This is a genomic window from Pseudomonas sp. OV546 (assembly GCF_900116845.1).
In the GTDB taxonomy this organism is placed as follows: domain Bacteria; phylum Pseudomonadota; class Gammaproteobacteria; order Pseudomonadales; family Pseudomonadaceae; genus Aquipseudomonas; species Aquipseudomonas petroselini.
In genome coordinates, this window is sequence record NZ_FPCE01000015.1 from 115,343 (window position 1) to 169,818 (window position 54,476).

General features: G+C 61.1%; 45 protein-coding genes (1 of these 45 cut by a window edge). 20 read left to right on the top strand and 25 right to left on the bottom strand.

What is annotated here, in order from left to right; translation table 11 throughout:
* Together BM403_RS26755 and BM403_RS26760 are read left to right on the top strand one after the other, a co-directional pair.
* On the top strand, window positions 1–473 hold the 3' portion of the coding sequence (locus BM403_RS26755) for a PilZ domain-containing protein (RefSeq protein WP_012722859.1). The gene continues 112 nt to the left of window position 1, outside the view; 473 of the gene's 585 nt are visible here — the last part of the coding sequence; its start codon lies off the left edge, out of view; the stop codon is at window positions 471–473.
* 46 nt (window positions 474–519) lie between these two features.
* Window positions 520–1,242, top strand: a complete 723-nt coding sequence (locus tag BM403_RS26760) for a glycerophosphodiester phosphodiesterase (protein ID WP_012722858.1) — start codon at window positions 520–522, stop codon at window positions 1,240–1,242.
* A 42-nt stretch (window positions 1,243–1,284) separates the two neighbouring features.
* Here BM403_RS26760 and sthA read toward each other — a convergent pair whose 3' ends face one another.
* Entirely contained in the window at window positions 1,285–2,679 is a 1,395-nt protein-coding gene (gene sthA / locus BM403_RS26765) for a Si-specific NAD(P)(+) transhydrogenase (protein WP_012722857.1), read from the bottom strand.
* Window positions 2,680–2,939: 260 nt separating this feature from the next.
* On the opposite strand from sthA, the gene BM403_RS26770 reads away from it, so the two are divergent.
* On the top strand, window positions 2,940–3,473 hold the full coding sequence (locus BM403_RS26770) for a chalcone isomerase family protein (protein WP_012722856.1): 534 nt from the start codon (window positions 2,940–2,942) through the stop codon (window positions 3,471–3,473).
* A gap of 522 nt (window positions 3,474–3,995) precedes the next feature.
* Here BM403_RS26770 and BM403_RS26775 read toward each other — a convergent pair.
* Entirely contained in the window at window positions 3,996–5,459 is a 1,464-nt protein-coding gene (locus tag BM403_RS26775; RefSeq protein ID WP_012722855.1) for a glyceraldehyde-3-phosphate dehydrogenase, read from the bottom strand.
* A 340-nt stretch (window positions 5,460–5,799) separates the two neighbouring features.
* Between BM403_RS26775 and mfd the strand changes: the two genes are divergently transcribed.
* The 3 genes from mfd to BM403_RS26790 are packed head-to-tail and all read left to right on the top strand — an operon-like array spanning window position 5,800 to window position 12,530.
* A complete protein-coding gene (gene mfd / locus BM403_RS26780; protein WP_093545989.1) occupies window positions 5,800–9,249 on the top strand; it encodes a transcription-repair coupling factor in 3,450 nt (1,149 codons plus the stop codon).
* Between the two features lie 11 nt (window positions 9,250–9,260).
* On the top strand, window positions 9,261–9,827 hold the full coding sequence (locus tag BM403_RS26785) for a CsiV family protein (protein WP_046035149.1): 567 nt from the start codon (window positions 9,261–9,263) through the stop codon (window positions 9,825–9,827).
* Window positions 9,828–9,836: 9 nt separating this feature from the next.
* The gene (locus BM403_RS26790; protein WP_012722852.1) at window positions 9,837–12,530 is read left to right on the top strand and encodes a DEAD/DEAH box helicase; all 2,694 of its coding nucleotides are present in this window, start codon (window positions 9,837–9,839) and stop codon (window positions 12,528–12,530) included.
* A gap of 112 nt (window positions 12,531–12,642) precedes the next feature.
* On the opposite strand, the gene nagZ is transcribed toward BM403_RS26790, so the two are convergent.
* Window positions 12,643–13,653, bottom strand: a complete 1,011-nt coding sequence (gene nagZ, locus BM403_RS26795; RefSeq protein WP_093545991.1) for a beta-N-acetylhexosaminidase — start codon at window positions 13,651–13,653, stop codon at window positions 12,643–12,645.
* 136 nt (window positions 13,654–13,789) lie between these two features.
* Window positions 13,790–14,497: a TetR/AcrR family transcriptional regulator gene (locus BM403_RS26800; protein WP_012722850.1), complete on the bottom strand. Its 708-nt coding sequence runs from the start codon at window positions 14,495–14,497 to the stop codon at window positions 13,790–13,792.
* Window positions 14,498–14,760: 263 nt separating this feature from the next.
* On the opposite strand from BM403_RS26800, the gene lexA reads away from it, so the two are divergent.
* Together lexA and sulA are read left to right on the top strand one after the other, a co-directional pair.
* The gene (gene lexA, locus BM403_RS26805) at window positions 14,761–15,369 is read left to right on the top strand and encodes a transcriptional repressor LexA (RefSeq protein ID WP_003172575.1); all 609 of its coding nucleotides are present in this window, start codon (window positions 14,761–14,763) and stop codon (window positions 15,367–15,369) included.
* Window positions 15,370–15,379: 10 nt separating this feature from the next.
* Window positions 15,380–15,853: an SOS-induced cell division inhibitor SulA gene (gene sulA, locus BM403_RS26810; RefSeq protein ID WP_012722849.1), complete on the top strand. Its 474-nt coding sequence runs from the start codon at window positions 15,380–15,382 to the stop codon at window positions 15,851–15,853.
* A 350-nt stretch (window positions 15,854–16,203) separates the two neighbouring features.
* Here the strand turns inward: sulA and BM403_RS26815 are convergent, their stop codons facing one another.
* The 7 genes from BM403_RS26815 to BM403_RS26845 form a co-directional block, all read right to left on the bottom strand.
* A complete protein-coding gene (locus tag BM403_RS26815; protein ID WP_010212068.1) occupies window positions 16,204–16,437 on the bottom strand; it encodes a hypothetical protein in 234 nt (77 codons plus the stop codon).
* Window positions 16,438–16,555: 118 nt separating this feature from the next.
* Window positions 16,556–17,077 carry a DUF6586 family protein gene (locus BM403_RS26820; protein ID WP_012722847.1) on the bottom strand — a complete coding sequence of 174 codons (522 nt, stop codon included), beginning with the start codon at window positions 17,075–17,077 and terminating at the stop codon, window positions 16,556–16,558.
* A 198-nt stretch (window positions 17,078–17,275) separates the two neighbouring features.
* Window positions 17,276–19,897 (bottom strand): type I DNA topoisomerase, encoded by a 2,622-nt coding sequence (gene topA / locus BM403_RS26825; RefSeq protein WP_012722846.1) that lies wholly within the window; start codon window positions 19,895–19,897, stop codon window positions 17,276–17,278.
* A 114-nt stretch (window positions 19,898–20,011) separates the two neighbouring features.
* Window positions 20,012–20,248, bottom strand: coding sequence for a DUF1653 domain-containing protein (locus BM403_RS26830; protein ID WP_010212074.1), 237 nt, complete (start codon window positions 20,246–20,248; stop codon window positions 20,012–20,014).
* A gap of 97 nt (window positions 20,249–20,345) precedes the next feature.
* Entirely contained in the window at window positions 20,346–21,521 is a 1,176-nt protein-coding gene (fadA, locus tag BM403_RS26835) for an acetyl-CoA C-acyltransferase FadA (RefSeq protein WP_012722845.1), read from the bottom strand.
* Between the two features lie 29 nt (window positions 21,522–21,550).
* A complete protein-coding gene (fadB, locus tag BM403_RS26840; RefSeq protein ID WP_046035152.1) occupies window positions 21,551–23,698 on the bottom strand; it encodes a fatty acid oxidation complex subunit alpha FadB in 2,148 nt (715 codons plus the stop codon).
* A gap of 481 nt (window positions 23,699–24,179) precedes the next feature.
* On the bottom strand, window positions 24,180–24,617 hold the full coding sequence (locus tag BM403_RS26845; protein ID WP_046035153.1) for a hypothetical protein: 438 nt from the start codon (window positions 24,615–24,617) through the stop codon (window positions 24,180–24,182).
* Between the two features lie 105 nt (window positions 24,618–24,722).
* Between BM403_RS26845 and BM403_RS26850 the strand changes: the two genes are divergently transcribed.
* Window positions 24,723–25,163: a universal stress protein gene (locus BM403_RS26850; protein WP_093545994.1), complete on the top strand. Its 441-nt coding sequence runs from the start codon at window positions 24,723–24,725 to the stop codon at window positions 25,161–25,163.
* A gap of 183 nt (window positions 25,164–25,346) precedes the next feature.
* Here the strand turns inward: BM403_RS26850 and BM403_RS26855 are convergent, their stop codons facing one another.
* A complete protein-coding gene (locus BM403_RS26855; RefSeq protein ID WP_012722841.1) occupies window positions 25,347–27,266 on the bottom strand; it encodes an ATP-binding cassette domain-containing protein in 1,920 nt (639 codons plus the stop codon).
* A gap of 213 nt (window positions 27,267–27,479) precedes the next feature.
* Between BM403_RS26855 and BM403_RS26860 the strand changes: the two genes are divergently transcribed.
* Window positions 27,480–29,408 carry a transglycosylase SLT domain-containing protein gene (locus BM403_RS26860; RefSeq protein WP_012722840.1) on the top strand — a complete coding sequence of 643 codons (1,929 nt, stop codon included), beginning with the start codon at window positions 27,480–27,482 and terminating at the stop codon, window positions 29,406–29,408.
* Between the two features lie 249 nt (window positions 29,409–29,657).
* Here the strand turns inward: BM403_RS26860 and BM403_RS26865 are convergent, their stop codons facing one another.
* A complete protein-coding gene (locus BM403_RS26865) occupies window positions 29,658–31,445 on the bottom strand; it encodes an ABC transporter ATP-binding protein/permease (protein ID WP_175538112.1) in 1,788 nt (595 codons plus the stop codon).
* Between the two features lie 246 nt (window positions 31,446–31,691).
* Between BM403_RS26865 and BM403_RS31960 the strand changes: the two genes are divergently transcribed.
* Window positions 31,692–31,865: a PA1571 family protein gene (locus tag BM403_RS31960; RefSeq protein WP_043204960.1), complete on the top strand. Its 174-nt coding sequence runs from the start codon at window positions 31,692–31,694 to the stop codon at window positions 31,863–31,865.
* A 51-nt stretch (window positions 31,866–31,916) separates the two neighbouring features.
* Here BM403_RS31960 and pdxB read toward each other — a convergent pair whose 3' ends face one another.
* Complete coding sequence (gene pdxB / locus BM403_RS26870; protein ID WP_093546000.1) at window positions 31,917–33,059, bottom strand: 4-phosphoerythronate dehydrogenase PdxB; 1,143 nt, start codon at window positions 33,057–33,059, stop codon at window positions 31,917–31,919.
* Between the two features lie 140 nt (window positions 33,060–33,199).
* On the opposite strand from pdxB, the gene BM403_RS26875 reads away from it, so the two are divergent.
* Window positions 33,200–34,594 (top strand): MATE family efflux transporter, encoded by a 1,395-nt coding sequence (locus tag BM403_RS26875; protein WP_093546003.1) that lies wholly within the window; start codon window positions 33,200–33,202, stop codon window positions 34,592–34,594.
* On the opposite strand, the gene tusA is transcribed toward BM403_RS26875, so the two are convergent.
* Together tusA and rlmM are read right to left on the bottom strand one after the other, a co-directional pair.
* Window positions 34,591–34,824 carry a sulfurtransferase TusA gene (gene tusA, locus BM403_RS26880; protein WP_320400769.1) on the bottom strand — a complete coding sequence of 78 codons (234 nt, stop codon included), beginning with the start codon at window positions 34,822–34,824 and terminating at the stop codon, window positions 34,591–34,593. The genes BM403_RS26875 and tusA overlap by 4 nt on opposite strands.
* 160 nt (window positions 34,825–34,984) lie before the next feature.
* Window positions 34,985–36,061 carry a 23S rRNA (cytidine(2498)-2'-O)-methyltransferase RlmM gene (gene rlmM, locus BM403_RS26885; protein ID WP_012722834.1) on the bottom strand — a complete coding sequence of 359 codons (1,077 nt, stop codon included), beginning with the start codon at window positions 36,059–36,061 and terminating at the stop codon, window positions 34,985–34,987.
* Between the two features lie 190 nt (window positions 36,062–36,251).
* Between rlmM and acnA the strand changes: the two genes are divergently transcribed.
* On the top strand, window positions 36,252–38,993 hold the full coding sequence (acnA, locus tag BM403_RS26890; RefSeq protein ID WP_093546006.1) for an aconitate hydratase AcnA: 2,742 nt from the start codon (window positions 36,252–36,254) through the stop codon (window positions 38,991–38,993).
* A 69-nt stretch (window positions 38,994–39,062) separates the two neighbouring features.
* Here the strand turns inward: acnA and BM403_RS26895 are convergent, their stop codons facing one another.
* Both BM403_RS26895 and cysK read right to left on the bottom strand, forming a co-directional pair.
* A complete protein-coding gene (locus tag BM403_RS26895) occupies window positions 39,063–40,001 on the bottom strand; it encodes an aspartyl/asparaginyl beta-hydroxylase domain-containing protein (RefSeq protein ID WP_093546009.1) in 939 nt (312 codons plus the stop codon).
* Between the two features lie 355 nt (window positions 40,002–40,356).
* The gene (gene cysK / locus BM403_RS26900; RefSeq protein ID WP_012722831.1) at window positions 40,357–41,331 is read right to left on the bottom strand and encodes a cysteine synthase A; all 975 of its coding nucleotides are present in this window, start codon (window positions 41,329–41,331) and stop codon (window positions 40,357–40,359) included.
* Window positions 41,332–41,457: 126 nt separating this feature from the next.
* Here cysK and BM403_RS26905 point away from each other — a divergent pair, with 126 nt between their 5' ends.
* The 3 genes from BM403_RS26905 to BM403_RS26915 all read left to right on the top strand — a co-directional run bounded on the left by BM403_RS26905 (window position 41,458) and on the right by BM403_RS26915 (window position 44,657).
* Entirely contained in the window at window positions 41,458–42,534 is a 1,077-nt protein-coding gene (locus BM403_RS26905; RefSeq protein WP_012722830.1) for a DUF748 domain-containing protein, read from the top strand.
* 99 nt (window positions 42,535–42,633) lie between these two features.
* Window positions 42,634–43,479 carry an AAA family ATPase gene (locus BM403_RS26910; RefSeq protein ID WP_012722829.1) on the top strand — a complete coding sequence of 282 codons (846 nt, stop codon included), beginning with the start codon at window positions 42,634–42,636 and terminating at the stop codon, window positions 43,477–43,479.
* Window positions 43,479–44,657 (top strand): vWA domain-containing protein, encoded by a 1,179-nt coding sequence (locus BM403_RS26915; protein WP_012722828.1) that lies wholly within the window; start codon window positions 43,479–43,481, stop codon window positions 44,655–44,657. The genes BM403_RS26910 and BM403_RS26915 overlap by 1 nt, the downstream gene beginning before the upstream one ends.
* A gap of 72 nt (window positions 44,658–44,729) precedes the next feature.
* Here the strand turns inward: BM403_RS26915 and BM403_RS26920 are convergent, their stop codons facing one another.
* Genes BM403_RS26920 through BM403_RS26930 form a run of 3 tightly spaced genes read right to left on the bottom strand, consistent with a single transcriptional unit; the run spans window position 44,730 to window position 47,076 of the window.
* The gene (locus tag BM403_RS26920; RefSeq protein ID WP_093546012.1) at window positions 44,730–45,638 is read right to left on the bottom strand and encodes a 5-oxoprolinase subunit C family protein; all 909 of its coding nucleotides are present in this window, start codon (window positions 45,636–45,638) and stop codon (window positions 44,730–44,732) included.
* Window positions 45,635–46,339, bottom strand: a complete 705-nt coding sequence (locus tag BM403_RS26925; protein WP_012722826.1) for a 5-oxoprolinase subunit B family protein — start codon at window positions 46,337–46,339, stop codon at window positions 45,635–45,637. Before BM403_RS26925 ends, BM403_RS26920 begins: the two co-directional genes overlap by 4 nt.
* Entirely contained in the window at window positions 46,336–47,076 is a 741-nt protein-coding gene (locus BM403_RS26930; protein ID WP_093546015.1) for a 5-oxoprolinase subunit PxpA, read from the bottom strand. The genes BM403_RS26925 and BM403_RS26930 overlap by 4 nt, the downstream gene beginning before the upstream one ends.
* Before the next feature lie 176 nt (window positions 47,077–47,252).
* Here BM403_RS26930 and BM403_RS26935 point away from each other — a divergent pair, with 176 nt between their 5' ends.
* Window positions 47,253–48,176 (top strand): LysR family transcriptional regulator, encoded by a 924-nt coding sequence (locus tag BM403_RS26935; protein ID WP_093546018.1) that lies wholly within the window; start codon window positions 47,253–47,255, stop codon window positions 48,174–48,176.
* A gap of 124 nt (window positions 48,177–48,300) precedes the next feature.
* Here the strand turns inward: BM403_RS26935 and BM403_RS26940 are convergent, their stop codons facing one another.
* The 3 genes from BM403_RS26940 to BM403_RS26950 are packed head-to-tail and all read right to left on the bottom strand — an operon-like array spanning window position 48,301 to window position 50,198.
* Window positions 48,301–48,843, bottom strand: coding sequence for a DUF2937 family protein (locus BM403_RS26940; protein WP_012722823.1), 543 nt, complete (start codon window positions 48,841–48,843; stop codon window positions 48,301–48,303).
* Between the two features lie 11 nt (window positions 48,844–48,854).
* The gene (locus tag BM403_RS26945) at window positions 48,855–49,631 is read right to left on the bottom strand and encodes a class II glutamine amidotransferase (protein WP_012722822.1); all 777 of its coding nucleotides are present in this window, start codon (window positions 49,629–49,631) and stop codon (window positions 48,855–48,857) included.
* Between the two features lie 30 nt (window positions 49,632–49,661).
* Entirely contained in the window at window positions 49,662–50,198 is a 537-nt protein-coding gene (locus BM403_RS26950; RefSeq protein ID WP_093546021.1) for an MFS transporter, read from the bottom strand.
* Window positions 50,199–50,222: 24 nt separating this feature from the next.
* Between BM403_RS26950 and BM403_RS26955 the strand changes: the two genes are divergently transcribed.
* Window positions 50,223–52,265 carry a S9 family peptidase gene (locus tag BM403_RS26955; RefSeq protein ID WP_093546024.1) on the top strand — a complete coding sequence of 681 codons (2,043 nt, stop codon included), beginning with the start codon at window positions 50,223–50,225 and terminating at the stop codon, window positions 52,263–52,265.
* Between the two features lie 70 nt (window positions 52,266–52,335).
* The gene (locus BM403_RS26960) at window positions 52,336–52,809 is read left to right on the top strand and encodes a cyclic nucleotide-binding domain-containing protein (protein WP_093546027.1); all 474 of its coding nucleotides are present in this window, start codon (window positions 52,336–52,338) and stop codon (window positions 52,807–52,809) included.
* On the opposite strand, the gene BM403_RS26965 is transcribed toward BM403_RS26960, so the two are convergent.
* On the bottom strand, window positions 52,806–53,084 hold the full coding sequence (locus BM403_RS26965) for a hypothetical protein (protein ID WP_025858461.1): 279 nt from the start codon (window positions 53,082–53,084) through the stop codon (window positions 52,806–52,808). The genes BM403_RS26960 and BM403_RS26965 overlap by 4 nt on opposite strands.
* A gap of 78 nt (window positions 53,085–53,162) precedes the next feature.
* Between BM403_RS26965 and BM403_RS26970 the strand changes: the two genes are divergently transcribed.
* Window positions 53,163–53,849, top strand: a complete 687-nt coding sequence (locus BM403_RS26970; protein WP_046035159.1) for a spermidine synthase — start codon at window positions 53,163–53,165, stop codon at window positions 53,847–53,849.
* Window positions 53,850–54,476: the final 627 nt, after the last annotated feature.

Sequence of the window (54,476 nt, forward strand, 5' to 3'; positions counted from 1 at the left end):
TGGATGATTCGCCACTCTTCAATCTGCTCAGCGAGCTGCACCTGAGTGAATTCGAGGCCCAGCACCTGCTACGCCAGCTCAGCGAGAAGGATCGCACCCTCGCGGCCTTCCTGCGTGTGCAGAACAAACGTGTCGACCTGCTCAGCCAGATCATGGCGCGCGGCTTGCTGGATGAGGTCGGCGCTCCGCAGCCGGTGATCATTTCCGAAGGTGGCATCGACTTCCAACACCCCACGCCCCTGCCGGCCGGCGCCCACCTGGCGGTCAAGCTGGTGCTGATGCCCCAGGCACTCGGCCTGCTGCTGCGCGCGCGGGTCACCCATTGCGATCCCAAAGGCACAGGCTTTGACGTCGGCACGGAATTCGAAGCCATGACCGACGCCCAGCGCCAACTGCTGGCGCGCTACATCTTGCAGAAACAGGCCCAGGAACGGCGCCTGGCGCGGGAACAAAGCGACGCCCAAGACACCTGAACTCTCGAATTCACCCCGCCGGACGACCTGGCGTAAAGGAGCAACTGTGACCCTGATCTACGGCCACCGCGGTGCCAAAGGCGAAGCACCGGAAAACACCCTGACCAGCTTCCAGGAGTGCCTCAAGCACGGTGTACGCCGCTGCGAACTGGATTTGCACCTGTCCATGGACGGCGAGCTGATGGTCATCCACGACCCGACCCTCAAGCGCACCGCCGACCGGCGCGGCAAAGTCGTCGAGTATTCGGCGGCAGACCTGGTGAAGATGGACGCGCGCAAAGGCGGCCCGGGCTGGGTCAAGCCCTGCCCGATCCCGCGCCTGGAAGAACTGTTCGAACAGTGCGACTTCGATCACTGGCAACTGGAAGTCAAAAGCGCTTCGCGCACCCGCGCCGCCACCACCGTGCTGGCGATCCGTGAGATGGCCGTACGTTTCGGTCTGATGGACAAGGTCACCGTGACCTCAAGCTCGCGGGAAGTGCTGAAAGCGGCGGTTGAACTCACCCCGGACCTGTCACGCGGCCTGGTCGCCGAATATGCCTGGCTCGACCCGTTGAAGGTCGCGCAGAACTATGGCTGTGAGTATCTGGCGTTGAACTGGACGTTGTGCACCCCCGAGCGCCTGGAAAAAGCCCAGCGCCAGGGCTTGCACGTGTCCGTGTGGACAGTCAACGAACCCGCGCTGATGCGCAGGCTCGCCGACTTCGGCGTAGATAGCCTGATTACAGACTTTCCCGGTTTGGCCACTGCCACTCTCGGGAATTACTGAAATCGGTCTCCCCGGCCGGCTCAGGCCACCGGCCGGAGCCGCTCAAAAAAGCCGGTTGAGGCCGTCGTAGGCCGCGACCCGATAGGCTTCCGCCATGGTCGGGTAGTTGAACGTGGTGTTCACAAAATACTTGAGGGTATTTTGCTCACCCGGCTGACTCATGATCGCCTGGCCGATGTGCACGATTTCCGAGGCTTGGTAGCCGAAGCAATGCACGCCGAGGACTTCCAGGGTTTCACGGTGGAACAGGATCTTCAGCATGCCTTGCGGCTCACCGGCGATCTGCGCACGCGCCATGCTCTTGAAGAACGCCTTGCCCACTTCGTAAGGCACCTTGGCCTTGGTCAGTTCGTGCTCGTTCTTGCCGATCGAGCTGATCTCCGGAATGGTGTAGATCCCGGTCGGCACGTCGTTCACGTAGCGCCAGCTGCCATTGTCGACGATGCTGCCAGCGGCCGAACGGCCCTGGTCGTGCGCGGCACTGGCCAGGCTCGGCCAGCCGATCACGTCACCGGCGCCGTAGATGTTGGTCACGCAGGTGCGGTAGTTCTCGTCCACCTCGATCTGGCCACGGCTGTTGACCTTGACCCCGATGTTTTCCATGCCCAGCTTGTCGGTGTTGCCGGTACGGCCGTTGCACCACAACAAGGCGTCGGCCTTGATCTTCTTGCCGGACTTGAGGTGCAGGATCACCCCGTTGTCCAGGCCTTCGACCCGCTCGTACTCTTCGTTGTGGCGCACGGTGATGTTGTTGTTGCTGAAGTGGTAGCTCAACGCCTGGGAAATTTCCGAGTCGAGGAAGCTCAGCAACTGGTCGCGGTTATCCACCAGCTCCACCAGCACACCCAGGCCGCTGAAGATCGAGGCGTATTCACAGCCGATCACACCGGCGCCGTAGATGATCAGTTTACGCGGGGTGTGGCCCAGGCTCAGGATGGTGTCGCTATCGTAGATACGCGGGTGGTGGAAATCGATGTCCGCCGGGCGATACGGGCGCGACCCGGTGGCGATGATGATGTGCTTGGCCACCAGCTTCTCGACCACGCCGTTGGCGCAGACCACCTCGACGGTTTGCTCGTCGGCGAAGCTGCCGGTGCCGAAGAACAGGTCGACGCGGTTACGGGCGTAGTAGCCGGTACGCGAAGCCACCTGCTTGGAGATGACTTTCTCGGCGCTTTTGAGCACGTCCGGGAACGAGAACCAGCGCGGCTCACCAATGGCCCGGAACATCGGGTTGGTATTGAACTGCATGATCTGGCGCACCGAGTGACGCAAGGCCTTGGACGGGATGGTGCCCAGGTGGGTGCAGTTACCGCCGACCTGGCGACGGCTATCGACCATCGCCACCTTGCGCCCTGCTTTCGCGGCGTTCATCGCCGCACCTTCTCCAGCCGGGCCGGAACCCAGTACCACCACGTCGTAGTTGTAGACAGCCATGCGTACTCCTCAGAACAGGCCAGGCGTACGGTTGGACGCCGGGCTAAATCATGCCGCGGCCAGCGGTCATGAAGGACAATTTGGCTCAAGTGTGTGAACCGGGGCACAGTCTATATAAGGCGCAACGCCGCGCACATTAACCCTTGGTCGCGTCGTAGGCCAGTCTTGCCTTTACTACACAGCGCAGATTATCCCTGAACCCTGCCGCTGCCGGAAAATGAATTAACCTGTAGCCACGGATCTTTTCGGGACGGGCCATTATGCGGCATCTAGTTTTCTGTTTAATGCTGATGTTGTCGATCACCGCACACGCCAATGAGGCGGATCGGCTCAAGCAAGCCGACTTCCCGGCACAGTCCCAGGCATTGGTGCTGAAAAATCAGGCGGTGCTCACTTACCTCTGGGCGGATGTGTACGCGGCCGCGCTGTATGCCCCGGCGGACCTGAGTGCGAAGCAGGCGTGGGACCAGCAAAAGACGCTGCGCCTTGTGTTGTATTACTTTCGCGATATCGACCGCAGCGATGTGATCAAGGCGGCCACGGCCACCCTGGAGCGCCAGCAAACCAGCGCAAGCCTGAAGCCAGAGATCGAAAAACTACACACCCGCTTTCGTGATATCCAAGCCGGAGATCGATATGCCCTGGATTTTCGTCCCGGCCGTGGCCTGAATTTGGAGATCAATGGCCAAGTGGTGTTCAGCAGCCGCAATGACGCGCTGGCAAGGGCCTACCTGGGTATCTGGTTGGCGCCCAAGGGGTTGTCCGACAGCCTGCGCAGCAAGCTTGTGGACTGAGGGCCCCATCGGGGGATCGGTATCTACACAATTCTGGGTATGGCGTTGGACCTGTGGCGAGGGAGCTTGCTCCCGCTGGCGGCCTGGCAGACGACCATGATGTTGGATCAGACTGGGTACATATCCGTTATTTAGGTCACGACTGGTATGGGTTCCGCCCTTACGGCGGGTCACTTTTGGAAAGAGCCCAAAAGTAACCAAAAGGCTCTTGCCCCAACACTCGGCACCTCGCTCACGCTCGGTGTGCCCGTAATCCGACAGGTATTTGGGGGGCCGCCTGAGATCAAAAGCAGGATCAAGATCAACAGCGGCTCGCTTCGCATCGTGGTTACCTTGGTTACCGTGGTTGCTACAGTGTTGTGCAGATAATTATGCCCATCGGGGGCAAGCCCCCTCCCACATTGAAATGCGATCAACTGTGGGAGGGGGCTTGCCCCCGATGAGGCCCTCCCAGCCTGCACAAAATCCCCAGCCATAAAAAAGCCCCGAACCAGTCGGGGCTTTTTCATTTATTGCTGATGCTTAGCGCGGGAACGCAGGCGGGTTGACCCCAGCCATGTCTTCCATCACGCGAACCACCTGGCAGCTGTAGCCGAACTCGTTGTCGTACCACACGTACAGGACAACGCGGTTGTCTTGGCTGATGGTCGCTTCCGCGTCCACCACACCGGCGTGGCGCGAGCCAACGAAGTCGGTGGAAACCACTTCCTGGGAATTGACGAAGTCGATTTGCTTGTGCAGATCGGAGTGCAGCGCCATGTAGCGCAGGTACTCGTTCATCTCTTCGCGGGTGGCGGCTTTCTCAAGGTTCAGGTTGAGGATGGCCATCGACACGTTCGGCGTCGGTACACGGATCGCGTTACCGGTCAGCTTGCCAGCCAGCTCAGGCAGGGCCTTGGCAGCAGCGGTGGCAGCACCGGTCTCGGTGATCACCATGTTCAACGCGGCGCTACGGCCACGACGATCGCCCTTGTGGAAGTTGTCGATCAGGTTCTGGTCGTTGGTGTACGAGTGAACGGTTTCGACGTGGCCGTTGACGATGCCGAACTTGTCATTCACTGCCTTCAGCACCGGCACGATGGCGTTGGTGGTGCAGGAAGCGGCGGACACGATTTTGTCGTCAGCAGTGATTTCAGCGTGGTTGATGCCGTGAACGATGTTCTTCAGCTTGCCTTTGCCAGGCGCGGTGAGGACAACGCGATCGACACCCGGGCAGGCCAAGTGCTGGCCCAGGCCTTCGGCGTCACGCCATACGCCGGTGTTATCCACCAGCAAGGCGTCCTTGATGCCGTACTGGGTGTAATCCACCTCGGACGGGTTCTTCGCGTAGATCACCTGGATCAGGTTACCGTTGGCGGTAATGGTGTTGTTTTCTTCGTCGATGACGATGGTGCCGTTGAACGGACCGTGTACCGAATCGCGGCGCAGCAGGCTGGCACGCTTGGTCAGGTCGTTCTCGGCGCCTTTGCGCACCACGATGGCACGCAGGCGAAGGCCGTCGCCGCCACCGGTTTTTTCGATCAGGATGCGCGCCAGCAGACGGCCGATACGACCGAAGCCGTACAGCACAACGTCGGTGCCTTTACGGGCCGCGGCGTTTTGCTGGCCAACCACATCGGCCATCTCTTCACGCACGAACTGCTCGGCGGTACGGCCGGCGCCTTCTTTGCGGAATTTGTAGGCCAGCTTGCCCAGGTCTACGGAGGCCGCGCCAAGCTTGAGCTCGCTCATGGCTTTGAGCAGGGGGAATGTTTCGTGGACGGAGAGTTCGCTGTCGTCGGCGGAACGGTGACGCGCAAAGCGGTGCGCTTTGAGAATCGCGATGACGGACTGGTTGATCAGGCTGCGGCCATAGATCGAGCTCACCACATTGTTATTGCGGTACAGCTGACCGATAAGCGGGATCATCGCTTCTGCGAGTGCTTCACGGTCGATCCATTCACCAAGACACTGGTCGGGCTTCTGAGTCACGGGAACCTTCCACATGTAGGGGCTGAAAAAAGGGGCTACATTATGCCGCCCGACCGTCCTCGGAGCAATGCGCGTCCTACAACAAAAAACCCTTGCCAAAAAATACCGCCGCGCTGCAGCCCAGTAAATACGCGGGTTCCAGAAGGCCACTCATTGGGGACGCAGACCAACTTGTCCGTAACCCTCCTAAACAATCGCGCATTTCGGCACTACATATTGAGTCAAAACACGCCATTGTTTGTCTTAGCCACTACATTTCCTACAAACCGTAATAGGCTCAGTCAGAAACTGACAGGCGGCACCTTGGGCCGTTACAATTACCGACTTTGTCGCAACGCTTGGAGCTCAACCTTCCGTGCCCGTTCTGCGTCTACCGCTTCTCCCTGCCGCGGCAGGTAAACAGCACTGGGGCAACCTGCCCGGTGCCGCCCTGAGCCTGGCTATCGCCGAGGCTGCCAGCGCAGCTAAGCGCTTTACCCTGCTGCTCACCGCCGACAGCCAAAGCGCCGAACGGTTGGAGCAGGAGCTGAGCTTCTTCGCCCCCGATTTGCCGGTGCTGCATTTCCCCGACTGGGAAACCCTGCCCTACGACCTGTTCTCGCCGCACCAGGACATCATTTCCCAGCGCATCGCCAGCCTGTACCGCCTGCCGGAACTGGCCCACGGCGTGCTGGTGGTGCCGATCACCACTGCGTTGCATCGCCTGGCGCCGACCAAGTTCCTGCTGGGCAGCAGCCTGGTCCTGGATATCGGCCAGAAGCTCGACGTCGAGCAGATGCGCACGCGCCTGGAAGCCAGCGGCTACCGCTGCGTCGACACTGTGTACGAACACGGTGAGTTCGCAGTGCGCGGGGCCCTGATCGACCTGTTCCCGATGGGCAGCAAACTGCCGTACCGCATCGACCTGTTCGATGACGAAATCGAGACCCTGCGCACCTTCGATCCAGAAAACCAGCGATCCATCGACAAAGTCGACTCGATCAAGCTGCTGCCTGCGCGGGAATTTCCATTACAGAAAGATGCGGTCACGCGCTTCAAGGCGCGCTTCCGTGAGCGCTTCGACGTCGACTTCCGTCGCTGTCCGATCTTCCAGGACTTGAGCAGTGGGATTACACCGGCCGGTATCGAGTACTACCTGCCGCTGTTCTTCGACGAAACCTCCACCCTGTTCGACTACCTGCCACAGGACACCCAAGTGTTCTCGCTGCCGGGTATCGAGCAAGCAGCGGAAAACTTCTGGAACGACGTGCGTAACCGTTACGAAGAACGCCGCGTCGATCCATCCCGTCCGTTATTACCGCCCGCCGAGCTGTTCCTGCCGGTGGAAGACTGCTTTGCCCGTCTTAAAAACTGGCCCCGCGTGGTCGCCAGCCAACAGGATGTGGACGCCGGCAGCGGCCGCGAGCGCTTCCCGGCGGGCACACTGCCGGACCTGGCAATCCAGGCCAAAGCCACGCAACCGCTGGAAGCGCTGTCCAACTTCCTCGGCGACTTCCCTGGCCGCGTGCTGTTTACCGCCGAGTCCGCCGGGCGCCGCGAAGTGCTGCTGGAGCTGCTCGAACGCCTGAAGCTGCGACCGAAAACCGTCGACAGCTGGCCGGACTTCGTCAAGAGCAAAGAACGCTTGGCGATCACCATCGCGCCACTGGATGAAGGCCTGCTGCTGGACGACCCGGCGCTGGCGCTGATCGCCGAGAGCCCGCTGTTCGGGCAGCGCGTGATGCAACGCCGTCGCCGCGAAAAACGCGCCGACGCCAACAACGACGCGGTGATCAAGAACCTCACCGAACTGCGCGAAGGCGCGCCGGTGGTGCATATCGACCACGGCGTCGGACGTTACCTGGGCCTGCAGACCCTGGAGATCGATAACCAGGCCGCCGAATTCCTCACCATGGAATACGCCGAGGGCGCCAAGCTCTACGTGCCGGTGGCCAGCCTGCACCTGATCGCCCGTTACACCGGCAGCGACGATGCCCTGGCACCGTTGCACCGCCTGGGCTCCGAGACTTGGCAGAAAGCCAAGCGCAAAGCCGCCGAACAGGTGCGCGACGTTGCCGCCGAATTGCTCGACATCTATGCACGCCGCGCCGCGCGCGAAGGTTATGCGTTCGCCGACCCGAAAGCCGACTACGCGACCTTCAGCGCCGGTTTCGCCTTCGAAGAAACTCCCGACCAGCAAACCACCATCGAAGCGGTGCGCGCCGACATGCTCGCGCCCAAGCCGATGGACCGCCTGGTATGCGGCGACGTCGGCTTCGGCAAGACCGAAGTGGCGATGCGTGCGGCTTTCATTGCAGTGCATGGCGGCAAGCAAGTGGCGATCCTGGTGCCCACCACCCTGCTCGCCCAGCAGCACTACAACAGCTTCCGCGACCGCTTTGCCGACTGGCCGGTGACCGTGGAAGTGATGAGCCGCTTCAAGTCGGCCAAGGAAGTAAATGCAGCCATCGCCGATTTGGCCGAAGGCAAGATCGACATCGTGATCGGCACGCACAAGCTGCTGTCGGACGATGTGAAGATCAAGAACCTGGGCCTGGTGATCATCGACGAAGAACACCGTTTTGGCGTGCGCCAGAAGGAACAACTCAAGGCCCTGCGCAGCGAGGTCGACATTCTGACCCTCACTGCCACGCCGATTCCGCGCACACTGAACATGGCGGTGTCGGGCATGCGCGACCTGTCGATCATCGCCACGCCACCGGCGCGTCGCTTGTCGGTGCGCACCTTCGTGATGGAGCAAAACAAAAGCACGGTGAAAGAAGCGCTGCTGCGAGAACTGCTGCGCGGCGGGCAGGTGTACTACCTGCACAACGACGTGAAGACCATCGAGAAGTGCGCCGCCGACCTCGCCGAACTGGTACCGGAAGCGCGCATTGCCATCGGCCACGGACAGATGCGCGAGCGCGATCTCGAACAGGTGATGAGCGACTTCTACCACAAGCGCTTCAACGTGCTGATCGCCTCGACCATCATCGAAACCGGCATCGACGTGCCGAGCGCCAACACCATCATCATCGAGCGCGCCGACAAGTTTGGCCTGGCGCAGCTGCACCAGTTGCGCGGCCGGGTCGGGCGCAGTCACCACCAGGCGTATGCGTATTTGCTCACGCCACCGCGCCAGCAGATCACTTCCGACGCGGAAAAGCGCCTGGAAGCCATCGCCAACACCCAGGACCTGGGCGCCGGTTTTGTGCTGGCCACCAACGACCTGGAAATCCGTGGTGCCGGCGAACTGCTGGGCGACGGCCAGAGCGGGCAGATCCAGGCGGTCGGTTTCACCCTGTATATGGAAATGCTTGAACGCGCGGTGAAAGCGATCCGCAAGGGCGAGCAACCGAATCTTGATCAACCGCTGGGCGGCGGTCCGGAAATCAACCTGCGCTTGCCGGCGCTGATCCCCGAAGACTACCTGCCGGACGTGCATGCGCGGCTGATCCTGTACAAACGCATCGCCTCGGCCACCGACGAAGAAGGCCTCAAGGACCTGCAAGTGGAGATGATCGACCGCTTCGGCCTGCTGCCCGAGCCAACCAAGAACCTGGTGCGCCTGACCCTGCTCAAATTGCAGGCCGAGCAACTGGGGATCAAGAAGGTCGATGCCGGGCCGCAGGGTGGGCGCATCGAGTTTGAAGCGCAGACGCCGGTGGACCCGTTGGTGCTGATTAAGCTGATCCAGGGCCAGCCCAACCGCTACAAGTTCGAAGGGGCTACGCTGTTCAAGTTCATGGTACCGATGGAACGTGCCGAAGAACGCTTTAATACATTGGAGGCGTTGTTCGAACGCCTCATCCCGAAATCTGCTTGAAGGACGCCCCAATGCGCCTGTTCCGCATTTTGAGCCTGTTGTTGGTGGTCGTGGCACCTACGGCGTTTGCCGACAGCCCGTACCAGGTGGAAATGATCCTGGTGCGCCAGAACGCCGAGCCGGTGATCAACAGCCGCGCCGCGCCGGAAAACTGGGATGCCGGGGCCGTGCGCCTGGGCGACAAGCTGAGCCCTCCGCGCCTGAGCAACATCGTCGAAAAGCTGCGCGCCGATAACAGCTACACCGTGTTGGCGCACAAGGCCTGGGAACAGAACCTGGGTGAGCAGCCGGTCAACATCGCGATCACCGACGGCCAGGAGCAGTTTGGCCAGTTTCCCATCGAGGGTGTTTTGAGCCTGCAACTGGGTCGCTTCACGGACATCGACGCGGACTTTTGGATCAACACCTTCGACAGTAATGGCAGCGTGATCGCCAGCGAACACCTCGCCCAGAAGGACGTGCGCACCAAGAACAACCAGCTCAACTACCTGGACGGCGGCCACTTGGCGCTGTTGATCAAGATCACCTCGTTGACCGCCAAGCCACCCAGCGCACCACCGCCCGATATCCAGGACTGATCCAGCGCCATGCCCCTGACGTCGTCGCTGACCAAACCCCTGGCCCCTTCATGGGCCAATCGCTTCAAAGAGCAAAGCCTGGAGCGCGGGCGCCGTTATGCCCTGGAGAACCGGGTGCGCATCGTCGAATGCGGCGACAGCACCATCGTCGCCAGTTGCGAAGGCTCGGGCGGCAACGTTTATCGGCAGACCATCTCACTGCGCGAGTCGGCCAAGGGCACGTTGATTTTGGTGGACAGCCGCTGTACCTGCCCAGTGCACACCAACTGCAAACACATCGCGGCGGTGCTGCTCAAAGTCCAGGAAACCCTCGCCTACCCGGCCGCTGCACAGGATGCCGAGCTGCTGGAAAAACTCCAGGCCGTACTGGAAAACCGCGTGGCGTTGCCGCAGGTGGTCATGGAGGATGTAGTGCCCGTGCCGCGCTTGTGGCTGGCCAGTGTCGAGTTCAGTGCCTTTGAACCGCGCAACGGCAAGATGCAGCGCTACATCCAGCACCGTGCGGCGCTGTCGTTCAACTACTTGGGCAACTATGTCAGCGGGCAGAAAAACGCCGACATCATCGTGCGCCAGGACACCCAGAGCCTGCGGATCAAGCGGCATCCGGAGCTGGAACAGCCGTACCGCGAACAACTGCGGCTGCTCGGCTTCAAGATCGCCACACGCCAGAGCAAAGCCTTGCCGGAAAGCGCTGGCGAGCTGTTCGAGATGGTCAATGACAGCGCCTGGCTCAACTTCACCCTCAACGCATCACCCACCTTACGGGCCGAGGGCTGGGAGCTGCAGATCGATGAGGACTTCGGCTTCGACCTGAGCACCGTCGATGACTGGTACGCCACCGTCGATGACGGGCCGGAGCGCGATTGGTTCGACTTGGAGCTGGGCATTATCGTCAACGGCGAGCGGCTGAGCCTGCTGCCGATCCTGCTGAACCTGATGCGCTCCCACACCGAGATCCTCAACCCGGAAAAACTCGCACGCCGTCGCGATGAAGAACTGATCCTGGTAAACATTCCCGGCCTGCCCAACGGCGGCCATGGCCCGCTGCAAGTGGCGCTGCCTTACGGCCGGCTGAAACCGGTACTGGCAACCCTCGGCGAGTTCTACTTGCAGGAAGCCGGCACCACCACGCTGCGCCTGGCCAAGGCCGATGCGATTCGCTTGAACCCGCTCGAAGACCTGCCGCTGCAATGGGAAGGTGGCGAGAAGATCCGCAACTTCGCCCAGCGCTTGCGGGATATCAAGGATTTCACCTGCGTAGCGCCGGAAGGGTTGAACGCGACGTTGCGCCCTTACCAGCTGGAAGGCTTGAGCTGGATGCAGTCACTGCGCCAGCTCGATGTTGGCGGGATACTTGCGGATGACATGGGCCTGGGTAAAACCCTGCAAACCTTGGCGCATATTCTCACTGAAAAAATCGCCGGGCGCCTGGATCGGCCCTGCATGGTGGTGATGCCCACCAGCTTGATTCCTAATTGGCTCGATGAGGCGGCGCACTTCACCCCTCAGCTCAAAGTGCTGGCGCTGTATGGCGCAACGCGCAAGAAACACTTTACCCACCTACAGGACTACGACCTGCTGTTGACCACCTACGCGCTGTTGCCCAAGGACATCGAACAGCTCGCGGCGCTGCCCCTGCATGTGCTGATCCTGGATGAAGCGCAGTACATCAAGAACCCTTCCAGCAAAGCGGCCCAGGCGGCGCGCGAGTTGAATGCGCGGCAACGCTTGTGCCTCAGCGGCACGCCACTGGAAAACCACTTGGGTGAGCTGTGGTCGTTGTTTCATTTCCTCCTGCCGGGCTGGCTGGGCGACGTGAAAAGCTTCAACCGCGATTACCGCGTGCCCATCGAAAAGCGCGCCAGCGATGTACGATTGCAGCACCTCAACGGCCGGATAAAACCCTTCCTGCTGCGCCGCACCAAGGAGCAGGTGGCCACGGAGTTGCCGCCCAAGACCGAGATCATCCACTGGGTCGACCTCAATGAGGCCCAGCGCGACGTGTACGAAACCATGCGCCTGGCCATGGACAAGAAGGTGCGTGACGAGATCACCCGCAAGGGTGTGGCACGCAGCCAAATCATCATTCTTGAGGCGCTGCTGAAGCTGCGCCAGGTGTGCTGCGACCTGCGCCTGGTCAACGACGCCACCCTGCCCGCCCGTGGCAGCAGCTCGGGCAAGCTCGACAGTTTGATGACGATGCTCGAGGAGCTGTTTGAAGAAGGCCGGCGGATCCTGCTGTTTTCCCAGTTCACCTCGATGCTGAGCCTGATCGAAGTCGAGCTTAAAAAGCGCGGCGTTGCCTACGCCTTGTTGACCGGCCAGACCCGCGATCGGCGCACGCCGGTGAAGGACTTCCAGAGCGGCAAGCTGCAGATTTTTCTGATCAGCCTGAAGGCCGGCGGTGTAGGCCTGAACCTGACGGAAGCCGACACGGTGATCCACTACGACCCATGGTGGAACCCGGCCACGGAAAACCAGGCCACCGACCGTGCGTATCGCATCGGGCAGGAGAAGCCGGTGTTCGTGTACAAGATGATTGCCCGAGGCACGGTGGAGGAAAAAATCCAACACCTGCAAAAAGAAAAGTCCGACTTGGCAGCGGGTGTGCTGGATGGGCGTACTACCGGAGACTGGCAGCTGGGCAACGAGGATATTGAAGCGCTGTTCGCGCCGTTGCCCCACAAACAGGAAAAGCGCTGACTGTCAGATCGCTATCGCAGGCAAGCCAGCTCCCACAGGTGACCGCGTTTCTTCAAGATAACTGCGGTCGAATGTGGGAGCTGGCTTGCCTGCGATGGGCGCACCGCGGTTTTCAGCCGATCAACTGCGCTTCACGCAGCGCGGTAACTGCCGCCAACCAACGCGGATCCTGCTTGTAGTCCGTCGACGCAATCGCCTGTCCGCGCATGCGTGCGATTCGGGCCGATGGTTTGACCTTCATGCGCTGGGCGGCGGTCAACGCCAACTCGGCAGCCGCGCGATCATTGCACACCAGGCCCATGTCGCAACCCGCCGTCAGCGCCGCTTCGATACGGCTGGCGGCGTCGCCCACCACATGGGCACCGGCCATGGACAGGTCATCACTGAAAATCACCCCATCGAACTGCAACTCGCCGCGCAGGATGTCCTGCAACCAGCGGCGCGAGAAACCTGCAGGTTGGTTATCAACCTGCGGGTAGATGACGTGAGCGGGCATCACCGCCGCCAGTTGCTTGCTCAAGCGTGCGAAAGGCACCAAGTCATTGGCGCGAATCTGCTCCAGGCTGCGTTCGTCATTGGGAATCGCGACGTGGGAATCGGCCTCCGCCCAACCATGGCCCGGGAAGTGTTTACCGGTCGCGGCCATGCCCGCGCTGTTCATCCCACGGATAAAGGCACCGGCGAGCACGGCAGCGCGCTCGGGGTCGCCCTCGAAGGATCGGGTGCCGACCACGGCGCTGCGTTGATAGTCCAGATCGAGGACGGGGGCGAAACTCAGGTCCAGGCCCACGGCCAGCACTTCAGTCGCCATGATCCAGCCGCATTGCTCGGCCAGGTATTCAGCATTGGGGTTGTCCGCCAGCGCACGCATAGCCGGCAGGCGTACAAAGCCCTGGCGCAGGCGCTGTACGCGACCGCCTTCCTGGTCAACCGCCAGCAACAGGTCCGGACGCACGGCACGAATCGCCGCGCTCAACTCCCGCACCTGGCGTGGATGCTCGATATTGCGCGCAAAAATGATCAGGCCGCCCACTTCAGGCTGGCGCAACAGGTGGCGATCCTCGGCCGTCAGCCAGGTACCGGCAACGTCGACCATCAAAGAACCTTGCAGGGCAGCAGTCATAAACCTTCCTTATAGAACGCACACAACCCGTTGCTCTCACCAGGCACAGTGAGAACAACGGGTTGCGAGTAAATAGCTGAATTAGACATGGGCCGCTAGCTTAGCGGATGCAAGCGGCTGCGCACACCCGGGCGGGTCAAACCTTGGCGGGGGCCGGCGCGGATTTGCTGCGTGGGCGCAGCTGGGCGGCGGCCATGTCCGGGTCGCTCACGCCGGTTTCGGCGCGCATGCCGGCGGCAAGGAACGGCACCATCAGGCGCATGACCTGCTCGATAGAGGTATTCACACCGAAATCGGTTTCGGCAATGGCCCGCAACGCCTTGATCCCGGACATGCTGAACGCGGCAGCACCCAACATGAAGTGCACACGCCAGAACAGCTCGATCGGCGGAATACGCGGGGCGGCCTCGTTGACCAGCAACATGTAGCGGCGGAAAACCTTGCCGTACATGTCTTCCAAGTAACGCCGCAGGTGGCCCTGGCTTTGACTGAACGCCAAGCCCAACAGGCGCATGAAGATCGACAGGTCGTTGCCGCTGCGGGGCTGAACCACCAGGGCTTGTTCAACGAGGATTTCCAACAGCTCTTCCAAGGTGGGCTTGTGCTCAGCCTTTGCCTGGCGACGCTCGAGTTCACGGTCAAGACTGGCGCAGAACGGCCCCAGGAAGCGCGAGAACACGGCTTGGATAAGCGCTTTTTTCGAGCCGAAATGGTAATTCACTGCCGCGAGGTTGACGCCAGCCTTGCTGGTAATCAGCCGCAATGAAGTTTCAGCGAATCCTTTTTCCGCGAACAATTGCTCGGCAGCATCGAGAATGCGTTCAACGGTTTCCGACTGGGCCATGGCTACTCCGCCTGACAAACACTTGTTTGAAACATACGTTTCAGGTTATGTCTTGTCAAGCCTGCGGGTTCGCTTTCCGGCCGGGCAGTCATGTATTTCATCGCTATTTAATCACATCCTTGGCGGTCTGTAGGCAGCGCTATCCCTGCCTTGTAGGACGTGTCCCCGATGACCGTCCAGCGGAGTGGCCAAAAAGGATGATTGCCAAGCGCAGTTCACTGTATATAATCCCAGTCACTGTATAAAAAGACAGAGCGATCAACATGCTAAAACTGACGCCACGCCAAGCTGAGATTCTCGCTTTTATCAAGCGCTGCCTCGATGACAACGGCTACCCGCCGACACGAGCGGAAATTGCGCTGGAACTGGGGTTCAAGTCCCCCAACGCCGCCGAAGAACACCTCAAGGCCCTCGCGCGCAAAGGCGCCATCGAGATGACCCCCGGTGCCTCGCGCGGCATTCGCATCCCTGGCTTCGAAGCCAAGGCCGACGAATCGACCCTGCCGATCATCGGCCGTGTCGCTGCCGGTGCGCCGATCCTGGCGCAGCAGCACGTCGAGGAATCCTGCAACATCAACCCGACCTTCTTCCATCCTCGCGCCGACTACCTGTTGCGGGTCCATGGCATGAGCATGAAGGACGTGGGCATCTTCGACGGTGACCTGCTGGCCGTCCACACTACACGCGAAGCCCGTAATGGCCAGATCGTCGTCGCCCGTATCGGCGACGAAGTCACCGTCAAACGCTTCAAGCGCGAAGGCAGCAAGGTCTGGCTGTTGGCCGAGAACCCTGAGTTCGCCCCGATTGAAGTGAACCTGAAAGATCAGGACCTGGTGATCGAAGGCTTGAGCGTCGGCGTCATTCGCCGCTAAAGGAGGCATCATGCAGCTCGTGCACACCCCACAACACACACAACTGTCGCTGTTCGAGGCCTTCATGGCCCAACCCCTTGCGCCCATCCTCAAGGAAACGATCGAGGCGCCCTGGAGCGCCGAGCCTGAGGCGTTCAGTGAATTGTCGTTGCGCGGTGCAGCTGGGAGCTGCCTGAGCCTGTTGGCGCCGATCCTTCGCGAATTGAGCGAAGAGCAGGACGCCCGCTGGCTGACGCTGATCGCCCCGCCCGCCAGCCTGACCCAGGCCTGGCTGCGGGACGCCGGCCTCAACCGCGAACGCATCCTGCTGCTGCAACCGCGCGGCGCGCAAAGCGCCCAGCAGTTGACCTGCGAAGCCTTGCGCCTGGGCCGTAGCCACACCGTGGTGAGCTGGCTGAACCCTCTGAATGCTGCGGCCAAGCAACAGCTGATCAGCGCCGCACGCACGGGCGATGCTCAGAGCTTGAATATTCGATTGGGATAAAAGTACGGACTTTGCGTGTGGTGTGCAGGCTTACTGTGGTTTGCAGGCTTGTTATGGTGACCGGGCTTACTGTGGTTTGCAGGCTTCTTATGGTGACCGGGCTTGTTGTGGTGAGCGGGCTTGTTGTGGTGAGCGGGCTTGCCCCGCGCTGGGCTGCGAAGCGGCCCCAAAACCAAGCACCGTGGAATATCTGATGTACCGCATTGAATCTATTTAGGGCCGCTTCGCAGCCCAGCGCGGGGCAAGCCCGCTCACCACAACAGCCCAGCCCACAACAGCGCAGCTCACAACCACAAGCCCACTCACCACAACAGCCCCGCTGACCAAAACTTGCACGCTCGTCGCAGACCTCAGTGAAGAACGCGTGGCCCGTCTTCTTTCTCCGGCTCGCCTTCTGCAAGGCGACCTGCCATCTGCACACCCACGCTCAGCATGGCTTTTGCCACTTCCACGTGCTGGCCCTGCAGGAACACTTTGGCGTCCTCGGAAAAATCCAGAATAACCAGAGAACCTTCGTCCTCAGCCCGGCGCAGCTCGATTCGGCCGTCGGGCAACTCAACAATTTCCAGAAAGGACGTCGGCATAAAAGTCTGTTCTCCACGAAAGGCCGGGATTATATCAGTCATCTGCCCGGCTTCGTTGAGGTTCTGAAGAGGTTTCTTTACGGCTTGATGAACGGCGCCATATGAATCCGACCAACGTTCAGCACTCGTTTAAACCTTCACGAAAGCGCAACGCCATCTTTTTCAGCTCCTGACGCCAGCCTTCCAACTCTTCGCGACTCAGAGGCTTGGGCTCTTCCTCTTCCAACGCAACCGCCACGATCAGGGGCTGGGTCACATCGCCCTTGGGCACATGGGGAACACGGGGCGGCTGAAACATATCCGCATGGGCCTTAAGCAGGCGCGCGACCCAGCTGTCAGGGCTCTGGGCCATTTCCACCAACTCGGCCAGCTCAGGGATCGCCATGCTTTCCAGCACTTCACGATTCATGATCATTTCCGCACGGGGCGAACCGGCCTGGGGCAAGCGGTAGAACCCGGCGATCTCATGACACAAGCCCAGTAACGCACCATACAGGTGGAACAACGCGGCTTCACGCCCAGCCTGAACCAGCGCAATCGCGTTCATCTCCTTCCCTTCCTCGGCACGGCCAAGGGCTTCCAGGGACAAACCCGCGAAGTAAATTTTCTGGTTGGTACGGGTATAGAGTTCGTTGGCCATGACGGCAATCTCCACAACGAATAAGCGTGATGCTGGCTGAACAGTGTCACGGATCAGCCGAACCTACTGCAAGTGCAATAAACCGCTGCTTATGCGGGTCAAAACTCGACGCTCAGAACCAAAAAGATCCAATGTGGGAGGGGCGGCGATGATTCGACTTGCCCCTTCCTACATTGGATCTTCAGCGCATCCGACGGATCAAGCGCCCTGACGCTTGTCCTCGACCTTCCACTTACCACCGTCGTAGAACGCTTTCCAGCCGGTAGGCTTGCCGTCCACTTCGGACTGCACGTATTGCTCCTTGGTCTTGCGGCTGTAGCGGATCACGGCCGGACGACCGTCGGGATCCTTCTTCGGCGCTTCACACAGGAAGTGGTACTTCGGATCGATCTCATCCTTGTGCGGCACGATCTCCAGCACCAACGGTGCACGGGTCTCGCGGTTTTTCGGGAACTGGCTGGCCGCCAGGAACAGGCCGGAAGCGCCGTCACGCAGGATGTAGGTGTCGTTGACCTTCTCGCACTTGAGTTCGGGCATCTTCACCGGGTCCATCTTAGGCGGCGCCGCGTCACCGCTTTTCAGCAGTTTGCGGGTGTTCTTGCACGTCGGGTTGGTGCAACCGAAGAACTTGCCGAAACGACCGGTCTTGAGCTGCATCTCGCTGCCGCACTTGTCGCATTCCAGGCTCGGACCTTCATAGCCCTTGATGCGGTAGGTGCCTTCTTCGATCTCGTAGCCGTTGCAATCCGGGTTGTTACCGCAGATGTGCAGCTTGTGCTTCTCGTCCAGCAGGTAGGCGTCCATCGCCGTGCTGCAGATCGGGCAACGGTGCTTGCCACGCAGTACCAGCGACTCGGATTCACCCTCATCGTCAGCCGCGATTTCATCGCCCGGCACCAGGTTGACGGTGGCCTTGCAGCGCTCTTTCGGCGGCAGGCTGTAGCCCGAGCAACCGAGGAAAACGCCGGTGGACGCCGTACGAATCTGCATCGGGCGGCCGCAGGTCAGGCACGGGATGTCGGTCATCACCGGCTGGTTGGCACGCATGCCGCTCTCAGGGCTTTCGGCCACTTCGAGCTTCTTCTTGAAGTCGCCGTAGAACTCGTCCAGCACGTTTTTCCAATCGCGCTCGCCCTGGGCGACGTCATCGAGGTTCTCTTCCATACCGGCGGTAAAGCCGTAGTCCATCAGGTTGGAGAAGCTCTCGGACAGGCGCTCGGTGACGATGTCGCCCATCTTTTCCGAATAGAAACGACGGTTGTGCAACGCCACGTAGCCGCGATCCTGGATGGTGGAGATGATCGCCGCGTAGGTCGAAGGACGACCGATACCGCGTTTTTCCATCTCTTTTACCAGGCTGGCTTCCGAGTAACGCGCCGGTGGCTTGGTGAAGTGCTGGGACGGGTCGAGCTTGATCAGCTTCAACGTATCGCCCTGGGCCATGTCCGGCAGCACATCATCATCGCCTGGCTTGGCGATTTGCGGCATCACGCGGGTGTAACCGTCGAACTTGAGGATACGGCCCTTGGCACGCAGCTCGAAGTCCCCAGCCCCCACACTGACCGTGGTGGACAGGTATTGCGCCGGCAGCATCTGGCAGGCCAGGAACTGGCGCCAGATCAGCTCGTAGAGGCGCTCGGCGTCGCGCTCCATGCCACTGAGCTTGCTTGGCTCGGTGTTGGCGTCCGAAGGACGAATCGCTTCGTGAGCCTCCTGTGCGCCTTCCTTGCTGCTGTAGACGTTCGGCTTCTCCGGCAGGTATTTCTTGCCGAACTCGCTTTCAATGTAAGTACGCGCCATCGCGACCGCGTCCACCGAAAGGTTGGTGGAGTCGGTACGCATATAGGTGATGTAGCCGGCTTCGTACAGACGCTGGGCCATCATCATGGTTTTCTTCACCCCGAAGCCCAGGCGGTTACTCGCGGCCTGTTGCAGGGTGGAGGTGATGAACGGTGCCGATGGCTTGCTGCTGGTGGGTTTGTCTTCACGCTTGACGATGCTGTAGCTGGACGCCTTGAGCTTTTCCAGCGCAGCCATGGCCTGGGCTTCGTTCAGCGGCTTGAAGGCCTCACCTTTCTCGCGGGCCACTTCAAAGCGCACATTGGCACCCTTGGCGGTGCCGAGGTCGGCGTGGACTTCCCAATACTCTTCGGGGTTGAACGCACGGATCTCGCGCTCACGCTCCACCACCAGCTTTACCGCGACCGATTGCACACGGCCGGCGGACAGGCCACGGGCGATCTTGGCCCACAACAGTGGCGAGACCATGTAACCCACGACGCGGTCGAGGAAACGACGCGCTTGCTGGGCGTTGACACGGTCGATGTCCAGTTCGCCCGGCTTGGAGAAGGCTTCCTGGATGGCTTTCTTGGTGATTTCGTTGAACACCACACGCTTGTAGCGGCTGTCGTCGCCGCCAATGGCTTCCCGCAGGTGCCAGGCAATGGCTTCCCCTTCGCGGTCCAAGTCCGTTGCGAGATAGATGGTGTCGGCATCTTTGGCGAGCCGGCGCAGCTCTTCGATGACCTTTTCCTTGCCCGGAAGGATTTCGTACTTGGCCTTCCAGCCATGATCCGGGTCCACACCCATGCGTGAGACCAGCTGCTTGCGCGCTTTCTCTTTAGGCGTGAGTACCGGACCTTCGCCCGCGGCGGCCTTGCCGCGCTTGGCGGCAGGCTCCTTGCTGGCGCTAGCCGAACCGCTGGTGGGCAGGTCTCGGATATGGCCGATACTCGACTTCACCACGTACTCGTTGCCCAAGTACTTGTTGATGGTCTTGGCCTTAGCCGGGGATTCCACAATGACCAGCGATTTGCCCATGGATCGGAAAATTCCTGAATTCGAGAAGTGAAAGGCAGTTGGCGCCTGACGCGGCAACGCTATATATAGTGGCAACAAGGTGAGGTCAAGCGCAGTATTCTGCGCGGCCTGCCGTTATTGCCCTGAAAAAAGACTGGGTTCGGCCTGCACCAAAGCAAAGCGTGGGACCTGTTCGCCGTCAACTTCGACGGTCTCCAGGAACATGCTCAATGGGCGCACCCAAAAGCCGTAATCGCCATACAGTGCTTGGTAGAACACCACTTCTTCTTCGGTCTCGGAGTGCCGCGCCACACTGAAAACGCGGTACTGCGGACCTTTATAATGCTGGTAGAGCCCTGGTTCGACTTTCATGCTCTGGCCCTCTTACAAAATTTGTTAAAAAAAAAATACAAAACCGCCAAAAAACAAAAACCGGGGCACTGGGCCCCGGCTTCCGTCAACCCAACGCTTAGATGCGTTCGAAGACGGTGGAAATGCCTTGGCCGAGACCAATGCACATGGTGGCTACCCCGAGGTTGCCGCCATTTTGCTTCATCACGTTAAGCAAAGTGCCGGAGATACGCGCACCGGAGCAACCAAATGGGTGGCCCAGGGCAATTGCGCCGCCGTGCAGGTTAACCTTCTCATTCATCTTGTCGAGCACTTTCAAATCTTTCAGCACGGGCAGGGCCTGTGCGGCGAAAGCTTCATTGAGCTCGAAGAAGTCGATATCCGAGATGGTCAGGCCCGCGCGCTTCAAGGCTTTTTGTGTGGCCGGTACTGGACCATAGCCCATGATCGCCGGGTCCACACCCGCCACTGCCATCGAACGGATCACGGCCAGCGGCTGGATACCCAGGTCCTGGGCACGCTGCGCCGACATCACGATCATGCACGAGGCACCGTCGGTGATTTGCGACGAAGTACCGGCGGTCACGGTGCCGCCCTTTGGATTGAACGCCGGCTTCAGAGCCGCCAGGCTTTCCAGGGTGGTATCCGGACGAATGGTTTCGTCGTAATCGAACAGTTTGAGGAAACCGTTCTCGTCATAACCGTTCATCGGGATGATTTCATCCTTGAACTTGCCTTCCACGGTCGCCTTGTGGGCGAGCTGGTGCGAACGCAGGCCAAACGCATCCTGGGCTTCACGGGTAATGCCGTGCATTTTGCCGAGCATTTCCGCGGTCAGGCCCATCATGCCCGAGGCTTTTGCCGCGTACAGCGACATGTGCGGATTAGGATCGACGCCGTGCATCATGCTGACGTGGCCCATGTGCTCCACACCGCCGACCACGAACACATCACCGTTGCCGGTCATGATTGCCTGGGCGGCAGTGTGCAGCGCGCTCATCGACGAACCGCACAGGCGGCTCACGGTCTGGCCGGCGGCGGTGTGCGGGATCTGAGTCATCAGCGACGCCATGCGCGCGATGTTCCAGCCCTGCTCCAGGGTCTGGTTGACGCAGCCCCAGATCACGTCTTCGACTTCGTTCGGGTCGACCTTGACGTTGCGCTCCAGCAACTTGCTGATCAGGTGTGCCGACATGTCTTCGGCACGGGTGTTGCGGTGCATGCCGCCCTTGGAGCGGCCCATCGGTGTGCGACCGAAGTCGACAATCACCACGTCTCTTGGATTCAAGCTCATAAATATTCTCGCTCTAGTCGTCTGGGCGCTTAACCGAAGAAGCTCTGGCCATTCTTGGCCATTTCACGCAGCTTCGCGGTCGGGTGGTACAGCGGGCCCAAATCAGCGTATTTGTCAGCCAGGGCAACGAACTCAGCCACACCGATCGAATCGATGTAACGCAGCGCACCACCACGGAATGGAGGGAAACCAATACCGTACACCAGGCCCATATCGGCTTCGGCGGCGGTCTCGACGATGCCGTCTTCCAGGCAACGCACGGTTTCCAGGCACAGGGCGATCATCATCCAGTTGATGATGTCTTCGTCGGACACCTCACGCTGTTCGTAGATGACCGGAGCCAGCACTTCGTGCACCGACGGATCGGCCACTTTCTTCTGCTTGCCCTTCTTGTCGGCCTCGTAGGCGTAGAAACCCTTGCCGTTCTTCTGGCCCAGGCGCTTGGCCTCGTACAGCGCGTCGATCGCCGAACGGCGGTCGTCTTTCATGCGGTCCGGGAAGCCTTCAGCCATCACGTCGCGGCCGTGGTGGCCGGTGTCGATGCCGACCACGTCCATCAGGTACGCCGGGCCCATCGGCCAGCCGAATTTTTCCATGACCTTGTCGATGCGCACGAAGTCCACACCGGCGCTGACCAGCTTGGCGAAGCCGCCGAAGTACGGGAACAGCACGCGGTTGACCAGGAAGCCCGGGCAGTCATTGACCACGATCGGGTTCTTGCCCATTTTCTTGGCGTAGGCAACGGTGGTGGCCACTGCCAGCTCGCTGGACTTCTCGCCACGGATCACTTCGACCAGCGGCATCATGTGCACCGGGTTGAAGAAGTGCATGCCGACGAAGTTTTCCGGACGCTTGAGGGCCTTGGCCAGCAGCGAGATGGAAATGGTCGAGGTGTTGGAGGCCAGGATAGTGTCGTCTTTGACCTGGGCTTCGACTTCGGCCAGCACGGCCTGCTTGACCTTCGGGTTCTCGACTACGGCTTCGACCACCAGGTCGACATGCCCGAAATCACCGTAGGACAGCGTAGGACGAATGCCGTTAAGCACTTCAGCCATCTTCGCTGCGGTCATGCGACCTTTATCCACACGACCCACCAGCAGCTTGGCGGCTTCTGCCAGGCCTTGCTCGATACCGTGCTCGTTGATGTCTTTCATCAGGATCGGCGTGCCCTTGGACGCCGACTGATAGGCGATACCGCCGCCCATGATACCGGCGCCGAGTACGGCAGCCTGTTTCACGTCGCGGGCGATCTCGTCGTAGGCCTTGGCCTTTTTCTTCAGCTCCTGATCGTTCAGGAACAGGCCGATCAGGCTCTGGGCCGCCGAGGTTTTCGCCAGTTTGACGAAACCTGCCGCTTCCACTTCCAGGGCTTTGTCGCGACCGAAGTTCGCGGCTTTCTGGATGGTCTTGATCGCTTCAACCGGCGCCGGGTAGTTCGGCCCGGCCTGGCCAGCCACGAAACCCTTGGCGGTTTCGAACGACATCATTTGTTCGATGGCGTTGAGCTTGAGTTTTTCCATCTTCGGCTGACGCTTGGCCTTGTAGTCAAATTCGCCGCTGATGGCGCCTTTGATCAGGTTCAGTGCGGCTTCGGCGAGTTTGTCCGGGGCAACCACAGCATCGACGGCACCGACTTTCAGCGCGTCTTCGGCACGGTTTTCCTTGCCGGCGGCGATCCACTCGATGGCGTTGTCGGCACCGATCAGGCGCGGCAGGCGCACGGTGCCGCCAAACCCTGGGTAGATGCCCAACTTGACTTCAGGCAGGCCGATCTTGGCCGTGGCCGACATGACGCGGAAGTCTGCCGCCAGGCACATTTCCAGGCCGCCGCCCAACGCGATGCCGTTGATCGCGGCGACGGTCGGTACGTTGAGGTCTTCGAAATCGCTGAAAATCTTGTTGGCTTCGAGGTTGCCAGCCACCAGCTCGGCATCGGGCAGCTTGAAGTTGTCGACGAATTCGGTGATGTCAGCGCCGACGATGAACACGTCCTTGCCGCTGGAGACGATCACGCCTTTGATCGATGCATCAGCCTTGATGGTGTCTACGGCCTGACGCAGTTCGTTCAGGGTTAGACGGTTGAACTTGTTGACGGACTCACCCTTGAGGTCGAATTTCAGTTCGACGATGCCACTTTCAAGAGCCTTAACCGTGATGGCTTTACCTTCGTAAATCATCAACTGATCTCCACGATATGGAAGCTGAACAGTACACATTGGACGCTGGCCTCTGGTTGGACACTGACAGTTGCGTCAATGCTCATGCCAATCCGCCAGGCACACCCGCCAATGCGATAGTCGGGATTCTGTATGAGTCGTCTGACAGACAAACGCTCAATTCATACGCCCGTTTGATTTGGGTACGCCACCTTCATCCAATTCCGGGCAATTGTCAATCGCTCGAAAGGCTAGGAAAAACGCGACTTTCCAGTCATTTCAGAACCCCAACGGCAAGGACTCGCTCCGTCAATATTCAAATATTCACGAAATCAATAACAGAAAATATGAGTAAAAAGGCTGTACAGAACGGGATCTGCCGCTAGGCTAGCGACAACCGTAACGCGCCTGGATGAACATCCGACGCGGGAACCCTCGATTTACCGGCCTGCCTGGCCAACTCCAGCCCGATGATGATGTCGGGCTTTTTATTGCGTGGCCGTTAAGCGAGCGCTTTGAGCAACGCATCGATATCTTTCAACACACTGGCCTCGCCCTTCTCGCCCCAATACAAGGCGATCATTTGCTTGTCAGCCTCGACTTTGTAGACGTTGGCCGGCAGCGTTGCAAAATGCGGCAACAACTTCTCATCGACGCACACTTCGCGCCACTGATTGACCCACACCCCCGGCTCCAACTGCCAGTAACTCCAGATCGCCGGGGTGCTGCCACGCCGTGGCCGGCAGTACTGCGCGCACGGGCTCGGCGGCTCCTGCTTGAGCCAGTGCGGCCACTCCTGAGGGGCCAGCTGCATGGCCAGGCCGATGCGGCGCGCTTCCATGCGCAGGGCCATGCGCCCGCTCTGATGGCGCGACGGGCGCAGCCATGCCAGAGGGCTCAGAACCACCACAAGGATTGACACCACTATCCAGACCGTCATATGTGTACTCCCGAATTTCTAGATGAGCGGATTTGACCTGACGCAACCCGATCCGCTTGAAAGCAGCCATACTGAACTTATTGCAGTCCCCTGGAGGAACGCCTCATGCCCTACCAACATATTCTGGTCGCTGTCGATCTGACCGAAGAGTGCGATCCAGTGATCAAGCGCGCGCAGGAATCTGCAATCGCCAATGGCGCCAAACTGTCGCTGGTGCATATCGTCGAGCCCATGGCCATGGCCTTTGGTGGCGACGTGCCGATGGACCTTTCCCAGTTGCAGCAACAACAATTCGACCAGGCCAAAGAGCGCCTCGACCGTTTGATTCTGAAATACCCGCACTTGAAAAAGGACGACTGCCACCTGACATACGGCCAACCGCGCCAGGAAATCCACCACTTGGCCAAGGAAAAGGCTTGCGACCTGATCGTGGTCGGCAGCCATGGCCGTCACGGCTTGGCGCTGCTACTGGGCTCTACCGCCAATGATGTATTGCACGGTGCGCCGTGCGATGTGCTGGCGGTGAAGCTGGTCAAATCCTCGTAAGCTCCTTGAAGATCAAATGTGGGTGGGGGCTTGCTCCCGATAGCGGTGTTTCAGTCACCCGCTGCATCAGCTGACAAACTGCTAGCGGGAGCAAGCCCCCTCCCACATTTTGGACTGCATTTCATATGAAAAACCCGGTGCTCATGCCAATGAACACCGGGTTTTTTAATGCACTGCAATCAATCAGGCATCCAGCTCGGCCCAACGCTCAACCAACACTTCCAGCTCGTGGTTCAACGTCTCCAGGGAGGCAATCACCTTGGCAGTTTCGGCCGCCGGGCGCAGGTAGAAACCTGCGTCAGCCATTTCCGCTTCGACCGCAGCGATCTGCTGTTCCTTGGCGTCGATATCGCCCGGCAAGGCCTCCAGCTCACGCTGCAGCTTGTAGCTGAGTTTCTTCTTGGCCGCTGGTGCAGCTTCCTGGGCCGGCGCAGCAGCTTCCACGGGGGCAACCACAGCGGAGGTCAGGTCGGCCTTGCCGGACTTGCTCTCAGTCACGCCCAGCAAACGCGGCGAGCCGCCCTGGCGCAGCCAGTCCTGATAGCCACCGACGTATTCACGCACCTTGCCTTCACCTTCGAAGACCAGGGTGCTGGTGACCACGTTGTCGAGGAATGCCCGGTCGTGACTGACCATCAGCACGGTGCCGTTGAAGGTCAGCAGCACTTCTTCCAACAGTTCGAGGGTTTCCACATCGAGGTCGTTGGTCGGTTCGTCGAGTACCAGCAGGTTGGCCGGCTTGCTGAACAGCTTGGCCAGCAGCAGGCGCGCACGCTCACCACCGGACAAGGCTTTAACCGGCGTACGCGCACGTTGAGGGCTGAACAGGAAGTCGCCCAGGTAGCTGAGCACGTGGCGGCTCTGGCCGTCGATGTCGATAAAGTCGCGGCCTTCGGCGACGTTGTCGATCACGGTTTTCTCCAGGTCCAACTGGTGGCGCAGCTGGTCGAAGTAAGCCACGTCGATGCGCGTGCCCTCTTCCACGGTGCCGCTGGTCGGCTGCAGACCATTGAGCATCAGCTTGAGCAAGGTGGTCTTGCCGGTACCGTTGGCGCCGAGCAGACCGATACGGTCGCCGCGCGCTAGGACCATCGAGAAGTCCTTGATCAGGAACGGGCCGCCCGGGTGCGCGAAGCTCACGTTCTCGAGGACCATCACCTGCTTGCCCGACTTGTCGGCGGTGTCCAGCTGGATGTTGGCCTTGCCGGTGCGCTCACGACGCTCGCTGCGCTCAACGCGCAGGGCTTTCAGTGCACGTACACGGCCTTCGTTACGGGTGCGGCGCGCCTTGATGCCTTGGCGGATCCAGACTTCTTCCTGAGCCAGTTTCTTGTCGAACAACGCGTTGGCGGTCTCTTCAGCGGACAGCGCGGCCTCTTTATGCACCAGGAAGCTGGCGTAGTCGCCGTTCCAGTCGATCAGGCCGCCGCGGTCCAGTTCGAGGATGCGCGTGGCCAAGCTCTGCAGGAAGGCACGGTCGTGCGTGATAAACAGCACGGCGCCCTGGAAATCCTTGATGGCTTCTTCCAGCCAGGCGATGGCGCCGATGTCCAGGTGGTTGGTGGGTTCGTCGAGCAACAGCAGGTCGGGCTCGGAGACCAGGGCCTGAGCCAGCAGCACACGACGACGCCAGCCGCCGGACAATTCGGCGAGGGTCTTGTCGGCCGGCAGTTGCAGGCGGCTCAAGGTGCTGTCGACCAGTTGCTGCAGGCGCCAGCCGTCACGGGCTTCGAGGTCTTGCTGGACGTGCATCAGCTTGTCCAGGTCTTCTTCGGTGACACAGTTCTGCGCCAGGTGATGGTATTGCGCGAGCAACTCGCCCACGCCATCCAGGCCTTCGGCAACCACGTCGAACACAGTCCGTCCGTCGGCCACCGGCAATTCTTGCGGCAATTCGCCAATCTTGAGGCCCGGAGCGCGCCATACGGAGCCTTCATCGGGCTTCTGGTCGCCCTTGACCAGCTTCATCATGCTGGACTTGCCGGTGCCATTGCGGCCGATGATGCACACCCGCTCACCACGGGCGATCTGCCAGGACACCTTGTCCAACAACGGCATAGCGCCGAAAGCAAGGGACACATCGCTGAATTTGAGCAGGGTCATACGCTTCTCCAAAAACTGGGCGCGCATTCTACCTGAGTTGACGGTGGGATGCGGCCGGCATTTTCGCTGCCGACACGTTCTGTAGGACATTTCCAACGAACTTGAACGAACCGCCCGGCAAAGCTTTCAACGGCTGCGGGCAAAAGGCTAAGCTAGGGGCAATCAGTGTCGGCGGTGCCGGTGCTAGTCGTGATTTCTCTGCACGGACGTCTCATGCGCAGTCGCCTTTTCAACTTTTTATCTTGTCTGCTTCTTTCCGCCACCGCCGTTCAATCCGCCCAGGCCGTGGACCTCACCACCCAACGTCAATATTACGATGAAGCCAAACGGGCCCTGGCCAAGGGCGATACCGGACCGTACATGCAATACAGCCAGGCCCTGGCCGACTACCCGCTGACGCCGTACCTGGCCTACGACGAACTGACCGCCCGCCTGAAAACCGCGAGCAACCAGGAAATCGAGCAGTTCCTTGCCAAAAACGGCGACCTGCCCCAGGCCAACTGGATGAAACTGCGCTGGTTGCGCTGGCTGGCCGAACGCGGCGACTGGCAGACCTTTGAAAAGTACTACGACGCCAAACTCAATTTCGTCGAACTGGACTGCCTGCACGGCCAGTTCCAGCTCACGCACAATCTGAAAGCCGAAGGCTACAAGACCGCTGAAAAACTCTGGATGACCGGCAAGTCCCAACCGGCGGCCTGCGATGTCACCTTCGGCCAATGGGCGGCTGACGGCCAACTCACCGAACAGAAAATCTGGGATCGCGCCAAACTCGCCGCCGAAGCGCGCAACTACGCGCTGGCCAACAGCCTGGTGAAAACCCTGCCCACCCTCGGCGCCCAAGGTCGCTTGATGGTCGACGTGGCGCAAAAGCCCGACATGCTCAGCGACCCGTCACGTTTCCTGCCGGCGACCGAGGCCATGTCCGACGCCGTGGGCCTGGGCTTGCGCCGCCTGGCACGCCAGGATCCGGACAAGGCCATGGCCCTGCTCGATGGCTACGCCAGCAGCATGCACTTCTCGCGTGACGAAAAAGTGTCGATCGCCCGTGAAATCGGCCTGACCCTGGCCAAGCGCTACGACCCGCGCGCCCTCGAGGTGATGACCAAGTACGACCCCGAGTTGCGCGATAACACCGTCTCGGAATGGCGCCTGCGCCTGCTGTTGCGCCTGGCGCGCTGGGAAGATGCCTACCAGCTGACCCGCAAGCTCCCACAAGACCTGGCCACCACCAACCGCTGGCGCTACTGGCAAGCCCGCAGCCTCGAACTGGCCGAGCCTAACAACCCGCAAGCGCTGGTCCTGTACAAGCACCTGGCGCAAGAACGCGACTTCTATGGTTTCCTCGCGGCGGATCGCTCAAAGGCGCCGTACCAACTGAAGAACAAGCCCTTGCTGATGAGCCAGGCGCTGGTCAACAAAGTACGCAACACCCCCGGCGTACGCCGTGCGCTGGAGTTCTACGCGCGTGGCCAGATCGTGGATGGCCGCCGTGAGTGGTACCACGTCAGCCGTCACTTCAACCGCGACGAGATGGTCGCCCAGGCCAAGCTGGCCTACGACATGAAGTGGTACTTCCCCGCCATCCGCACGATCAGCCAGGCGCAGTACTGGGACGACTTGGACATCCGCTTCCCGATGGCCCACCGCGACACCCTGGTGCGGGAAGCCAAGGTGCGCGGCCTGCACTCCAGCTGGATATTCGCGATCACCCGCCAGGAAAGCGCCTTCATGGACGACGCCCGCTCCGGCGTCGGCGCCAGCGGCCTGATGCAACTGATGCCCGGCACCGCCAAGGAAACCGCGCGCAAGTTCAGTATCCCCCTGGCCTCCCCGGCCCAAGTGCTGGACCCGGACAAAAACATCCAGCTCGGCGCCGCCTACCTGAGCCAGGTGCACAGCCAGTTCAACGGCAACCGCGTGCTCGCCTCCGCCGCCTACAACGCCGGCCCCGGCCGTGTGCGCCAGTGGCTGCGCGGCGCCGATCACCTGAGTTTCGACGTATGGGTGGAAAGCATCCCGTTCGACGAAACCCGCCAGTATGTGCAGAACGTGCTGTCTTATTCGGTGATCTACGGGCAGAAGCTCAACTCCCCCCAGCCGTTGGTGGATTGGCATGAGCGGTATTTTGATGATCAGTAAGGCCTAGGCAGAGGCTGCCACACTGCTGGCGATTCCTGCCGGATGTCGAGCGGGCTTGTAAAACGGGGGTGACCCTGGATTTTTGTGGTGAGCGGGCTTGCCCCGCGCTGGAGGGCGGAGCACTCCCAATCCAGTGGCCGCAGTGTAGGGGTGAGTGTAGGGTGTAGGGGTGACTGATACACCGCATCGTCCGTGTTAGGGCTGCTACGCAGCCCAGCGCGGGGCAAGCCCGCTCACTATATCAAACGCCTAGTCCTCGCTTTCCGCACCCTCAGCACCATCACTGAACTGCAACGCCGCCAACCGCGCATACAGCGGATTGCTCGCAATCAACTGCTGATGCGTACCCACCGCCACCAGCTTGCCCTGGTCCATCACCGCAATGCGGTCAGCGTTCTTCACCGTGGCCAATCGATGGGCGATCACCAGCGTGGTGCGACCCTGCATCAATTGCGGCAGTGCTTGCTGGATCAGGTGTTCACTCTGGGCATCGAGGGCGCTGGTGGCTTCGTCGAGCAGCAGTATCGGCGCGTCCACCAGCAGCGCACGGGCGATGGCCAGGCGCTGACGTTGGCCGCCGGAGAGGCCCATGCCGCCGTCGCCGAGGTGGGTCTGGTAGCCGTCGGGCATTTGCAGGATGAAGTCATGAGCATGGGCAATGCGCGCGGCGGCTTCGACCTGTTCGGTGGTGGCCGTCGGGTTGCCGTAGCGGATGTTCTCTTCGACGCTGCCGAAAAACAGCGCCGGGCTCTGGGAGACCAAGGCGAAGTGGCGGCGCAGGTCCATGGGGTCGAGTTCGGTCAGCGGGTGGCCTTCGAGCAGGATGCGGCCTTGCTGGGGGTCGTAGAAGCGCAGCAGCAGGTCGAAAATGGTCGATTTACCGGCACCGGATGGGCCTACCAGCGCCAGGGTTTCCCCGGGGTTGATGGTCAAATTCAAGCCGTCGATGGCGTAGCTGTCGGGACGTGAAGGGTAGGAAAAGCGCAGGTCTTGCAGTTCCATGCGGCCGCTGACCCGCTCCGGCAGTTGGACGGTGCCGTCGGCGGGCGCCTGGATGTCATTGTTCGACTGCAATAACTCGCCAATGCGCTCGGCGGCACCGGCAGCGCGTTGCAGTTCGCCGAGCACTTCACTCAGGGTGCCGACCGCGCTGCCGACGATCAGGCTGTAGAACACAAACGCCGCCAGCTCACCGCCGGAAATCCGCCCGCTGATGACGTCCATGCCACCCACCCACAGCATCACCCCCACGGCGCCCAGCACCAGCATGATCACCAGGGTAATCAACCAGGCACGCTGGGTGATGCGTTTGCGCGCGGTGGTAAAGGCGTCTTCCACCGTCACGGCGAAGCGCTGTTCGTCCTGCACCTGGTGGTTGTACGCCTGCACGGTCTTGATCTGACCGAGGGTCTCGGACACATAGCTGCCCACATCAGCGATGCGGTCCTGGCTTTGTCGCGACAGGCTGCGCACGCGCCGGCCGAAAATCAGGATCGGCGCCAGCACCAGCGGCAGCGCCACCACCACGATACTGGTGAGCTTGGGGTTGGTGACAAACAGCAGCACGATGCCACCGATGACCATCAACGCATTGCGCAGGAACAGCGACAGCGAGGAGCCGATCACCGATTGCAGCAAGGTGGTGTCGGTGGTCAGCCGCGACTGGATTTCCGAACTGCGGTTGTTCTCGTAGAAGCCCGGGTGCAGGTAAATAAGATGGTTGAACACTTGCCGACGGATATCGGCCACCACCCGTTCGCCGATCCACGACACCAGGTAAAACCGTGCAAACGTGCCCACCGCCAAGCCCAGCACCAGCATCATGAACAGGCCGATGGACTGGTTGAGCAGGTGCGGCGACTGGGTCATGAAACCCTGGTCCACCAGCAGGCGGATGCCCTGCCCCATGGACAAAGTAATGCCGGCGGTAACGATGAGCGCCAACAGGGCGCCGAGTGCGTGCCAGCGGTAAGGCGCAATGAAGCGGCTGGCCAGGCGGATCGCACGGCGTTGACGGACTGAGAACATGGAGGGCATCACCTGCGCAGGGGAGATAAGTATCTACACCCCAACATTGGGGGAACTTGGGCAAATAGCAATGAGTCAGGTTAATTATGCCCGCCAACGCTGATCCCTAGAGGCTATTGGTCTAACCCCTGGCTGGAAATTTGTATCGGTTTCTGGTGGACTGGGTGTTCGAACCGGTGATCCCGCAGGGAGTTGTAACAGCGTGGTCACGCGGGGGTCTTAAAGTGGGTACACAACCTGATGAGGAGACAGGCCATGACCTTGCAAAATAGCAGCGATGCCAAGATTGAAGTGATCCGCCAGCCGCAGCAGCTGCCTTGCTCGTACATCGACGCTCAGGGCCGTGAAGTGCAGATCACCGAAGAGATGATCCAGCAAGCCTGCAGCGAACTGGAAGAAAAATTGGTCAAGCCTGCCCAGCAAGGCTGAAACGCCACGCTCTTTCAAACCCGGCCCAGGTGGCCGGGTTTTTATTGGCGTTTAAATTGCCTGCGCGCCCAATGCGGACACGATACTGGCCAGGGCCGTCGACTCCCCATTGATCCGCACCTTCAAACCCTCGATCTCGCGGCGCTCAGGGTAATGCTTGCGCAGCAGGTCAAACGCCTTACGCTGCTCTTCCACCGTTCCCACAAGGCTACGACGGAAATCCGCATCATCGCGACGCGGGTCGTACACGCTGCGGCACAGGGTCGCCAATGCCCAGGCCGGGTCAGTCGATGCATTCAAGTGCACCTCGGCCAACCACGGTGGCGGCAGCAGATCACTCAACAGGATGCTCGGCGCCTGCCCCAGGTGCGCACAGAACGCCTGATAGATCTGCGCCGTGCCGCGCTGCCGGCCCTCCAGGCTGTAGCCGGCGATATGCGGCGTGGCCAGCACGCACAAATCAGCCAGGTCGACATCTACTTCGGGTTCGCCTTCCCACACGTCCAGCACCGCTTGCAGGTCTTCACGCGCCAGCAACACCTCACGCAGCGCGGCGTTGTCCACCACCGGGCCACGGCTGGCGTTGATCAGCCAGGTGCCGGGCTTGAGCTGCTCGAGGCGCTGGCGGTCGAACAGGTGCCAGGTGGAACCGTTGCCGGACTTGGTCAGCGGCGTGTGCAGGCTGATCACGTCGCATTGCTCGATGATCTGCGCCAGGCTGACGTAGTCGCCGTCCTCGGCGATCTGCCGTGGCGGGTCGCACACCAGCACGTTCCAGCCCAGGCCCTTGAGCACCTTGACCAGCCGCCCGCCCACTTCACCCGCGCCCACCACACCGTAAGTACGCTGATTGAGGTCGGCGCCTTCGATCTCGGCCAGGGTCTGCAGGCTGCCCAGCACATAGTCCACCACGCCACGCGCGTTGCAGCCGGGGGCGCTGGACCACTGGATGCCGGCCTGCTTGAAGTAATCGAGGTCCAGATGGTCGGTGCCAATGGTGCAGGTGCCGACGAAGCGAACCTTGCTGCCCTCCAGCAATGCACGGTTGACGTTGGTCACCGAACGCACCAGCAACACATCAGCCTGCTCGACCGTAGCGCGGTCGAGGGAACGGCCGGGCACGCGGCGAATCTCGCCAAATCCTTGGAAAAATGCATCGAGCAGCGGAATATTTTCGTCGGCAACAATCAGCATGGCAGGCTCCTTTGGCGGACCCGCAGTGTACAGGGATCGCAGCCCTCGCTTACAAATCGCTAACACAGGTTTTTTCCTGACCGATGCGTCAAGGCGTAGAATCCGCCGTCCTTGCGCTGCCTTCTACTGGACACCTGTACGTGAACACTGCCACCGCCACCCTCACCCGCCCCGCCCGCATCAGCCGGGAAGTGCGCGGCCTGTTGACGCTCGCCTTGCCGATCATCATCGGCCAACTGGCCACCACGGCGATGAGCTTTGTCGATGCGGTCATGGCCGGGCGCGTCAGCCCCCAGGACCTGGCGGCCGTAGGCCTGGGCAATTCGATCTGGATCCCGGTGTACCTGCTGATGACCGGCACGCTGCTGGCCACTACCCCGAAAGTTGCTCAGCGCTACGGCGCGGGCCAGTTCAGCGAGATCGGGCCGCTGGTGCGACAGTCCTTGTGGCTGGCCGTGGTGGTCGGTATCACGGGCGCGCTGCTGTTGCTCTGCGCCGAACCGATCCTGCGTGCGATGAAGGTCGAGCCCGACCTGATCGCGCCGTCCATGGGCTACCTGCACGGCATTGCCGCCGGTATGCCGGCCATTGCGCTGTATTACGTGTTGCGCTGTTTCAGCGACGGCCTGGGCCGCACGCGGCCGAGCATGGTGATGGGCCTGTGTGGCCTGGCGCTGAACATTCCGCTGAACTACATCTTCATCTACGGTCACCTCGGCCTGCCGGCCATGGGTGGCGTAGGGTGTGGCTGGGCCACGGCCATTGCGATGTGGGTGATGATGCTCGGCCTGGCCGGCTGGACCCGCTGGGGCCCGGCCTATCAGAGCAGCGAATTGTTCACGCGCTTCGACTGGCCGCAATGGGCGGTGATCAAGCGTGTACTGGGGATTGGCCTACCGATTGGCATCGCGATTTTTGCCGAATCGAGCATTTTCGCGGTAATCGCCTTGCTGCTCGGTAGCCTGGGGGCCACGGTAGTGTCCGGCCATCAGATCGCCCTGAACGTCAGCTCGCTGGTGTTCATGATCCCCTACTCCTTGAGCATGGCCGTCACCGTGCGCGTCGGCCAGGCCCTGGGCCGCGGCGAACCGCGTGAAGCGCGCTTCGCCGCCGGTGTCGGCATGGGCACTGCGCTGGCGTATGCCTGCTTGTCTTGCAGCCTGATGCTGGTGTTTCGCGAGCAGATTGCGGCGATCTACACCCCGGACCCGGTGGTGATTCACTTGGCGTCGATGTTGATCGTGTTCTCAGCGCTGTTCCAGTTCTCCGACTCGATCCAGGTCACGGCGGCGGGTGCGCTGCGTGGCTACCAGGACACCCGCGTGACCATGGTGCTGACCTTGTTCGCGTATTGGGGTGTGGGCCTGCCGGTGGGTTATGCCTTGGGCCTGACCGACTGGCTGGGCGAACCCAGCGGCCCAAGCGGCTTGTGGCAAGGGCTGATCGTAGGCCTGAGCTGCGCGGCGGGGATGTTGCTGGTGCGCCTGGCGCGCAGTGCACGCCGGCGCATTCGCGCAGACAAGGCGTTGGGTTAAACGGAGTTCTTGCGGATCCAGTACAGGTACGTACCGGCCTGCTCCTGCTGATCCACCAGTTCGTGGTCCAGGAACACGCAGAACTTGGGAATATCGCGACGCGTGGACGGGTCGGTCGCGATCACCTTGAGCAAGCCACCGGGCGGCAGGTCGCGGATGTGCTGGTGCAGCATCATGACCGGTTCCGGGCAGTTGAGGCCGGTGGCGTCGAGGGTGCCGTCTACAGGCATTTCTTCTGGATGACTCATACTTCACTCCTGAAACAGACCCGCTCTACTGTGGGAGCGGGCTTGCCCGCGATGACGGGGGCACATTCATCATAGATATCGACCGTTATACCGCTATCGCAGGCCAGCCAGCGCCCACATTTGAGCGGTGACCGCCCTAGACTCAGCGGGCCTTGGTTTTCTTCGCTGTTTCCAGCCGACGCAAATGGCAAGTCACTTCCTCACGGTCGTGATACAGCTGCTTGCAGCCGATCTCCACACGAATACCACGCGCCTTGAAGCCCTCTTCGATACGCTCCAGCAAGCGCTTCACTTCGGCGTAACGCTGTTTCATCGGCAACTTGAGGTTCACCACCGCCTCGCGGCAATGCCCCTCGCCGATCCAGGTTTCCAGCAGTGCGGCGTTACGCGCCGGTTTCTCGACGATATCGCAGACCATCCAGTCGACCGGCTGCTTGGGCACGAAGGTGAAGCCGTCGGCCATCAAGTGTTGGACCAGGCCGGTGTCCATCAGGCTTTCGGCCATTGGGCCGTTGTCGATGGCGGTTACCAGCATGCCACGGTTGACCAGTTGCCAGGTCCAACCGCCCGGCGCTGCGCCGAGGTCGACGCCGGTCATGTCGCCGTGCAGGCGCTCGTCCCACTGGTCGCGGGGAATGAAGTGGTGCCAGGCCTCTTCCAGCTTGAGGGTAGAACGGCTGGGCGCATCCCGTGGGAATTTCAGGCGCGGGATGCCCATCGGCCACATGGCCGAGTTGTTCGACTCCGCCAGCCCCATGAACACTTCGCGGCCGCTCTTGAAGGTCAGCAGCAGGCGCGGCTTGCTCGGGTCATCGACCAGCTTGCCGGCGTTCAGCAAGGCTTTGCGCAGGTGCACTTCGAACTTCTTGCAGAAGTTCGACAGTTCCTTGCCATCGTTGGTGTCGACCATCTCCAGCCACAGGCTGCCGCACACCGGGAATTCGCGCAGGTGGGCGAGGATCACGCTGATGCGGTCGGTTTCCGGCAGGTCGATGAATACCCCGCGCGCCCATTGCCGCGGGAAGATCAGCTCGGCAAAACGCTGGCCGTGCATCAGGCGCTGGGCGCCGTCTTCTTCGGTGCAGACAAATTCGGCGCAGGCGCTGCCGGTCTTGGCCTTGGCGTAGCCGGAAACGTTCAGGCGCGCGGCGTGTTCCGCGATCTCGGAACAGACTTCGCCTTCAAAACCTGGGCGGCAGTGCATAAAAAGGGTGTTCATTGAATCTCCTGGCAACTGGCTTGCGCTATCGCAAAGCCTGTCATGAAAACGCGCGCATGATAGCTGAGTTCGGAACCTTGGTTCTGTCCATAGAGTCCAGTAATTAGCCAGCTACTGAAATCAGGGCTAGTTTGAAAGCTCTGTTCGTCCCGTCAGGTCCGTAGCCGTGCGGACCATAAGGAGTCATGTAATGTCATCCCTTGATAGCCTGAGAACCCTTAAAACCCTGCAAATCGACGACAAGACCTATCACTACTTCAGCTTGCCCGAAGCCGCCAAGAGCCTGGGTGACCTGGATAAACTGCCGATGTCCCTCAAGGTGCTGCTGGAAAACCTGCTGCGCTGGGAAGACAACAAGACCGTCACCGGCGCCGACCTCAAGGCCATCGCCGCCTGGCTCAAAGAGCGCCAGTCCGACCGCGAGATCCAGTACCGCCCGGCCCGGGTATTGATGCAAGACTTTACCGGCGTTCCTGCCGTGGTCGACCTGGCCGCCATGCGCGCCGCCGTGGCCAAGGCCGGGGGCGACCCGCAGCGCATCAACCCGCTCTCCCCCGTTGACCTGGTGATCGACCACTCGGTGATGGTCGACAAATTCGGCAACGCCGATGCCTTCGAGCAGAACGTCGACATCGAGATGCAGCGTAACGGCGAACGCTACGCCTTCCTGCGTTGGGGCCAGAGCGCCTTCGACAACTTCAGCGTGGTGCCGCCGGGCACCGGCATCTGCCACCAGGTCAACCTCGAATACCTCGGCCGCACGGTCTGGACCAAAGACGAAGACGGCCGCACCTATGCCTTCCCGGACACCTTGGTCGGCACCGACTCCCATACCACCATGATCAACGGCCTCGGCGTACTCGGCTGGGGCGTGGGCGGTATCGAGGCGGAGGCGGCGATGCTCGGCCAGCCGGTGTCGATGCTGATCCCGGAAGTGATCGGTTTCAAGCTCACCGGCAAATTGAAAGAGGGCATCACCGCCACCGACCTGGTGCTGACCGTGACCCAGATGCTGCGTAAAAAAGGCGTGGTGGGCAAGTTCGTCGAATTCTACGGCGACGGCCTCGCGGACCTGCCGCTGGCCGACCGTGCCACCATCGCCAACATGGCCCCGGAATATGGCGCCACGTGCGGCTTTTTCCCAGTGGATGAAGTGACGTTGGACTACCTGCGCCTGTCCGGCCGTCCGGCAGAAACCGTGAAGTTGGTAGAGGCTTACACCAAGGCCCAAGGCCTGTGGCGCAACGCTGGCCAAGAACCGGTGTTCACCGACAGCCTCGCCCTCGACATGGGCAGTGTCGAAGCTAGCCTGGCCGGGCCGAAACGCCCGCAGGACCGTGTGTCCCTGCCGAATGTCGGCCAAGCGTTCAGCGACTTCCTCGACCTGCAATTCAAACCCGCCAACAAGGAGGAAGGTCGCCTCGAAAGCGAAGGCGGCGGCGGGGTTGCCGTGGGCAATGCCGACCTGGTGGGGGAAACCGACTACGAATACGACGGCCAGACCTATCGCCTGAAAAACGGCGCGGTGGTGATCGCCGCGATCACCTCCTGCACCAACACCTCCAACCCCAGCGTGATGATGGCGGCCGGGCTGGTGGCGAAAAAGGCCGTGGAAAAGGGCCTGACCCGCAAGCCCTGGGTGAAAACCTCATTGGCACCCGGTTCCAAAGTGGTCACCAACTACTACAAGGCCGCGGGCCTCACCCAGTACCTGGACAAACTTGGCTTCGACCTCGTGGGTTATGGCTGCACCACCTGTATCGGCAACTCCGGGCCGTTGCCCGAGCCGATCGAAAAGGCCATCCAGAAAGCCGACCTTGCCGTGGCGTCGGTGCTGTCCGGCAACCGCAACTTCGAAGGCCGCGTGCACCCGCTGGTGAAAACCAACTGGCTGGCTTCGCCGCCGCTGGTGGTGGCTTACGCTCTGGCGGGCACCGTACGCATCGATATCAGCAGCGAGCCGCTGGGTAACGATCAGGACGGCAACCCGGTGTACCTCAAGGACATCTGGCCGAGCAGCAAAGAGATCGCCGACGCGGTGGCCCAAGTCAGCACCGGCATGTTCCACAAGGAATACGCCGAGGTGTTTGCCGGTGACGAACAGTGGCAAGCCATTGAAGTGCCACAGGCCGCCACCTACGTGTGGCAGAAGGACTCCACCTACATCCAGCACCCGCCATTCTTCGATGACATCGCAGGTCCCTTGCCGGTCATCAAGGACGTCCGAGGCGCCAACGTGCTCGCCCTGCTGGGCGATTCGGTCACCACCGACCACATCTCCCCCGCCGGCAATATCAAGACCGACAGCCCCGCCGGCCGCTACCTGCGCGAGCAAGGCGTGGTGCCACGCGATTTCAACTCCTACGGCTCGCGCCGTGGTAACCATGAAGTGATGATGCGCGGCACCTTTGCCAATATCCGTATCCGCAATGAAATGCTCGGCGGCGAAGAAGGCGGTAATACGCTGTATATCCCCACCGGCGAGAAAATGCCGATCTACGATGCGGCGATGAAATACCAGGCTTCGGGCACGCCGCTGGTGGTGATTGCCGGCCAGGAATACGGCACCGGCTCCAGCCGTGACTGGGCGGCCAAGGGCACCAACTTGCTGGGCGTCAAGGCGGTGATCGCCGAGAGTTTCGAGCGGATTCACCGCTCCAACCTGGTAGGCATGGGCGTGCTGCCGTTGCAGTTCAAGCTGGATCAGAACCGCACGTCGCTCAAGCTGACCGGCAAGGAGAGGATCGACATTCTCGGCCTGACCGACGTAGAGATCACCCCGCGCATGAACCTGACGCTGGTGATTACACGGGAGGATGGAAGCAGCGAGAAAGTCGAGGTGCTGTGCCGGATCGATACGCTGAATGAAGTGGAGTACTTCAAGGCGGGCGGGATTCTGCACTATGTGCTACGCCAACTGATCGCATCTTAAGAGCACCGCAAAACCAATGTGGGAGGGGGCAAGCCCCTCCCACATTTTGACCGCGTTTAACCTTTCAGATCAGCCGAACAGCCACTTCCACAGCAGTACAAAGACAACTACAGCCAGCACCGGCCGCGCAATGCGGTAGGCCTTCGGGTGCTTGCGCTTCCACTGCTTGACCACACCACTGAACTTGTCGCTGAAGGTCTTGCTCCAGGCATACGCCTGGTTAATCCCGCCAACGCGCTCGTCATCCAGGTTCTGCGGTGCCGTCGCGCGGCCCAATTGCTTGCTGACCCAACGGTTGATACGGGTCATCACGCGATTGCTCAGCGGCCGTTCAATGTCACAGAACAGAATCACACGGGTCTGCTCGGTTTCGTTCTTGACCCAGTGCACGTAGGTCTCGTCGAACATCACGTCCTCACCGTCGCGCCAGGCGTACACCTGGCCGTCGACGAAAATGCGACAGTCGTCGGAGTTCGGCGTGGACAGGCCAAGGTGGTACCGCAGGGAACCGGCAAACGGATCGCGATGCGGGTTCAGGTGGCTGCCGCCCGGCAACAGCGCGAACATCGCGCCCTTGACGTTGGGAATGCTGCTCACCAGCGCCACGGTTTTCGGGCACAGCGCCTCGGCCGATGGCAGGGGTTTGTCGTACCACTTGAGGTAGAAACGCTTCCAGCCCTTCTTGAAGAACGAACCGAAGCCGGCATCGTTGTTCTTTTCCGCCGCGCGGATGTAACCCTCGTCGAACAGGTGCATGGCCTCTTCGCGGATCACTTCCCAGTTGTCCTTGAGCACATCCAGTTCCGGGAACTTGCTGCGGTCCAGGTACGGCTTGGACGGCACGGCCGAAAACAGGTACATCAAGGCGTTATACGGGGCGAACAGCGCCGAATGGTTGACGAACTGGCGCAACATCGGCAAACGCGCCTTGCCGCGCAGGTGCACATACAGCGTGCTGCCGATAAACAACGCCAGTACCGACAGCTTGGCGGCCAAAGAAAAGGTCATGCAGCAACTCCTGGAAATAATCGCCTGGCCAACAGCAGACGTAGCAGCCGGCCATGATAAACAGTTGGGCCATTATGCAGAAGGCCTAGCTTAATAGCGCTGACGCACATCAACCGATGACTGTGGTGAGCGGCTTCGTTGTAGTGAGCGGGCTTGCCCCGCGCTGGGCTGCGAAGCGGCCCCAATAAGGCCACCGCATTTCTCCAGCGATAAACGCGGTGACGGGTGTGAGGGCCGCTTCGCAGCCCAGCGCGGGGCAAGCCCGCTCACCACAACAAGCCCACTCACCACAACAAGCCCGCTCACCACAACAGGCCCACTCACCACAGTAAGCCTAATCACCACAGGACATGCATCAAGCCTGGTTCTCTTGCTCGGTGAACAAATCGCTGAACAGCATGCTGGACAGGTAGCGCTCACCGGAGTCCGGCAGGATCACCACGATGGTCTTGCCTTGCATTTCCGGTTTTTCGGCCAGGCGCACTGCCACGGCCATGGCGGCGCCGCAGGAAATACCGCACAAAATCCCCTCTTCCTGCATCAGGCGCAGGGCCATGGCCTTGGATTCGTCGTCGGTCACCAATTCAACGCGGTCGACCATCGACAAGTCCAGGTTCTTCGGCACGAAACCGGCGCCAATGCCCTGGATCTTGTGCGGGCTGGGCTTGATCTCTTCGCCCGCCAGCGCCTGGGTGATCACCGGCGAGACAACCGGCTCGACGGCCACCGACAGGATCGGCTTGCCCGCGATGTTCTTGATATAGCGCGATACGCCGGTAATCGTACCGCCTGTCCCCACGCCCGCGACCAGCACGTCCACGGCGCCATCGGTGTCGTTCCAGATTTCCGGGCCGGTGGTTTTCTCGTGGATCGCCGGGTTGGCCGGGTTTTCGAACTGGCCCGGCATAAAATAGGTCGCCGGGTCGCCAGCAACAATTTCAGCGGCCTTGGCGATGGCACCGGGCATGCCCTTGGCCGGCTCGGTCAGCACCAGTTCGGCGCCAAGAGCCTTGAGGACCTTGCGCCGCTCGATGCTCATGGACGCCGGCATGGTCAACAGCAGCTTGTAGCCACGGGCCGCAGCGACAAACGCCAGGCCGATGCCGGTGTTACCGGAAGTGGGTTCGACAATGGTCATGCCGGGCTTGAGTTTGCCGGTGCTTTCGGCATCCCAGATCATGTTTGCGCCAATGCGGCACTTCACCGAGTAGCCCGGGTTGCGCCCTTCGATCTTGGCCAGGATGGTCACGCCGCGCGGTGCGATACGGTTGATCTGCACCAGGGGCGTGTTACCGATGGAGTGCGCGTTGTCTGCAAAGATACGGCTCATAACGGGTCCTATTGCTCGATTTCCGGAAGGCCCCAAGGGTATGCCTCAGGCTCGGAGGCGTCCAGTCGGCGGAACGTTGCGGCGCTCCCGGCAGTCCATGCCCTATACGGACAGAGGACCCTCCCCATGAAACGTCGCTACAGTTGGCCGCTATGGACCGTCGCCGGGCTGGTGGTGGTGCTGGTCGCCGTGAACATTGCACTGCCCTACCTGGTGCGCAATTACCTGAATGAAAAGCTCGCCGACATGGGCGATTACCGCGGCCAGGTGGCCGATGTGGACCTGGCCCTATGGCGCGGCGCCTACCGGATCAACGGCCTGCAAATCGTCAAAGTGGACGGCAAGGTGCCCGTCCCGTTCGTCAAGGCGCCGCTGATCGAGTTCGCCGTGAGCTGGCATTCGCTGTGGTACGACCATGCGGTGGTGGCCGAGGGGCACTTTGTAAGACCGGAGATCAACTTCGTCGACGGCGGGGCCAACAAACAGGCGTCCCAGACCGGTAAAGGCACCGACTGGCAGGAACAGCTGAGCAAACTGCTGCCGATCACCTTGAACGAGGTGCGTATCGAAGAGGGCAAGATCGCCTTTCATAACTTCAGTTCCAAGCCCCAGGTCAACATCAACGCCACGGACGTCAACGCAAGCTTCTTCAACCTGACCAATGTGGTCGACGTCAAAGGCAAGCGTGACGCGCGCTTTGAAGGCAAGGCGTTGCTGCAAGGCCAGGCGCCGCTGGAAGCCACCGCCACCTTTGACCCGTTGAGCGACTTCGAAGAGTTCGAATTCCGTTTCCGCGCCAAAGACTTGCAGTTAAAGCGCATGAATGACTTCGCCTCGGCCTACGGCAAGTTCGATTTCAAGGCCGGCACGGGCGACGTGGTCATTGAAGCCCAGGCCGAAAAAGGCCAGTTGACCGGCTACATCAAGCCGTTGCTGCGGGATGTAGAAGTGTTCGACTGGAAACAAGACGTGGAAAACAAAGACAAGAACATCTTCCGCTCCATCTGGGAAGCCGTGGTCGGCGCCAGTGAGACCGTGCTGAAAAACCAGAGCAAGAACCAGTTCGCCACCCGCGTGGAGCTCAGTGGCAGCGTGCATCAGCAAAATGTCAGCGCGTTCTCGGCGTTTTTGGCGATTTTGCGCAACGGGTTTATCCAGGCCTTCAATGCGCGTTATGAACAACCCAAGCCCTCGGCGGATTGAAGGTGACCGGTCATTCAGAGACTGAATAATCCGCCTGCGTTCACAGTCGCCGGGGCCGCGCGGTATAGTCCGGGCATTGATGAATTCGAGGAATGACCGATGAAGTTCGAAGGCACCCAGGCCTACGTTGCCACTGATGACCTGAAACTGGCCGTCAACGCCGCCATCACCCTGGAGCGGCCACTGCTGGTCAAGGGCGAGCCCGGCACCGGCAAGACCATGCTCGCCGAGCAACTGGCCGAATCCTTCGGCGCCAGGCTGATCACCTGGCACATCAAGTCCACCACCAAGGCGCATCAGGGCCTGTACGAGTACGACGCGGTCAGCCGCCTGCGCGACTCGCAGCTGGGCGTGGACAAGGTGCACGACGTGCGCAATTACCTGAAAAAGGGCAAGCTCTGGGAGGCCTTCGAGTCCGAGGAGCGGGTGATCCTGCTGATCGATGAAATCGACAAGGCCGACATCGAGTTCCCCAATGACCTGCTGCAAGAACTCGACAAGATGGAGTTCTACGTCTACGAAATCGACGAGACCATCAAGGCCAAGAAACGCCCGATCATCATCATTACCTCCAACAACGAAAAAGAGCTGCCGGACGCGTTCCTGCGCCGCTGCTTCTTCCACTACATCGCCTTCCCCGACCGCGCCACCCTGCAAAAGATCGTGGATGTGCACTACCCTGACATCAAGAAAGACCTGGTCAGCGAAGCCCTCGACGTGTTCTTCGACGTACGCAAGGTGCCGGGCCTGAAGAAAAAGCCCTCCACTTCCGAATTGGTCGACTGGCTCAAGCTGCTGATGGCTGACAATATCGGCGAAGCCGTGCTGCGCGAGCGCGACCCCACCAAGGCCATCCCGCCGCTGGCCGGTGCCTTGGTGAAGAACGAGCAAGACGTGCAATTGCTGGAGCGTCTGGCGTTCATGAGCCGTCGCGGTAATCGCTGATGTTGCTCAACCTGTTCAATGAAATGCGGGCCGCCAAGGTGCCGGTGTCGGTGCGCGAGCTGCTCGACTTGATCAACGCGCTCAAGCAACGCGTGACCTTCGCCGACATGGACGAGTTCTACTACTTGTCCCGGGCGATCCTGGTCAAGGACGAGCGGCACTACGACAAGTTCGACCGGGCCTTCGGCGCCTACTTCAACGGCCTGGAAAAACTCGACGACCACTTGCAGGCGCTGATTCCCGAGGACTGGCTGCGCAAAGAGTTCGAACGCTCGCTGACCGATGAGGAGCGCGCGCAGATCCAGTCCCTCGGCGGCCTGGACAAGCTGATCGAGGAATTCAAGAAACGCCTGGAAGAACAGAAGGAACGCCACGCCGGCGGTAACAAGTGGATTGGCACCGGCGGCACCAGCCCGTTTGGCTCCGGGGGTTACAACCCGGAAGGCATCCGCGTCGGCGATGCCGGCAAGCGCCAGGGCAAGGCCGTGAAGGTCTGGGACCAGCGTGAGTACAAGAACCTCGACGATCAGGTCGAACTGGGCACGCGCAATATCAAGATCGCCCTGCGCCGCCTGCGCAAGTTTGCGCGCCAGGGTGCGGCGGAAGAGCTGGATATCGACGGCACCATCGACCACACCGCCCGCGACGCCGGTTTGCTGAATATCCAGATGCGCCCGGAGCGGCGCAACACCATCAAGCTGCTGTTGCTGTTCGATATCGGCGGCTCGATGGATGCCCACGTGAAGATCTGCGAAGAGCTGTTCTCCGCGTGCAAGACCGAGTTCAAGCACCTGGAGTACTTCTACTTCCATAACTTCGTGTACGAGTCGGTGTGGAAGAACAACCAGCGCCGCACCTCGGAACGCACCTCGACCCAGGACCTGCTGCACAAGTACGGCGCCGACTACAAAGTGATCTTTATCGGCGATGCGTCGATGGCGCCGTATGAAATCACCCAGGCGGGCGGCAGTGTCGAGCACTGGAATGAAGAGCCAGGATATGTCTGGATGCAGCGCTTCATGGCCAAGTACAAGAAGCTCATCTGGATTAACCCGTACCCGAAGGACACGTGGGGGTATACGGCGTCGACGGGGATTGTGCGGGAGTTGGTGGAGGATCAGATGTATCCGCTGACATTGCGCGGGCTGGAAGAAGGGATGCGGTTTCTCTCCAAATAGGCGGCGCCCGCAATAATGCAGGAAATCTAATGTGGGAGGGGGCTTGCCCCCTCCCACATTTTAAATGCGGTGTTATGCAAATCGGCGTAAATACTCGATGTGCTGCCGATGCGCCGTCTCCTGCACCACTGGCGCCAACCTCACCTTCTCCCCCGGCAGACACTGCGCCAGCCGTGCCAGCGACAACGGCGTCAACGCCCCCAGGCGCGGATAGCCGCCAATGGTCTGCCGGTCATTGAGCAACACAATCGGCTGCCCATCCGGCGGCACCTGGATCGCGCCCAACGGAATCCCCTCGGAAATCAGCGACGGCCCCTGGTACTGCAACGGCGTGCCCAGCAAGCGCATGCCCATGCGGTCGGCGCGGCTGTCGAGAGCCCATTCGGTGTTGAACGCATCGAACAGGCTCTGGCCGCTGAACTGGCCGATCTGTGCGCCGACGATCACGTCCAGCGGCGCCTTGGCCGGCAACGTCTGCGCGCTCAGCACCTTCATCGCACCGCCGGTACCGGAATAGGCCAACCGCCCGCCTTCGGCCAGCGCCTTGCCGAAACCGTCCAGCCCGCCCAGTTCCTCACGCACAACGGTGGCGCAACTGCCGAGCACCTCCGGCGCATCAAACCCGCCGGGCGCCGCCAGGTAGGCACGCGCGCCGCTGAACGGCTGCGTGAAACGCAAGCGTTGGCCCTTTTGCAGGATAAAACTGCGGCCGGAGCTGATGGCGCGTTCGTCGATATAGGCGCCCAGGTCCGCACCGGCCAGGGCCAGCAGGCAATACTCCTGGGCCTGCACGGTAAAGCCGCCCAAGGTGATTTCCACCACTGGCGCGTCCAGCGCGTTGCCCAGCAGCCAGTTGGCCCAGGACATCGACACCCAATCCAGCGCCCCGCCCTGGGTCACGCCCAAATGGCGCACGCCAAAGCGACCGGCGTCCTGCAACAGGCACAGCGGCGTGCTGGCCTCGATAATCAAGCAGCTCATGCCTGCGCCTCCAACGGCGTGTCGTCGCCACCCAATGTGATGAATTCAGCGCGGTCGACCGCCTCGAAGCGCACGGTGTCGCCCGGTTGCATCAGGCTGTAGCCCTCGCGCTCGCGGTCGAAGAGTTTGGCCGGCGTGCGCCCGATCAGGTTCCAGCCGCCTGGCGACACCACCGGGTAGGCGGCGGTTTGCCGTTCGGCGATGCCGACGCTGCCGGCCGCCACGCGTTTGCGTGGGGTGTTGAGGCGCGGGGTGGCAAGAATTTCATCCACCAGGCCCATAAAGGCAAAGCCGGGGGCGAAGCCGAGGGCAAACACCTGGTATTCGTGGGCACTGTGACGGCGAATCACGTCGTCGATGGCCAGGCCGCTGCGCTGGCTGAGCAAGGTCAATTCCGGGCCGACGCTCAGGTCGTACCACACCGGCAGCACATGACATTGGCCGCTGCCCTGGGCCTGCGGCTGCAGGTCGGTGAGGGCCAGGTCGATCAGCTCCCGTGCCTGGGCCGGGCTCACTGCGCTGAGGTCGTAATGCACCATCAAGGTGGTGTAGGACGGCACCAAGTCGACCAATGCGGCGCCAAAACCGCTGCGCAGCCGTTGGGTCGCGGCCAGCATCCACGGCATGTTGGTTTCGGCGATTGCATCAAACAGGCGCACCATCAGGCAGTCGATGGCCACCACTTCAATCCGTGGCTTCATGCTGGCTTCACTGCCTCGCGGATGCGCTGCACCGCCGCGACCGAGCTGGCGTTGTCACCGTGTACGCACAGCGTATTGGCCTGCAGCACCAGGGGGCTGCCGTCGCTGGCGATCAGCGCTTCGCCGCGGGAAATGTTCAGGGCTTGCTGCACGATGGTGTCGGAATCGTGGTGCACGGCACCGGGTAGTTGGCGCGAGACCAGGTGCCCCTTGTTGTCGTAGGCGCGGTCGGCGAAGGCTTCGAACCACAGGGTTACACCGTATTCGTCGCCCAGGGCCTGGGCCGCGCTGTTGTCGCGGGTGGCGAGCAGCATCAGCGGCAGTTCGCCGTAGGCCGCCACGGCCTGGATCACCGCGCGCAATTGGGCCGGGTTGGCCATCATGTCGTTGTACATCGCGCCGTGGGGTTTGACGTAGCTGACACACCCACCTTGGGCCCGGCAAATACCGTCGAGCGCACCTATCTGGTAGTGCAACAGGTCCTGGATTTCCTGGGGGGTGTAGGCCATGGAGCGGCGACCGAAACCTTGCAGGTCCTGATACGCCGGGTGCGCGCCGACTTGCACGCCATGCTTGAGCGCCAGGCTGACGGTCTTGCGCATGATGCTCGGGTCGCCGGCATGAAAGCCACAGGCCACGTTGGCGCAATCAATGAACGGCATGACCTCGGCGTCCAGACCCATGGTCCAGTTACCAAAGCTTTCGCCGATGTCGCAATTCAGTAAAAGTCGGCTCACGGTCTGTCGCTCCTGTAGGCTTTATTTTTTTGTAGTGTGGGATTTTTTACACAGAACTCGCAACTTGTCCTGGCACCCCAACGGCGCTTATCGTGGAATGGCTCGATTTTTGGCGCTGGCCCGGTACGGCGTCCAACTAATAAAAACCGATCCATGCATAAGAAAAAGTTGATCCCATGAATTTGAAGTTCCTCGAAACCTTCGTCTGGGTGGCCAAGCTCAAGAGTTTCCGCCTGACCGCCGAGAAGTTGTTCACCACCCAGGCGTCGATCTCCAGCCGCATCGCGGTGCTGGAAAGCGAGCTGGGGGTGAAGCTGTTTCTGCGCGATTCGCGTGGCGTGAGCCTGACCCCGGAAGGCTTGAAGGTGCTCGACTACGCCGAGCAGATGATGGTGACCATGCAGGGCTTGAAGCAATCCCTGGAGACCACCAGCAGCAAGGTCGGGCGCATTCGGATCGGCGCCATGGACACGGTGATCCACACCTGGCTCAGCCCACTGGTGGCGGAACTGATGGACCATTTCCCGTTGGTGGAAATCGAATTGGTCGCCGATACCGCGCTTAACCTCAGCGATCAGCTGCAAAAAGGCTTCCTCGACCTGATCCTGCAAACCGACCTGCTGCGCCTCGAAACCGTGCGCAGCCTGGAACTGGCCAGCCACCCCATGGCCTGGATCGTCGCCAGCCAGTCGATCTACCACCGTGACTACGCCTCCCTGGCCGAACTGGCCCAGGAGCGCATCATCACGTATTCGAAAAACTCCCACCCGCACCAGGACGTTATCAGCCTGATGCAGGCCAACGGCGTGGCCGCGCCACGGATGAACTGCGTGAATTCGGTGTCGGCGATTACGCGGTTGTTGCGCGATGGTTTTGGCATTGGCGCGCTGCCGCCGGTGCTGGTGCGCGAAGAACTGGCGCGCGGGGAATTGGTGATGTTGCCGATGGCGCAGAAACTGCCGAATTTGCAGGTGGTGGTGTCGTGGCGCGTGGGGGTGGAGTTGGTGGAGGAGATTGTGGGGTTGTGCCAGAAGGTGGTGGCGCGGTATGCCGAGGAGGTCGGTGCGGAGCGGATGGTGCTGAGTGCACAACCTCACTGAAGACACTGGATAAAACTGTGGGAGGGGGCTTGCCCCCGATGGCGGTGGTTCAGTCACTGATCTATTGACTGACACTCCCCTATCGGGGGCAAGCCCCCTCCCACATTTTCCCCGCGTTGAACCTTTAGAGGCCCTTGAGATCTCGCTCTTCGATCGGCCGGCTCTGGCGCAGGCGCTTGCCGCCCAGTACCACCCAATCGATCAGGCGGAACAGGCACTCGATGCCGAACGACAACAGCATCGCCCCGCCCAATCCCCAGCCCATGGCTTCGGGGGTCAGCAGAATCTGATAGCTGTAGCCCTTCCAGGTTTCCTGGCGAATATCGGGGTCGGCCGCCACCGCCACTTGCAGGGCGCGGATGTACCACGGGCCTTGCATGGCCTGGAATTGCTTGTCCAACGCCACCTGGCGGTCAAGCATCGCGCCGAGGCTGTTGGCGTCGCTCTGGAACACCGGGTCGTCACTGGCACGGTAATGCGCCACCAACGCCTTCAAGTCACCGTTGAAGAACTGCCGTGCGGTGGTTTCAAACCCACTGAGGCCGGTCTGGGCCTCGATCAAGTGGGCTTCGACGCGCTTGGCGTAGTCGTTGATAAACCCGGGCACTTGCACGCCGACCAACAGGCCAATGGCAAACAGCACCAACCGCAGATAACTGAGCAACATGGGCGATATCCTTACTCGGTGATGCCCTGGCTGACGCATTCACCGCGTCGCCACAGGCTCCATTGGCCCGGTTCGTAGCGGGTCCAGTTTTCGTTGTCGGTCAAAGGCTCGGTGGCGATCACCGTCACCACATCATTGGGCGTGGTTTCGGCCTGAAAATCGACGATCACGTCGACATCTTTCAGGCGTGCAGGGCCGAAGGGTGCGCGGCGGGTGATCTGCGCCAATTTGGTCGAACAGTAGCAAAACAGCCAGTCGCCATCACTGAGCAGGCAGTTGAACACGCCTTTGCTGCGGTATTCGGAGCAGGCGGCGATCAGGTCCGGCAGCACCTGTTCAAGGTCCACCGGTTCAGGGAAGGCCTCGCGCACGCGGTTGAGCAGGTCGCAGAAGGCCGCTTCGCTGTCGGTGTCGCCCACCGGGCGGTAAAAGGTGGCGCGGGGCTTGAAGTCCGCCAGCTGGCCGTTGTGTGCGAAGCACCAGTTGCGGCCCCACAGTTCGCGCACGAACGGGTGGGTATTGGCCAGGCTGACCTTGCCGACATTCGCCTGGCGGATATGGCCAATCACCACTTCACTTTTGATCGGGTAACGCTGCACCAGCAGCGCGACTTCGGATTCACTGCTGGCAGCCGGGTCCTGGAACAGACGCAGGCCACGGCCCTCGTAAAACGCGATGCCCCAACCGTCACGGTGGGGGCCGGTGCGCCCACCCCGTTGCATCAGCCCGGTAAAGCTGAACACGATGTCGGTGGGGACGTTGGCACTCATGCCCAATAATTCACACATGCCAGGGCTCTCGCTGCAGGGCGGACGACGTTAAAGGCGCGGTTCTACGCGCATACCGCTCACAGGTGCAGGACGGCGGAAAGGCACGTCGTCTTCATCTTCATCCGGTTCGGAGGCCAGGGCCGCATCGGCGGCGGCCTTGCGCTCACGGCGGGCGTTGGCGGCGCGCTCGATGGGCCAGCGGATCAGCACAAACACGATGTACACGCCAAAGGCGATCATGGTGTACATGAACAGATCGGAGATGGCCCGCCAGGCGTTGTTGCCGACCTTTAGCACCAGGTCCAGGGCGGTGATGGCCACGGCCGGGGCGAACTGAGTCTTGACCGGGTCGACGATGGTCGGGCTGAACAACAGCACCGCCATCAGCAATTGCAGCGGCTCGCGCAGCCAGCGCCAGATCCAGCGGGTCATGCGCCACCACACCAACAGGCAGCCCAAAGCGGCGAAGGTGTAAAGGCCCCAAGCGGTCAGATAGTCGTTCTCGGTCATGGTGTCCATGGCAAGGTAGGCAAACAGGCGGCTATGATAACGGCTTTTGCGTGTCGCGGCTGCAATGCCTGCCACCGTCCGCCAGATAGAGAATAATCCATGCCTATATCGCTCCCCCCGATTGCCCGCAAGGCCCCAGGCCCAGATCCGTACGCCTGGCTGCAGGAGCGTGACAGCGCTGAGGTGCTCGACCACCTCAAGGCCGAAAACGCCTGGCAGGAAGCCCAGCTCGCCGACCAGCAGGCGCTGCGCGAAACCCTGTTCGAGGAGATCAAGGGCCGCATTCTCGAAACCGATCTGTCCCTGCCCTCGCCGTGGGGCCCGTATCTCTACTACACCCGCACCACCGCCGGTGACGAGTACGCCCGTCACTACCGCTGCCGTCGCCCGGCCGACGACAGCAACCAGGTGGATGACAGCAGCGAGGAGTTGTTGCTGGACCCGAACGTGCTGGCCAATGGCGGTTTCTTCTCCCTCGGCGCGTTCAGCATCAGCCCCGACCACCAGCGCCTGGCCTACAGCCTCGACACCAGCGGTGAAGAGATCTACACCCTGTACGTGAAGGAATTGGCGACCGGCAAGGTCAGCGAACTGGAATTCCAGGACTGCGACGGCAGCATGACCTGGGCCAACGACAGCCTGACGCTGTTCTTCGGCGAACTGGACGACACCCACCGTCCGCACAAACTGTATCGCTACCGCCTGGATGGCACGGCCGCGCAGGAAGTGTTCCATGAGCCGGACGGCCGATTTTTCCTGCATTGCTACCGTTCCAGCTCCGAGCGCCAGTTGCTGCTGTCGCTGGGCAGCAAGACCACCAGCGAGGTCTGGGCGCTGGACGCCAACCAGCCGCACCTGGACTTCACCTGCCTGGCGCCGCGGGTCGAGGACCACGAATACGATGTCGACCACGGCCAGCTGAATGGCGCGTGGACCTGGTTTATCCGCAGCAACCGGGAGGGCATCAACTACGCACTGTTCGTGGCAACCGACATCGGCGACGTGCCGACCGAGGATGAGTGGCAAAACCTCATCCCCCACAGCGACGAGGTGATGCTCGACGGCGTGAGCCTGAATACCAGCGCCATGACCCTGAGCCTGCGCATCGGTGGCCTGCCGGTGATCGAAGTGCACCCGGAAGGCCTGCCGGCCTATCGCGTGGAATTGCCTGACGCCGCCTACAGCCTCTACGTACAGAACAGCCTGGAGTTTTCCAGCAACAAGATTCGTCTGCGCTACGAAGCGTTGAACCGACCGGCCCAGGTCCGCCAACTGGAACTGGCCAGCGGTGCGCAGCAGGTGCTCAAGGAAACGCCGGTACTGGGCGTGTTCAACGCCGATGACTATGTGAGCCAACGCCTGTGGGCCACCTCGGCGGATGGCACCCAGGTGCCGATCAGCCTGGTGGTCAAGCGCGACCAGCTCGGCAAACCTGTGCCTTTGTACCTGTACGGCTACGGCGCCTACGGTTCAAGCCTCGACCCGTGGTTCTCCCATGCCCGTTTGAGCCTGCTGGACCGTGGCGTGGCCTTCGCCATTGCGCATGTGCGCGGCGGCGGCGAGCTGGGCGAAGCCTGGTACCGCGCGGGCAAGCAGGAACACAAGCAGAACACCTTCAGCGACTTTATCGCCTGCGCCGAACACCTGATCGCCCAGGGCCTGACCACCTCCAAGCAACTGGCGATCAGCGGCGGCAGTGCCGGCGGCCTGCTGATAGGCGCGGTACTGAACCAGCGCCCGGCACTGTTCCAGGCGGCGATTGCCGAAGTGCCGTTCGTCGACGTGCTCAACACCATGCTCGACCCGGAACTGCCCCTGACCATCACCGAGTACGACGAGTGGGGTAACCCGCAGGAGCCCGAGGTGTATGCACGCATCAAGGCCTACGCGCCGTACGAAAATGTCAGCCCCCAGGCCTACCCGCACATGCTGGTGATCGCCGGCTACAACGACAGCCGCGTGCAATATTGGGAAGCCGCCAAGTGGGTCGCCAAGTTGCGTGACACCAAGACCGACGACAACCTGCTGTTGCTCAAGACCGAACTGGGCGCCGGCCACGGTGGCATGAGCGGTCGTTACCAGGGATTACGTGACGTAGCGCTCGAATATGGATTTGTGTTCAAGGCGCTGGGGCTGGTTTAAGGAACTTAGCCGGGCGGTTCTGTCTGAACACAGGACCGCCCTACATGATTGATGGACCAAGATTGCAGCCATGGCACTACCGACACATATGAATACCGAGATCCGTGACATGCTCATGGACTGCGGCCTGTTCGACCCGCTGTTGCCGGAGGATTTTCACATCGCCGCCGGCTACTTCAATATCAGCAGCATTGCCCGTGACGAGGTGATTTTTCTCGAGGGCGATGCCGGCACGTTCATGTGCATCCTCCACAGCGGCCATGTGGCGGTGCAGAAAACCCACCACGATGGCCAGCGCCTGACGATCGCCACCCTGCGCAGTGGCCGGGCTTTTGGCGAAATGGCGGTACTCGACGGCGAACGACGCTCGGCCAGTTGCGTGGCGGCGAGTGATTGTGTGCTGTTGAACCTGGGTAAGGACGCTCTGGAAAAGATGCTCAACGAAGCGCCCAGGGTGGCCGCCAAGATCATCCGAGCGATCGCTATTGCCCTGTCCAAACGCCTGCGCATGGCCGACGGCCAATTACTCTCGCAACAGTTTTAACCGCCGGGCGTCTTCGGCTTGCTGTCGTTTTGCTGCAGGCCGGGCACGGTCTGGTCCTTCGGCGGCGTTGGCAGCACGATGGGCACCAAGGGTGGCGAACCGTTCGTCTTGGGCACGGCAGGCGGGGTCACTTGCGGGTACAGCGTCGGCGTCGGGGTGCCCGGTGCGCCTGGCGTTGGGGCTGGCGCGACCGGTACGGTTTGCAACTCCTGAGCCTGCGCCGCACCCAAGGCGAGCGCGCTCAACACAATGACCGTTAGAATGCTGCACTTCATCGATGGCTCCATGGCCTGACCGGAATGTCGTAAGGCTACTCCCAACCGCGCAAGAATGCCCTTCCCAATGAGATTTCCATGAAACGTTTCGTTCTGCTGGACACCACCCCGATCCCCGACAACGGCGGTGCCTTGTGCCTGTTCGAATACGGTGAAGATTTCGTCATCAAGATCCAGGGCGGTGACGGCGGCCAATTGATGAACACGCGCATGCACGGCTCCGAAGACGCCCTGGCGGAAATCCCCTGCCGCAAAGTCGCCGGCCGCCCCGGTTCGCGGGTGTTGATTGGTGGCTTGGGCATGGGTTTTACCCTGGCCTCGGCACTCAAGCATTTAGGCAAGACCGCCGAAGTAGTCGTCGCCGAGCTGGTGCCCGGCGTCGTGGAATGGAACCGCGGGCCGCTGGGAGAAAAATCCGGCCGCCCGTTGCTGGACCCGCGCACGGTGATCCGCCTGGAAGACGTGGCCAAGGTGCTGCAAGCCGAGCCCCAGGGCTTTGACGCGATCATGCTGGATGTGGACAACGGCCCCGAAGGCCTCACCCAAAAAGCCAACAGCTGGCTCTACTCCGCCGGCGGCCTGGCGGCGTGCGCCAAAGCCCTGCGCCCCAAAGGCGTACTGGCCGTGTGGTCGGCCAGCGCCGATAAACTGTTCAGCGACAAACTGCGCAAAGCCGGATTCAAGGCCGAAGAAGTGCAAGTGTTTGCCCACGGCAACAAGGGCACACGGCACACCATCTGGATTGCTGAGAAGCTCAAAGGCTGAACGAGCTGTGGGAACTGGCGTGCCTGCGATGCTCGAAGGTATCCACCCAACTTTATAGCCCCCCCCAACGCTAACCACGATGCGAAGCGAGCCGCTCTTGATCTTGATCCCGCTTTTGATCTCAGGCGCCCCGTCAAACACGCTGGCCGGAATTCGACAGGGATTTGGGGGGTAAACCGGCAGGGATGCCGGTTTAGCCGCCCCGCGCCATGGAGGGCGCGTGGCGGCGGCCCCACAAATCCCTGTCGGGTTACGGGCACACCGAGCGTGAGCGAGGTGCCGAGTGTTGGGGCAAGAGCGTTTTGCTTACTTTTGCGCTTTTCAAAAGTGAGCCGCTGTAAAAGCGGAACCCATAGTGGCCGTTACCTAAATAACGGATATGTACCCTATCTGATCCAACATCCAGGTCAGCCGTCAGGCCGCCACGGGAGCAAGCTCCCTCGCCACAGGTCCTGCGCCATACCCAGAATTGTGTAGATACCGAGGCCCCGATGGCGCTGAATCAGTCACCTGATGAATCGACTGACACACCGCCATCGGGGTGTAGAACCGTAGACATCGTTTACATCTGAAACCGGGGACATCGTTTACACATTTGAGGCTTGGACGCGGGTCATACCCCGTCCA

Coding starts and splice junctions, on each gene's coding strand:
- acnA (WP_093546006.1), top strand. CDS start 36,252: ATGTCATCCCTTGATAGCCTGAGAACCCTTAAAACCCTGCAAATCGAC.
- BM403_RS26785 (WP_046035149.1), top strand. CDS start 9,261: ATGCGCCTGTTCCGCATTTTGAGCCTGTTGTTGGTGGTCGTGGCACCT.
- sulA (WP_012722849.1), top strand. CDS start 15,380: ATGCAGCTCGTGCACACCCCACAACACACACAACTGTCGCTGTTCGAG.
- BM403_RS26855 (WP_012722841.1), bottom strand. CDS start 27,266: ATGACCCTGCTCAAATTCAGCGATGTGTCCCTTGCTTTCGGCGCTATG.
- topA (WP_012722846.1), bottom strand. CDS start 19,897: ATGGGCAAATCGCTGGTCATTGTGGAATCCCCGGCTAAGGCCAAGACC.
- BM403_RS26860 (WP_012722840.1), top strand. CDS start 27,480: ATGCGCAGTCGCCTTTTCAACTTTTTATCTTGTCTGCTTCTTTCCGCC.
- BM403_RS26915 (WP_012722828.1), top strand. CDS start 43,479: ATGTTGCTCAACCTGTTCAATGAAATGCGGGCCGCCAAGGTGCCGGTG.
- BM403_RS26800 (WP_012722850.1), bottom strand. CDS start 14,497: ATGGCCCAGTCGGAAACCGTTGAACGCATTCTCGATGCTGCCGAGCAA.
- BM403_RS26790 (WP_012722852.1), top strand. CDS start 9,837: ATGCCCCTGACGTCGTCGCTGACCAAACCCCTGGCCCCTTCATGGGCC.
- sthA (WP_012722857.1), bottom strand. CDS start 2,679: ATGGCTGTCTACAACTACGACGTGGTGGTACTGGGTTCCGGCCCGGCT.
- lexA (WP_003172575.1), top strand. CDS start 14,761: ATGCTAAAACTGACGCCACGCCAAGCTGAGATTCTCGCTTTTATCAAG.
- BM403_RS26865 (WP_175538112.1), bottom strand. CDS start 31,445: ATGCCCTCCATGTTCTCAGTCCGTCAACGCCGTGCGATCCGCCTGGCC.
- fadB (WP_046035152.1), bottom strand. CDS start 23,698: ATGATTTACGAAGGTAAAGCCATCACGGTTAAGGCTCTTGAAAGTGGC.
- BM403_RS26920 (WP_093546012.1), bottom strand. CDS start 45,638: ATGAGCTGCTTGATTATCGAGGCCAGCACGCCGCTGTGCCTGTTGCAG.
- cysK (WP_012722831.1), bottom strand. CDS start 41,331: ATGAGCCGTATCTTTGCAGACAACGCGCACTCCATCGGTAACACGCCC.
- BM403_RS26895 (WP_093546009.1), bottom strand. CDS start 40,001: ATGACCTTTTCTTTGGCCGCCAAGCTGTCGGTACTGGCGTTGTTTATC.
- BM403_RS26955 (WP_093546024.1), top strand. CDS start 50,223: ATGCCTATATCGCTCCCCCCGATTGCCCGCAAGGCCCCAGGCCCAGAT.
- BM403_RS26770 (WP_012722856.1), top strand. CDS start 2,940: ATGCGGCATCTAGTTTTCTGTTTAATGCTGATGTTGTCGATCACCGCA.
- BM403_RS26935 (WP_093546018.1), top strand. CDS start 47,253: ATGAATTTGAAGTTCCTCGAAACCTTCGTCTGGGTGGCCAAGCTCAAG.
- BM403_RS26820 (WP_012722847.1), bottom strand. CDS start 17,077: ATGGCCAACGAACTCTATACCCGTACCAACCAGAAAATTTACTTCGCG.
- BM403_RS26945 (WP_012722822.1), bottom strand. CDS start 49,631: ATGTGTGAATTATTGGGCATGAGTGCCAACGTCCCCACCGACATCGTG.
- BM403_RS26850 (WP_093545994.1), top strand. CDS start 24,723: ATGCCCTACCAACATATTCTGGTCGCTGTCGATCTGACCGAAGAGTGC.
- BM403_RS26960 (WP_093546027.1), top strand. CDS start 52,336: ATGGCACTACCGACACATATGAATACCGAGATCCGTGACATGCTCATG.
- BM403_RS26815 (WP_010212068.1), bottom strand. CDS start 16,437: ATGCCGACGTCCTTTCTGGAAATTGTTGAGTTGCCCGACGGCCGAATC.
- rlmM (WP_012722834.1), bottom strand. CDS start 36,061: ATGAACACCCTTTTTATGCACTGCCGCCCAGGTTTTGAAGGCGAAGTC.
- BM403_RS26925 (WP_012722826.1), bottom strand. CDS start 46,339: ATGAAGCCACGGATTGAAGTGGTGGCCATCGACTGCCTGATGGTGCGC.
- BM403_RS26965 (WP_025858461.1), bottom strand. CDS start 53,084: ATGAAGTGCAGCATTCTAACGGTCATTGTGTTGAGCGCGCTCGCCTTG.
- BM403_RS26970 (WP_046035159.1), top strand. CDS start 53,163: ATGAAACGTTTCGTTCTGCTGGACACCACCCCGATCCCCGACAACGGC.
- BM403_RS26910 (WP_012722829.1), top strand. CDS start 42,634: ATGAAGTTCGAAGGCACCCAGGCCTACGTTGCCACTGATGACCTGAAA.
- BM403_RS26845 (WP_046035153.1), bottom strand. CDS start 24,617: ATGACGGTCTGGATAGTGGTGTCAATCCTTGTGGTGGTTCTGAGCCCT.
- BM403_RS26830 (WP_010212074.1), bottom strand. CDS start 20,248: ATGAAAGTCGAACCAGGGCTCTACCAGCATTATAAAGGTCCGCAGTAC.
- fadA (WP_012722845.1), bottom strand. CDS start 21,521: ATGAGCTTGAATCCAAGAGACGTGGTGATTGTCGACTTCGGTCGCACA.
- BM403_RS31960 (WP_043204960.1), top strand. CDS start 31,692: ATGACCTTGCAAAATAGCAGCGATGCCAAGATTGAAGTGATCCGCCAG.
- pdxB (WP_093546000.1), bottom strand. CDS start 33,059: ATGCTGATTGTTGCCGACGAAAATATTCCGCTGCTCGATGCATTTTTC.
- nagZ (WP_093545991.1), bottom strand. CDS start 13,653: ATGACTGCTGCCCTGCAAGGTTCTTTGATGGTCGACGTTGCCGGTACC.
- BM403_RS26775 (WP_012722855.1), bottom strand. CDS start 5,459: ATGTGGAAGGTTCCCGTGACTCAGAAGCCCGACCAGTGTCTTGGTGAA.
- tusA (WP_320400769.1), bottom strand. CDS start 34,824: ATGCCTGTAGACGGCACCCTCGACGCCACCGGCCTCAACTGCCCGGAA.
- BM403_RS26940 (WP_012722823.1), bottom strand. CDS start 48,843: ATGTTGCTCAGTTATCTGCGGTTGGTGCTGTTTGCCATTGGCCTGTTG.
- BM403_RS26905 (WP_012722830.1), top strand. CDS start 41,458: ATGAAACGTCGCTACAGTTGGCCGCTATGGACCGTCGCCGGGCTGGTG.